Consider the following 56394-nt stretch of genomic DNA (forward strand, 5'->3'; position numbering starts at 1 on the left):
GCGTGAGCGGATCGCGACCCGCGAGGACCCGGAGGTGCCGGCGGAGGAGGTGGACGTCCGGGTCCGCCAGTGGGCGTACGACCACATCCCGGTCTACCGGCAGGCGCTCGGCTGGCTCACCGCCGACGCGCACGTCGTCGACAACGGCGCCCTGACCCCGCGCCAGACGGCGGAGCGGATCGCCGAAGCCGTGCGCACGGACGCGGCCCGGGTCAGCGCGATCGTGCAGAGCCCGGAGCCCACGCGGGAGACGGTGGCCTCCGGGGTGCTGCTCTTCGACGAGCAGGACCGGGTGCTGCTGGTGGATCCGACGTACAAGGCGGGCTGGGAGTTCCCGGGCGGGGTGGTCGAAGCCGGCGAGGCACCGGCGTGCGCGGGCGTACGGGAGGTCGCCGAGGAACTGGGCCTCGCACTGGACCGCACGCCGGGGCTGCTCGTGGTCGACTGGGAGCCCCCGCAGCCCCCCGGCTTCGGGGGGCTGCGCCTGCTCTTCGACGGCGGCCGCCTCCCGGAGGGCGCCGAGCGCCGTCTCCGGCTGCCCGGCCCGGAACTGCGGGCCTGGCGCTTCGTCACGGAGACCGAGGCCGCCGGGCTGCTCCCGAAGCACCGCTACGAGCGCCTGCGCTGGGCCCTGCGCGCCCGCGAACGCGGCCGCCCCCTCTACCTGGAGGCGGGCATCCCGACCGGCTGACGTCAGGCGGTCGACGCGGCGGTCTCGGCCAGTCGCGCGGCCGTGTCGACCGTCAGGGGGTCGCCGTGGCCGAAGCAGGCCGTCCGGGGGGCGAGCGCGGCCAGCCGGCGGAAGGACTCGACGGCCCGGGCGCGGTCCACGTTGAAGACGCCCAGCATCAGCGGACCGACGGCGGCGATGCAGTCCCCCGTGAACAGCACGCCGTGGTGCGGGAGATGGATGCCGATGCTGCCATCGGTGTGGCCGGGGGCGTGGACCACGTACGCCCCGTCCCCGAAGCCGAGCGCGTCGCCGTCCTCCAGCTCCCGGTCGACGGGGGTGGGCGGGGCCTCGGGGACGACGGTCAGGGCGTGCTCGTACAGCGGCACCTCCCAGTCCAGCAGCACCGGTTCGGGCACCGGCTGCTCGCCCCGGATCACGGGCGCGTCGAGTCGGTGCGCCAGGATGCGGGCGCCGTGGCGGGCGGCGAGCTCGCCGGCGCCCCCGAAGTGGTCGCCGTGGCAGTGCGTCAGGACGATCCGCTCCAGCCGTTCGGGCAGCAGCCCGAGGGAACGTATCGCCTTCTCGATCTCGTCCGCGTGGCCGGCATGGCCCGCGTCGATGAGGGTGAGGGCTTCGCCGTCCTGCCAGAGATAGGCCTGGCCGATGGGGAAGCGGAGCATGTGGAGACGGTTCGGGATGACTTCGACAAGATCCATACGCCGACGCTACGGACCCCGGCCCGCCTCCTGCACGCGACTTCACCGGTAGCGGAGTCCGCCGAGAGCGGACCCCGCCCCATCCGGAGGCCCGGGCCCCACCGGAGGTCAGCCGCGCTTGGACTCCGCGTAGTTGACGAGGAACAGCGCCTCCGCCACCGACAGCCGCTCCAGTTCCTCCGGCGACACGCTCTCGTTGACGGCGTGGATCTGCGCCTCCGGCTCGCTCAGCCCGATCAGCAGCATCTCCGCCTGCGGGTACAGCTCCGTCAGCGTGTTGCAGAGCGGGATCGAGCCGCCCATGCCGGCGATCTGCATCTCCTGCCCCGGGTACGCCGCCTGGAGCGCCGCCGCCATCGAGGCGTACGCCGGGCTGCTCGTGTCCGCCTGGAAGGGCTGGCCCTGGCCGACGATCTCCAGCTCCAGACGCGCCTTCCACGGCGTGTGCGCCACCATGTGCGCCTCCAGCAGCTTGATGGCCGCCGAGATGTCCACGCCCGGCGGCACCCGCAGGCTGATCAGCGCGCCGGCGCTCGCGTGCACCGAGGGGGTCGCGCCGACCACCGGGGGGCAGTCGATGCCGAGCACCGTCACGGCCGGGCGGGCCCACAGCCGGTCCGCGATCGTGCCGCCGCCGATCAGCTCGACCCCGTCCAGCACCTTCGCGTCCGCACGGAAGTCCGCCTCCGGGTACTGCAGGCCCTCCCACACCGCGTCCGAGGCCAGCCCGTCGACGGTCGTCGAACCGTCCGCCGCGCGCAGCGAGTCCAGTACGCGGATCAGCGCGGCCAGCGCGTCGGGGGCCGCGCCGCCGAACATGCCGGAGTGCAGGTTGCCGCCCAGGGTGTCGATCTTCACCTTCAGCAGGGTCATCCCGCGCAGGGTGGCCGTCACCGTCGGCAGGCCGAGGCGGAAGTTGCCCGCGTCGCCGATGACGATGGTGTCCGCGGCCAGCAGCTCCGGGTGCGCGGTGGCGTACTGCTGGAGGCCGCCCGTGCCCTGCTCCTCGGAGCCCTCGACGATCACCTTCACGTTCACCGGCACGCCGCCGTTGGCCTTCAGCGCGCGCAGCGCCAGCAGGTGCATGATGAACCCGCCCTTGCAGTCGGCGGCGCCGCGCCCGTACCAGCGGCCGTCGCGCTCGGTCAGCTCGAAGGCGGGGGAGATCCAGGCGGCGTCGTCCAGCGGCGGCTGCACGTCGTAGTGCGCGTAGAGCAGAACGGTCGGCGCGCCCTCGGGGCCGGGGAGGAAGCCGTACACCGACTGGGTGCCGTCGGGGGTGTCGAGCAGCGCCACGTCCTGGAATCCCTCGACGCGCAGGGCGTCCGCCACCCAGTTGGCGGCGGCCTCGCTCTCGCTCTTGGGGAACTGCGCCCAGTCCGCCACCGACTGGAAGGCCACCAACTCGGTGAGCTCCTGCTTGGCGCGGGGCATCAGCGAGGCGACGGTCTCGGCGATCGGATTCTGGGACATGGGCACGCTCCTCTTGGGTGCGACGTTGTTCGCAGTAGTACGCCGCCCGGATCCGCGTGGGTGGCGTATGCCGGGTACGGCGAAGGCAGTCCCGATCCTCGCACAACAGGACGGGGCGGCGACTCGCCGTAGGATTTGCCCGGCATCGGACCGACCGGGTGATCAGGAGCAGCAGCACATCGTGAGCAGCGACGACGACGTACGCGACGCAAGCGCAGGACAGGCCGCGCAGGGGGCTGGGGACGAGGTGGCCGGGGGGACCGGCGAGGTGTGGGACGTGGTCGTGGTCGGGGCCGGACCGGCCGGGGCCTCGGCCGCCTACGCGGCGGCGACGGCGGGGCGGCGCGTCCTGCTGCTGGAGAAGGCCGAGCTGCCCCGGTACAAGACCTGTGGCGGCGGCATCATCGGCCCCTCGCGCGACGCCCTGCCCCCGGGGTTCGTGCTGCCCTTCAAGGACCGCATCCACGCGGTGACGTTCTCGCTCGACGGGAAGCTGACCCGGACCCGGCGCTCGAAGCAGATGCTCTTCGGGCTCATCAACCGGCCGGAGTTCGACGCCGGGCTGGTCGCCGAGGCGGAGAAGGCCGGAGCCACCATCCGTACGGGTAAGGCCGTGTCTCGCGTCGAACAGCACGGGGCGGCGGTGCCCGACCGGCGCACGGTGGCCGTGGTGCTGGCTGACGGGGAGACCGTCCTGGCCCGCGCGGTGGTCGGCGCCGACGGCAGCGCGAGCCGGATCGGCGGGCACGTCGGGGTCGAGATGGAGCAGGTGGACCTCGGCCTGGAGGCGGAGATCCCCGTCCCGGAGACGGTCGCGGAGGACTGGAAGGGGCGGGTGCTGATCGACTGGGGCCCGCTGCCCGGCAGTTACGGCTGGGTCTTCCCCAAGGGGGACATCCTGACCGTGGGGGTCATCTCGGCGAAGGGGGACGGCGCCGCGACCAAGCGGTACCTGGACGACTTCATCGCCCGGCTCGGACTGGCCGGCTTCGAACCGGCCGTCTCCTCCGGGCACCTGACCCGCTGCCGCAAGCCCGATTCGCCGCTCTCGCGCGGCCGGGTGCTGGTCGCGGGCGACGCGGCCGGGCTGCTGGAACCCTGGACCCGGGAGGGCATCTCCTTCGCGCTGCGCTCGGGGCGGCTCGCGGGGGAGTGGGCGGCGAAGATCTCCGAGGCGCAGGACGCGGTGGACGCGCGCCGCCAGGCGCTCAACTACGCCTTCGCCGTGAAGGCGGGGCTGGGCGTGGAGATGGGCGTCGGCAAGCGGATGCTGGGCGTCTTCGAGGCCCGGCCGGGCCTGATGCACGCGGCGATCACCGGCTTCCGACCGGCGTGGCGGGCCTTCGCCCGGATCACCCGCGGCTCGACGACCCTGGCCGACCTGGTGCGTACGTACCCGCTGGCCCGAAAGGCGCTGCACGTGCTGGACGCCAGGCAGGCGGCGCGGAGCGGCACCCCCTAGTACGGCGGAGGGTGGTCAGTTCGACACCGTGATGTGGAAGACCGGGTGGTCGGCGGCGGCCGCCTGGAGTTCCGCGTCGGAGGACTTCGCGGTGACGCCCTGGAAGTAGGTGTTGACCTCCCAGCCCCACTTCTCCAGGTAGGTGCGCAGGACGGCGGCCTTCTGCACCGGGTCGGTGAGCTCGGTGGCGGTGAAGGTGCGCACCTTGCGACCCACGCGCAGCTCGCCGCCGCCCGCGACCCGCATGTTGCGGACCCACTGGGAGTGGCCGCGGGCCGAGACCAGGTACTGGGCCCCCTCGTACGCGTGCGGGTTGACCGGGATCCGCTGCATCCGGCCGGACTTTCGGCCGCGGACCGCCAGCTCGGCGGAGCCGGCCAGGCTGATGCCGATCCGGGCCAGCTTGCCGAGGAACGAGTTGAAGCGCCGCGCGAAGGGGCCGGCCTGGAGGTAGTACGGGGTGGACGGGGTGGGCGCGTTCATCGTGGCCTCCGGGGTCGTGTCCAGGTTTCGAGAGCACTGCTCTCGCTTGAGAACAGTGTGCACGGATCGGCGCACTAAAACAAGAGCGGTGCTCTCTGAATGGATCGGGGATCCGTTTCTTGGGCGGTGCTCTGTCTTCGTGGCACACTGAGCCGCATGAATACCGTCCGTGGGGCCAGGGAACGGGCCCGCATCGAGGTCACCGCCGCCATCAAGGACGAGGCCCGCCGCCGCCTCGCGGCCGAGGGCGCCGCCAAACTCTCCCTGCGCGCCGTCGCCCGCGAGCTCGGCATGGTCTCCTCCGCGCTCTACCGCTACTTCCCCAGCCGCGACGAGCTGCTCACCGCGCTCATCATCGACGCCTACGACAGCGTCGGCGCCGCCGCCGAGGAGGCCGAAGCCCGCGCCCTCGCCGCCGCGGCCCCGCCCCGCGCCCGCTGGATCGCGGTCTGCGAGGCCCTACGCGCCTGGGCCCTGGAGCACCCGCACGAGTACGCCCTCATCTACGGTTCCCCCGTCCCCGGCTACAGCGCCCCCCAGGACACCGTCGGCCCCGCGTCCCGCGTCGGCAACACCTTCATCGCCGTCGTCCGCGCCGCCTACGAGGGCCGCGGCCTCGCCCTGCCGCCGCTGCCGGCAAACCTGCGCCCCGAAGCCGTCCGGATGACCGCCGACTTCGCCGAAGGCCTGCCCCCGGAGGTCACCGCAGCCCTCGTCGCCGCCTGGGCGCAGCTGGTCGGCCTCGTCTCCTTCGAGCTGTTCGGCCAGTTCAACCGGGTCGTCGAGGACCGGGACGCCTTCTTCACGCACGCCGCCGGCCAGCTGGCCCACGGGGTGGGGCTGCCCGCCGTATGAGCCGGGACCCGGCGGTGCGTTGACGGGGACCCACAGGACGGGGCGGCAGGTCGCTCGCCTGTTCGCCGGGCGGAATCGGGCGGTTGCCCCTTGAACCAAGGCCCGTCCGTCTAGTGTTCCTCGGGTCGCCCCCCTGCTGCCGCCGCCGGAGGAACCGTCATGCCCCGCGCCGTGAAGGCCCTGTACACCCTCGTGGTCACCGCCTTACTGGCCGCGCCGTCCCCGGCGCCCGCGCCCGGGCCCGACGCGACGGTGCGCACCGCGGAGCCGGCCCGGGTGGTGACATCCGCCGCGCCCCGGATACCCGGCGTGCGGGGTATGGAGATCGCGGTCCCCGCATACGTCGGGGCGCGGGACCGGATGCTGGCGGACCTCACCGCCACGGAACCGGCCCCCTCGCTGGTGGTCCTCAACCCCGGCAACGGCGATGCCCCGTTCGACGCCTCCTGGCGGGCCCGCGCCGACGCCCTGCGCCGTGCCGTCACCGCCACCGGCGAGCGGACCAAGGTGCTCGGCTACGTCCACACCGACCACGGCAACCGCGACATCGCCGCCGTCAAGGCCTCCGTCGACAACTACCTGCGGACCCCCGACGGCCGCCTCCACGTCGACGGCATCTTCTTCGACGTCGTCAGCCGCGACTGCGGCCCCGGCAACGCCACCCGCGACCACTACGCGGAGCTGCGCCGCCACGTCCAGGACACCATGCGCGCCGTCGACCCGGCCGCCACCGACCTCGTCGTCGACAACCCAGGCACGGCCATCGCCGACTGCTACCTGGAGCCGGGCCGCCGCACCGCCGACGTGTTCGTCACGTACGAGGACACCTACGCGGCCTACACGGGCAGCGGCCGGCCCGGCGGCAACGTCTTCGACCCAGTGGGCGGCTACCGCCCGGGCACCGAACTCGACCCGAGCGGAACGGCGTTCTGGCACCTGGTCCACGACGTCCCGGACGTCGAGGCGATGCGCGCGACCCTGCGCACGGCCTTCGACCGCGGCGCGGGCTACGCGTACGCCACCAGCGCGGTCATGCCCAACCCCTGGGACAGCTCCCCTGCGTGGGCGTTCCGGGACCAGACCGACTACGCGGCCACCCTCGGCTGAGCCGCGTCAGCGGTAGTCGTCCGGGTGGCCCTGCATCCAGGTGTTGATCTTGTCCCGGGTGCCGATCAGCGAGGTCTGGTGCTTCTTCAGGTTCTCGAAGGTGCGGTCGCCACCCAGCTCCGCGTCGAGCTTCGCGATCAGGGCGATCGGCTCCGGGAAGTGGCCGGGCCCCTTCGGGTCCGCCTTCATCGACCGGTCCAGGCGGTGGAGTTCGTCGTGGACCCGACCCAGGAAGTAGGCGCAGTTGCCCGGTGTGCACGAGTCGTTCAGGGTCGCCTGGAGGCCGGCGAAGGAGTCCCGGACCTTCTCGGGCGGGAGCTCTGTCGGCGCGGTCGCGGCTCCGCTCTTCGCGGGTGCGGCGCCGGTCGGCGCGGACGGGGACGCCGATGCCGAGCCCGGGGCCGCGCCCTGCGAGGCGGCCGCCGCCGGCGGGGACGACGGCGCGGCGGCGGGCCCGGCCGGGTCCGCCCCACAGGAGACGGTGAAGGCCGCCAGGGCGACGGCGAGCAGCGCCGCACCCCGCACGGTGGAAGTGAACATCGAAGAGCCCCCCATGATCGTTGAAGGGGTCGACCCTACCGAACGTCCTACCGAACGCCGTGCCGGACGCCCTATCGACCGTCGTTCTCGGGGCGGCGGGCGAAGCGCCACAGGATGTGCGTGACCCGGAGCACGAACACCGCCGCCGCGACGGCGCCGCCCGTCACCGCCAGCACGTGGCCCGCCGTGCGCGGAAGCGAGAACGCCGCCGCGGGCCCGTACACCGCGCCGAAGGCGAGGGCGGCCGCGAAGGAGGCACTGACGAAGGCGTAGCCGATCTCGATGGTGATCGCGTCACGGTCCGCCTGAGTACGTCGCCCCATGCGTGCAGTTTCACAGCGGACACGGTCCGTCACAAGAGGGCCCGAGGGCCTGAACCCGGGTTCAGATCCCGGCCGTCTCGCTCCACAGCCGGGCCAGCGCCGGATCGCCCGTCACCCCGGGACCCGCCAGCGGGAGCCGGTTCCACAGCGCCGCGTACAGCCAGGCCGCCTCACCCGACAGCTCGCAGTCGACCGGATCGTCCGTGGCACCCCGCACCGTCCGGGCCGGCTCCGACGACAGGTGGACGGTCCACACCGCGCCCGTGTCGGCGGCCCGCACCCGCAGCACCCGCGGCTCCGGGGTCCGCACCCGGCTGCGCGGCCGCGCGTGGAAGCCCGTCAGCAGCTCGTCCACCCCGTCCTCCGCGAACCCGGGCTCCACCGCCGAGTACGCGACGCCGAGCGCCGCCTCCGCGTCCATCCGGTGCACGGCCGTCTCATGGGCCTGCCGGCGCGCCCAGAACGCCAGCGGCGAGGGCGCGGCGGTCGGCAGGAACGTCCAGCACTGCACCTCGGCCGGGGCCTCGGAAAGGGTGCGGACCAGCTCCGCGTGCCCCTCCCGGAACCAGGCGAGCAGCTCCGCCCCGGCCAGCTCCGGCGCGTCCGGGAACGGCTCCGGCTCCAACAGGCCCTCCCCGACGTACCCGGCCGCCCAGCGGTGCACCGAGCCGGTGTGCCGCAGCAGGTCGGTGACCCGCCACGGCGGACAGGTGGGCACGGGGGTGTCCGTACCGGCCCGTTCGGCCAGGTCGGCGAGCAGCTGCCCGTCCCGTTCGAGCGTCTTCACGAAATCCAAGATCTCCATGTCGGGATTCTGCCAGCCGTCCCCCGGCCGCGGGTCGGACAATGGACCGATGAACGGGGAACTCTTCCCGCGCGAGCGGACCGTCATCGCCCCCGGCGCCGTGCACGTGCCCGACTGGCTCGGCGACGCCAGGCAGCGCGAGTTGCTGGCCGCCTGCCGCGCATGGGCCCGCCCGCCCGCCGGGCTGCGCACCGTCCACACCCCGGGCGGCGGCACGATGACCGCCCGGCAGGTGTGCCTCGGGCTGCACTGGTACCCGTACGGATACGCCCGCACCGTCGTCGACGGGGACGGGGCCCCGGTCAAGCCGATGCCGCGTTGGCTCGCCGAGCTGGGGCGGGAGGCGGTCGGCGCGGCCTATGGAGAGCCCCCGGAGCCCGGGGTGGAGTACGACATCGCCCTGATCAACTTCTACGGCGGCGACTCCCGCATGGGCATGCACCGCGACGCCGAGGAGAAGTCCGGGGCACCGGTCGTCTCCCTCAGCCTGGGGGACGGCTGCGTCTTCCGCTTCGGGAACACCGCCTCGCGCGGCCGCCCGTACCGGGACGTGGAGCTGCGCAGCGGGGATCTGTTCGTCTTCGGGGATTCGAGCCGACTGGCCTACCACGGGGTGCCGAAGGTCCTGCCGGGCACGGGCCCGCGAGGGCTCGGGCTGACCGGCCGGCTGAACATCACGCTCCGGGTCGGCGGCCTCGGGTAGCGGGCGGCACCCGGCACCCCCCGATCATGCGAGGATCGGGTGCATGAACGGCAACGGGGCCCCGCCGCGGGTGGGGGATGTGACCACGGTGTCCACTGCTTCTGCTTCCACGGGTTCCGCATCCGCGAGGACCAAGCTGGAACGGGGCCGCGGCGCGCTCGGCCCGGCGCTGGAGCTCGTCCACACCGGCCGCGCCCCGACCCGGGCCGTCCTGACGGCGGAGCTCGGCGTCACCCGCGCCACCGCCGGAGCCGTCGCGGCCGAGCTGGAGGCGCTCGGGCTGATCCGGGTCGACTCCCGGCCCGGCGGCGCGGGCGGTACGCAGGGCCGTGGCGCCGGCGGTACCCAGGGCCGCCCCTCGCACCGGCTCTCGATCGACGAGAACGGCCCCGTGGCGCTCGCCGCGCAGGTGCACCCGGACGGTTTCCGGGCCGCCCTGGTCGGCCTCGGCGGGCGGATCGTGGCCACCGCCCCCGGCAAGATCACCGTGTCCGCCGACCCGGCGCAGGTGCTCGGCGCGGTGGTGGACGCCGGGGCCGCGCTGCTCGCGGAAACCGGCCGCCGCTGCATCGGGGCGGGGCTCGCGGTGCCGTCGGCGGTCGCCGAGCCGGAGGGCACGGCGCTGAACCCGCTGCACCTGGCCTGGCCGCCCGGTTCTCCCGTACGGGCGGTCTTCGAGCAGTGCGTGAAGGCGGCCGGGATCGACGGCCCGGCCCTGACCGGGAACGACGTGAACCTCGCGGCGCTGGCCGAGCACCGGCACGGCGCGGGCCGCAGCGCGCAGCACCTGCTGTGCGTGGCCACCGGGCACCGCGGCGTGGGCGGCGCCCTGGTGCTCGACGGCCGCCTGCACAGCGGGAGTTCGGGCCTGGCGCTGGAGGTCGGCCACCTCACCGTGAACCCGGAGGGGCGGCCCTGCCACTGCGGCGGCCGCGGCTGCCTGGACGTGGAGGCGGACCCGCTGGCCTTCCTCACCGCGGCGGGCCGCACGCCCGGCCCCGAGGTGTCCCTGCTCCAGCAGGCGCGCGACCTGCTGAGCACCGAGTACGCGGAGCCGGCGGTACGTGCGGCGACCGAGGAGCTGATCGACCGGCTCGGGCTCGGCCTCGCGGGCCTCGTGAACATCCTGAACCCGGACCGGATCATCCTCGGCGGACTGCACCGGGAGCTGCTGTACGCGGACCCGGAACGGCTGCGCGCGGTGGTCGCGGACCGCAGCCTGTGGGGGCGCAGCGGGGGCGTGCCGATCCTGCCGTGCACCCTGGACCACAACAGCCTGGTCGGCGCGGCGGAGCTGGCCTGGCAGCCGGTCCTGGACGACCCGCTGGGCACGCTGGCCTAGGCCGGGGCCCGGACCGGGCGCGGGTCGGGCGCGGCCGGGCTCCCGGCCCGGACCGGGCCGATCGGCCTCCGGGGGTTCCGGCCGGCCCTGCGTGCGGCGTCCGGGGGGTGCGGTGGGCTTGGTCAGCCGGGCCTGGCGCCGACCGAGGCGGCCACCGACAGGCCTGTCGCGACGGCGCCGGGGTCCACGGCGACGAGTGCCGACCGGGCGGGTTCTCGTACAGGCTTCGAACCGATCCGTACCGGTCCCTGCGGAGCCGCCGGTGCCGGGGCCGCCGTGAGCGAGAACCACACCACCTTGCCCGGTCCGTCGGCCTGATGGCGCGCGCCCCACGCCTCGCTGAGCGCCTCCACGAGCGCGAGCCCGCGCCCGCTGGTCTCCAGCGAGTCCGCCTGCGGCGCCATCAGCACCGGCAGCCTCGGATCGCTGTCGATGACCGAGACCGTGAGCCGCCCGAGGCGGAGTTCGATCTCGACGGTGCAGGTTTTGTCCGGCTGCGCGTGGAGGTGGACGTTGCTCAGCAGTTCCGTCACCCCGAGCGCAGCCCGGTCTATGAGCGGATCGAGCTGCCAGTGGCGCAGTTGCGCGGAAACGATCCTTCGGATCTGTCCGATCCGGCACGGCAAGGCCTGCAGTTCGACCACGCAGTGCCTGCGGGAATGACTGATCACGGCTGCGACTCCCCGACATGAGTGTTACGGGTGCTGCACCCTCAGTAATGCTCCACCAGGGTCACCCACGGTGCGCCACAGTGCAACCGAACGCGATCGAAAGCGATGCGCATGGAAACCCAAAGCGACTGTTTGCGCAGGTGGGGGAGGTACATTGCGAAAGCAGGGGGCGAATACACGCACGAAGGAGCAGGGCGCATGAGCACCACCGGCACCAGCGGTACCAGCGGGACGACGGCCACGACCATCGACGTCGACCGCAGCGACGCGGACTACCGCGCCTGGCTGAAGGAGGCCGTCCGCAAGGTCCAGGCCGACGCCAACCGCTCGGCGGACACGCACCTGCTGCGCTTCCCGCTCCCCGAGGCCTGGGGCATCGACCTCTACCTCAAGGACGAGTCCACGCACCCCACGGGCTCCCTCAAGCACCGCCTCGCGCGCTCGCTCTTCCTCTACGCCCTCTGCAACGGCTGGATCCGCCCCGGCCGCCCGGTCATCGAGGCCTCCTCCGGCTCGACCGCCGTCTCCGAGGCCTACTTCGCCAAGCTGATCGGCGTCCCGTTCATCGCCGTCATGCCGCGCACGACCAGCCCGGAGAAGTGCCGCCTCATCGAATTCCACGGCGGCGAATGCCACTTCGTGGACGACTCGATGAAGATGTACGAGGAGTCGGCGCAGCTCGCGGCGCGCACCGGCGGCCACTACATGGACCAGTTCACGTACGCGGAGCGGGCCACCGACTGGCGCGGCAACAACAACATCGCGGAATCGATGTACCAGCAGCTGAAGCTGGAACGTTTCCCCGAGCCCACCTGGATCGTCGCGACCGCCGGCACCGGCGGCACCTCCGCGACCATCGCGCGCTACGTGCACTACATGCAGCACGACACCCGCATCTGCGTGCCGGACCCGGAGAACTCCTGCTTCTTCGACGGCTGGACGCGCAACGACCCGGACGCGAGCAGCGATTGCGGCTCGCGCATCGAGGGCATCGGGCGGCCGCGCATGGAGCCGAGCTTCGTGCCGGGCGCCATCGACCGGATGATGAAGGTCCCGGACGCGGCGAGCGTCGCCGCCTGCCGGGCCCTGGAGCAGGCCATCGGCCGCAAGGCGGGCGGCTCGACGGGCACGGGCCTGTGGAGCGCCCTGAAGATCGTCTCGGAGATGGTCGCCGAGGGCCGTACGGGCAGCGTCGTCACCCTGCTCTGCGACCCGGGCGAGCGCTACCTCGACAAGTACTACTCCGACGACTGGCTGGCGGAGCAGGGCCTGGACATCGCCCCGTACGCGAAGACCCTGGAGACGCTGCTGACGACGGGGGTGTGGCGCGAGCCGTCCGCCTGACGGAGCGTCGCCGGTGCGGGGCGGGGGCGGCCCGGGTGGTGGCGTGCCCGCGGCCCGACCGGATACCGCCCTCACCGAAAAGACGAGGGTTCCTCGACCTCCTTCCCTGTAGATTCTTCCGGCGAATCCGAAGATCACAGGGGTGGGGAAGATGAAGGCAGCGAAGTCCGTCGCGAGCGCGGCGGCGGTTCTGGTCATGTCCACGGGTGTCGTGGGCTGTTCGGTGGCGGGCACCCAGGCGGGTGCCCGGGCGGGTGCGGAGGCGGGCAAGCAGGCCGCCGACACGGCCGAGGCGATGGTGGCGGCCCTCACCAGCGCCTCCGACGCGGCCTCCAAGGCGGGATCGGCCGAGGTCAAGATGACCGTGACCTCGCCCGACACGGGAGGCAAGCCCACGGTGATGACCGGCGTCTACTCGTGGGGCAATGGCGTGGCGATGGAGGCCGAGATACCGGCCAAGGACGTGCAGATGGAGGACCTGGTCAAGGACGGAACGGTTACCTACCGGTTCCTCCAGGGCGCGTACTACTACCAGGTGGATCCGGCGGAGTCCGGCCCGTTGAAGGGAAAGACCTGGCTGAAGCTGGATGCCTCGGCGGTCCTCGGGGACAAGGGCGCGGCTGCCGCGAACAACACCAACAACGACCCCACGGCCGGCCTGAAGATGCTCAAGTACGCGAAGGGCGTCGACAAGGTCGGCAAGGAGGACGTGAACGGCAAGCAGACAGTGCACTACAAGGCCACCATCCCGATGGACAAGATGGACAAGAACTCCGCGGCCGCGTTCCAGGCGTTGGGCGCCGGCAGTGAAGTGGTGGCGGACGTCTGGGTGGACGACAAGGGCATGCCGGCCCGCGTGAACCAGGCCTTCGGGACCTCGTCCATCTCGATGGAGTTCCTGTCCTTCGGCGCCACCAAGGAGATCGCCGTCCCGCCGGCGGCGGATACGGTGGACATCACCGCGGAGGTCAAGGGAGCCAACGGGGGCCAGGGCTGACGCGGTCGCCCACGTCCGCCGCCGGCCGTGGGCGCTACTGCCCCTGGCCGGAGGCGCGGCGTTCTGCGAGGCGGGTGTCCAGGGTGCGGACCGCCGTGCGGAAGGAGTGGCCCAGGGCCGGGCGGAAGGCCGTCAGGGCCAGGCGGAAGGGGGTCGACCCGTCCGCGGCGAAGGTCCACCGGACCTCCGTGCCCGGACCAGCCGGTGTCAGCCGCCACTCCTCCAGCAGGGCCCGGACCCCGGGGGTGTTGGTCTCGTCCACCCGGTACGCGTAACGCCGCTCCGGATCCGCCGCCATGATGGTCTCCTGGAAGCGCACCCCGCCCATCAGCCCGATCTCCCGCCCCGCGCCGCCGTGCGTGGGGCGGGCCAGGGTGACCGCCCGGAACCAGCGCGGCCAGCCCTCGACCTCCTCGGCCAGCGCCTGGTACACCGCCTCCGGTGGTGCGCCGGCCACCGCGGTGAAGGCCAGCCTCACCGGCGCGTCCTCGATGAAGTCCAGCCCCACCGGTCGGAGTCGGCGAGCCATGGCGGTACCTCCTGAGACGTGCGGCGTCGAGGGTTGCGCCGGTCACCCTAGCTGGTGGTCCGTCAGATGTCCGCTCCGGAGCGGATTTCCGCAGCCGGCGGGCGCGGGCCCCTGGCCACGGGCCCCCGCCGCGCGGCATGCTGGAGCCGCGCCGATCACGCCCCGCGAGCGGAGCCCGCCGTGCCGCAGACCCCCCAGACCCCCGCACCGCCGAACCCGCCCCTCGACCTCGAGCTGCTGGTCCACGGAGTCGCCGGCGCCGCCCCCGCCGAGCTGCTCGGCGATCCGCGGACCGTGCGCGTCACCGGGGACTCCACCGCCGCCGTGTTCCGCCGCACCGAGGACGCCGACGCCGAAGCCCACCCCGAGCGGTACGCCGGGCGGCCCGTCCCCGAGGCCTACTGCTGGTCCCGGCTCACCTCCGGCAACGGCGCCCGCGCGTTATGGCTGCTGCTCCTGCCCTTCATGGTGGCCAACCTCGCCCACTGGGCCCGGCCGGCCGCGGCCGCCGCCGATCCGGCGCCGCGCGCGGTGCGCACGTACGGGGTCCTCGTACGGATCCTCGCGCTCAGCCTGACCGTGCTGCTGATCGCGGCCGCCTGCGAGGTCGCCCTCGACCTGTTCGCCTGGCAGTGTGCGGGATCCGCCACCTGCACCGCCCACCGCTCCTGGCTCGGCTTCCTCGCGGACGGCGGCTGGTGGGCCCAGCCGGGGCGCCGGCTCGCCCTCGGGGCCCTGGTCCCCGCCGCGCTGACGGGGCTGCTCTGGTTCCTGTCGAACCGCACGTGGAGCGCCTACGAATCCCAGCCGCCGCCCGCCGGCGCCCCCGACCCGGACACCGCCTCGGACACTGCGCCCGCGCTCGGCCGCCCCGGATTCTGGTACGGGCGCAGGCTCGTGGCCCGGCTGCGGGCCGCGCACACCGCCGCCGGGCTGATCACGGTGGCCGTGGCCGTCGCCGCCCCCACCTTCCGGCACGACCGCCGCGCCGACGCCCCCGTACTCGAAGCCCTCGGCTGGGCCCTGGAGGTGCTGCTCGGGGCCGGGGCGCTGACCGTGGCCTGGGTCGTCTGCCGGCGCGGCCGCACCGAGGCCCGGGCCGACCACCGGCTCGACCGGGCCGCCGTCACCCTGCTGCCCGGCGCCGCCCTCGTCCTGCTGGCCGCCGTCCTCCTCCACGCCTGCTGGTCGCGGCCCGGCTGGACCTCCGCCGGGCGGCTCCCCGGGGACTTCGCCTTCGGCGTGCTCATGCTGGGCCAGGGCGGCTGCGTGCTGGCCCTCGCCGCCGTCGCCCGGTACCTGCACCGGCGGGCCCCCGACCCCGGCGCCGCCCTGCGCGGCCTCGGCGGGCCCGCCGTCGCCATGCTCGGCTGCGCGCTCGGCGGGGTGATGTCGGGCGGGGTCGCCCAGCGCGTCGCCGACTGGCTGGACGGCGCAGGCACCCCCGGGATGGCCGGCACACCGCTGCCCGGGCCGCCCGTGCTGCTGTCCTGGCAGGCCGCCGTGCTGCCCCCGCTGCTCCTCGTACTGGCCCTGCTCGCCGCCTGGTTCGCCGTGCGCGGGGCCCGGGCCAGGCGCCGGCTGGCCGCCGGGGTCGCCGCCGAGTACCCGGGAGAGGTTCCCGACGGGGCCCGCAGCCGCCGGATCGCCGGGGCCCGCGCCGCCGCCGCGCTCACCGACTCCGCGCCGTGGTTCGTGGCGGCCTGCTCCGGGATCACCCTGCTGCTCGGCGCGGGCGCGCTCGCCGGAGCCTGGCTCAGCGGGCAGGTCCCGGGCGAGGCGGCCCGCGGGAGCCGCCCGCTGCTGGAGGCCGCCGCCCGCGCCGCCCAGGACACCGGGTCCTGGCTCATCGGCTTCGGCTTCGTCCTCTTCGTCACCTGGGGCCGCCGCGCCTACCGGGATCCCGCCGCCCGCCGCACCATCGGCATCCTGTGGGACGTCGGCACCTTCTGGCCGCGCGCCGCCCACCCCTTCGCGCCGCCCTGCTACGCCGAGCGCGCCGTCCCCGACCTGACCTGGCGGATGACCGGCTGGACCGGCCGGACCGGCGGCCGCCTGGTGATCTCCGGCCACTCCCAGGGCAGCGTGCTCGCCGCGGCGGCCGTCTGGCAGCTGCCGCCGCCCGCCCGCCGCCGGGTCGCCCTGCTCACCTACGGCTCCCCGCTCGGCCGCCTCTACGGGCGCTGGTTCCCCGCCTACTTCGGCCCCGGCCCGCTCACCGCCCTGCACGGGGAGGTCGACTGCTGGCGCAACCTGTGGCGGGCCACCGACCCCATCGGCGGCCCCGTCCTGCCCGGCACCGCCGAGGGCGTGGACCGCGGCCCGCTCGCCGACCCGATCGCCTACGGGCGCAGCGACCGCCACCCGCTGCCCGCGCCGATCCTCGGCCACTCCGACTACCAGGCCGATCCGGCCTTCGCCGCCGAACGCGACGCCCTGCTCGCCCGGTTGGGCGCGGCCGGTCCGGGGCGGGTGCCGCCGCAGCGGCTCAGCAAGGAGCCGGCTGCGCCGGGAGATCCGCCGGGAACAGCAGGGTGAGCTCGTCCGTACTCGGCTCCGACAGCTGCGCCACCCGCCCCGCGTGCCGCTCGACCATCGACTCGAAGGTCTGGCGCGCGGTGCGGCCGTTGCCGAAGGCGGGCCCCTTCGGCAGCTCGGTGAAGTACGCCAGCAGGGCGCCGGCCGTCCCCTCGCCGAGCCGGTACTCGTGCTCCTCCGCCTGCTGTTCCACGATCCGCAGCAGCTCCTCGGGCCCGTAGTCGTGGAAGGTGATGGTCCGTGAGAACCGCGAGGCCACACCCGGGTTGACGGTCAGGAAGCGGTCCATCTCCGCCGTGTACCCGGCGACGATCACCACCACCGCGTCCCGGTGGTCCTCCATCAGCTTCACCAGGGTGTCGATGGCCTCCCGCCCGAAGTCCCGGCCCGAGTCCTCCGGCGCCAGCGCGTACGCCTCGTCGATGAACAGCACCCCGCCGCGCGCCCGTTCGAAGGCCTCCTGCGTACGGATCGCCGTGGATCCGATGTGCTCGCCGACCAGGTCCACGCGGGACACCTCCACCAGGTGGCCGCGCTCCAGCACCCCGAGGGAGGCGAGGACCTCCCCGTAGAGCCGGGCGACCGTGGTCTTGCCGGTGCCGGGGGAGCCGGTGAAGACCAGGTGCCGGCGCACCGAGGCCGCCTTGAGGCCCGCCTGCCGCCGCCGCCGGCCCACCTCGATCATGTCGGTGAGCGCGCGCACCTCGCGCTTGACGCTGTCCAGGCCGACGAGCGCGTCGAGCTGGCCCAGCACCTCGCCGGAGCCCCGTCCGGCCGCGGTCGCGGCGCCCGCGTCCGGCACGTCGGCGGGCCGGTCCGCCGGCACCGGGGAGGCCTGCTGCGCCGCCGGGTCCCGGTCCGCCGTGACCGTACGGATTCCCGCCTGAGCCCCGGCGAACGCGACACCCGGCGCCGCCCGGGCCGCCGCCCGCGAGCCGGACTCGTCGCCGGTGCAGTCCTCGGCGACCGGCCCGTCCTCGGCGAACTCGTACCCCCCGCGCGCACAGCGCTCGGTGTGACAGCGCGCCAGGGTGGTGCGGCAGCCGTCCATGACGTGGAAGCCGAAGCCGGAACTGCCCGTCACCCGGCAGGCCGTGAAGGTGCCCCGGCCCCCCGCCGACACGTAGAACCCGGCCTCGGCGGGGGAGGTGACCGTACACCGCTCCAGGACCGGGTCGGCGCCCTTGGTGACGATCACCCCGGTCTGCACGGCGTCGATGGTGCAGTTGGCGAGGGTGCCGCCGCTGCCGTGGTCCCGGAACCAGGCCCCGGTCGCCGCCTCCCGGATCCGGCAGTCGTCGAGCTGCGCGGTGGCCCCGTCGCTCACCGAGACCGCCGTGTTGCGCACCTGGGACAGATCGCTGTCGACGACGTCGACGCGCGAACCCCGGTCCAGGACGAACAGCGCGTCCGGCACGTCGTGCACCCGGCAGTTCTCCAGCGAGGCCGTGGCCCCGTCGCTGACCCACACCGCCGGATAGTCGCCCGTACTGTCGTGGATCTCGCAGGCCTCGGCGTCGACCCGCGTCCCCGGGTCCCAGATCGACAGGCCGTTGCGGCCGAAGCGGCGCACCGCGGTGCGGCTCAGCGTGAGGACCGAACGGGACCGCAGGTCGACCGCGTTCTCCGGGATGTCGTGGATGTCGCAGCCGGCCAGCGTGAGCACGGCGTCGGTGTCGAGGGTGACCCCGTCGGCCGTGGTGCGGTGCACCGCGCAGTCCGTGAGCCGGGCCGCGGCGCGCGCCGCGATCTGGACCCCGGTGCCCTTGATCTCGTACACCTCGCAGCCCAGCGCCTCCAGGCCCGAACCCTCGCCGGTGACCCCGATGCCCGCGCCCGCGGAGTGGTGGATCCGGCAGCGCTCCAGCCGCGGGCGGCCGCCCGAGCGCACCGAGATCCCGGTCTGCCCGGCGGCGACGACCTCGCACTCCTCGAACACCCCGCCACCGCCGTCCAGGACGGCGATGCCGACCCCCGTCGGATTCTCCACGGTGCACCGCCGCACCAGCGGCCGGGCGCCGCTGCCGCGCACCTCGATGCCGGCCGCCGACCGGGTGCTCACCCGCAGGTCGGTGAGCTCGGGGGAGCCGTCCTCGACGAGCAGCGCGGGAGCCGCCCGGTCCTGGCCCTCCAGGTGCAGGTCCTGGACCACGGCGGAGGCGCGCAGCGTCAGCGCGACCCCGTCGGGCGGGGCGATGCGCACCGATCCCAGCCCGCCCTCGGGCCCGCGCAGGGTGACGGCGTGGTGCAGCACCAGGTTCTCCCGGTAGGTGCCGGGGGAGATGGACAGCACGTCCCCGTCGCCCGCGACGGCCAGTGCGGCGGTCAGCGTCGGATACTCACCGGAGCGGCGCCGCCACCGCGAGGCCCCGCCGTGCGTCACCTGGACCGTGCCCTGAGCCATGGTGCTGTCGTGCCCCCACCCTCGTCTTCGCGCTGCCGATGCCCCACCGTAGCGCGCGGGACGCCGACGAGCCGCCAGGTCAACTGCCCGCGCCCGCCCGGCCCCAGTCCGGCCCGGCCGCCGCCCAGGCGCGGTCCAGCCGTATGTACCGCCGATGCATGAGCCTTCGTACGACCAGCCTGCGGACCGTTTCCACCAGTGCGGCCGCCGCGATCGCCGCGGCCAGGCCCGCCACCCCCGCGTGGAACGCGGCCGAGGACGGGTCGAGCGGCTGTCCCACCAGTCGGCCGTGCGCGTCGGTCCATATCCGGAACCGGTCGCCGGCGCGCGGCGGTTCCTCCGCGGCCGGCACCGTGCCCTCGTGGCTGCTGCCGTCGGGCGCGGTCCACGAGGCCACGATCCGGGTCCGGTACGGGGCGCTCTGCTGCGCCGAGGGATCGGCGGAAGCCCTCGCCGCCGACTCGGTGGCCTGCCGGACCACCACCGCCGGAACGAGGTGCCGCTCCTGCCGCTGCTCCACGGCGGCCCGCTGGAGCTGCCCGTCCACCTGCAGCCCCGCCACCCAGCCGATGGCCGGAGCCACCAGCAGGACACACACCAGCGCGGCGAACGCCACCCACGCCTCGAAGAGATCGGTCGGCCGGCGCAGCGGATTGCGCCGCCAACGCCACACACCCCATGCTGTCCGCACGGTCCGGCACCCCCTTTGCCTCCGTATGCCTGCGCGTCCAAGCCTCCCGCATGCCCCGGGGACGCGCATTCCGGGACGCACGAGACATGTGTCACCCGAGCCGGCTCCGCCGGCCCGGCAGGGCGATCACCTGTCCTGACTGATCCAACGGCCTGGTCGTGGCGGTTGGTTCCAGCACGGGCGCGGAGCCCCTCGAAGGTGTCATTCCGGTCGGCCGATCGCGGCCACACGCCTCATTCCGGTCGTCCGGTTGTCCGGTCGTCCGGTCATTCCAGGACGCGGACCTCGTCGCCCACGCGCACCGTGCCCGTCCGCACCGGTACCAGCTGCCGCCCGAAGGCCAGCGACTTGCCGATCCGCCGGTGCGCGGCGAGGCTCACCAGCGGCTCCTTGCCCCGCTCCGCCGTCCGCTGGTCGGTGGTGGTGATGACGCACCGCCCGCATTCCCGGACCCCGCGGAAGACGGCGTCGCCGATCGCGATGCGCCGCCAGCCGTCCTCGGCCCAGGCCTCGGCCCCGGAGACCACCACATTGGGGCGGAAACGGTTCATCGGCAGCGGGCCCTCGTGCGGATGCTCCCCCTGCGCGATCAGCGAGTTGAGCGCGTCCAGCGAGGCGAGGGTGGTGATCAGCAGCGGATACGCGTCGGCGAGGCTCACCGTCTCGCCCGGCAGCGCGTAATCCGGGTCCACGGGCCGTCGTACGGCAGGATCGTCCAGGTGCACCAGCCGGGCCGGCACTCCGAGGTACGCGCTGAACCAGTCGGCCGCGGCGCGCTCCGCGACCACGGTCTCGATCTTCTTCCCGAACAGGACGACCGGCTCCAGCTGACCCGGCCCCGGCACCTCGACGACCAGCTCCGTCATGCCCGGCGCCGACACCGCGATCCGGCCGCCGCTCAGCGGGCGCGCCGCCGCCAAGGCCAGCCGCGGCTGCTGGCGTTGGGTGATGACCGTGCCCCCGGAGTCCACCAGCGCCCACCGCCGGTCCCCGGACAGCCCCCAGGGCTCCACGGCCGCCTCGTCGGGAGCGGTCCCCGACAACGATTTGACGGGATGGACGTGGAGCTCCTGGACATACAGATTCGACATGGGGGCAATCCTGCCAGTCGCCCCCTCCTCCGCCCCAGCGGATATCCGCGCTCGGATCAGTAGCCGCGCCCTTGGTAGGGGCGGCCGTACGGGTCCTCGTACGCGGCGGCCGGCACCGGCGCGGGAGCCGCCATGGGGCGCGGCGCGGCCGGCCGCATGGCCTCGTACCCGGTGGCCGCGGCGACCGGGCGGGGCTGCTGCGGCTGGGGCTGCGGGATGTATCCCGCGCGGGCCGCGAGCGGCTGCTGCTGCGGGATGTACGGGGCCGGCGCGTGCTGCAGCGGCATCGGCTGCGGAGCGGCCTGCTGCGGGTACGGGTACCCGTACGCCGGGGCGTTCTGCTGCTGCGGGATCGCCGCGGGCAGCGCGGGCAGCGCCGAGGCGAGGGCCGGCAGGTACCCACCGCTCGAATAGCCGGCGCTCGGGGAGTCGTAGGCGGCCGGGACGCGGATCGGGGCGATCTGCGGAGTGCCCCGTTCGGCGACGAGGGAGTCGTAGATGGGGGTGTCCGGGAAGGAGGGCGCGGAGTAGTAACCGCCGCCATAAGTGGAGCGGGGGGAGGTCATGGGACCTAAGTTAAGCCCACGACTTCACCGGGTCCATAGCGAGGTGTCCCGAACACCGCCCTGACCTGCATATTCGCAGGTCAGGGCCACAGCTTTCACTTGGCGTTCACGTGCACGATTCGCCACTTCCACCCCAGCTTGTTCCTACTCGTACTCACCGGTTGTGCCGTGCACCGATTTCGTGCTGACGCAGCGTCACACGTCGGTGACCTCGGATGACGCTGTTTCGGGCGGCAGTTCGCCGTTTCAGGCGTCGCTGGGGCGGGCATAGGTACGGCCCTTCCACGCCGCCCCGCGGCCCCGGTAGTGCTGGACGGCCGAGTCGACGGTCATCAGGAGGTACAGCAGCGCCGTGAGCGGAAGCAGCGGAGCGAGCGCGGCGGGCTGCCGGTAGTAGCGCAGCATCGGGAGGTAGGTGCCGGCCATCAGCAGCCAGGCGAGGCCGCCGGCCCACGCGAGGGCGGGGCGTCCGGTCGCGAGCCCCGCCAGGAGGGCGGCCGGGGGCACGAGGTAGACGAGCACCAGGCCCGCGACCGTACCGGCGAGCAGGAGGGGCTGGTGGCGCAGTTGGGCGTAGGCGCTGCGCGAGATCATCCGCCAGAGGTCGCCGAGGGAGGGGTACGGGCGCACGCTGTCCACCCGCTCCGCCAGCCCGAGCCAGATCCGGCCGCCGGAACGCTGGACCGCGCGGGCGAGGGACACGTCGTCGATGACGGCCTGGCGGATGGAGTCGGGGACCCCCGCGCGCACGGCGGCCTCGGTGCGCAGCAGGACGCAGCCGCCGGCGGCGGCCGCGGTGCGGGCGGCGGGGCGGTTGACCCGGCGGAAGGGGTAGAGCTGGGCGAAGAAGTACACGAAGGCGGGAACGACGAGCCGTTCCCAGGGGCTGACCGCGCGCAGGCGAGCCATCTGGGAGACGAGGTCGAGGCCGGCGGAGGTGGCGGCGGCGACCAGTTCGCGGAGGCTGTCGGGCTCGTGCGCGATGTCGGCGTCGGTGAGGAGGAGGTAGTCGGGCTCGGTGGCGTGCGCGGTGCGGGCGAGCGCGATGCCGTGGCGCAGGGCCCAGAGCTTGCCGGTCCAGCCGGGGGCCGGGTCGCCGGGGGAGGTGACGGTGAGCGGGAGTCCGGGGTGCTCGCGGGCGAGGCGCAGGGCGAGGGCGGCGGTGCCGTCCGTACTGCCGTCGTCGACCAGGATGACCTCGGCTTCGCCGGGATAGTCCTGGGCGATGAGGGAGGGCAGGCTGCGGGGCAGCACCTCGGCCTCGTCGCGGGCCGGGACGACGATCGCGACGGAGGGCCAGCGGGTGGGGGCGGTGCGCGGGGGGAGGCGGACGTCGGTGCGCCAGAACATGCCATGGGCGAGGGTGAGCCAGAGCCAGGCGGCGAGGGAGGCGTAGGCCGCGGCGGCGGCGGTGAGGAGGCCCATGGCGGCAGTGTGCCGGGCCCTGCGGGGCATGTCGCGCATCCCACCCTTCCGGGCCTCGTCGCCCGACGACGGGCCGCGCCCGCGCCCGCCCGGCTCGCCGGAGTGCGCGGGTGCGGGCACAGAACCGGGGCTCCGCCCCGTGCCCCGCGTCTCAAGCGCCGGCGGGGCTGGTTTCGGCCTGCCGGGCCCGTCCGCGTGCGCGGGTGTGGGGTACAGAACCGGGGCTCCGCCCCTACCCCGTGCCTCAAGTGCTCGCGGGGCTGGTGTCGGCCCGCCCGGTCGGGCGGGCGCGGCTGCCTCGGCGGGTCCTGTCCGTGCCCGGGCGCTGGCCCGTCTGGCGCGCCTGCATGTCGGGCTGGCCTGAGTGCGCGGGTGCGGGAGCAGGACCGGGGCTCCGTCCCGTGCCCCGTGCCTCAAGCGCCGGCGGGCTGGGTTTCCGCCTGCCCGCTCTGCTCGCCGCCGCGGGTCCTCGTGGTGGGTGGGGGTGTCGACTAAAGTGGCCGGGTGAAGATCGCGCTCATGGACTCCGGAATCGGCCTGCTGGCGGCGGCCGCCGCGATGCGGCGGCTGCGGCCCGACGCCGATCTCGTCATCTCCTCCGACCCCGACGGGATGCCCTGGGGGCCGCGGACCCCCGCCGACCTCACCGAGCGGGCGCTCGAGGTCGCCCGGGCCGCCGCCGCGCACCGGCCCGACGCGCTGATCGTCGCCTGCAACACCGCCAGCGTGCACGCCCTCCCGGCCCTCCGCGCCGAGCTGGAGCCCGGGATCCCGGTCATCGGTACCGTACCGGCGATCAAGCCCGCCGCGGCCGCCGGCGGCCGCGTGGCGATCTGGGCCACGCCCGCCACCACCGGCAGCCCCTACCAGCGCGGCCTGATCGGCGAGTTCGCCGCCGGGGCCCGCGTCACCGAGGTGCCCTGCCCCGGCCTCGCCGACGCGGTGGAGGCGGCCGACGACGTCGCCGTGGCCGCCACCGTCGCCGCGGCCGCCGCCCTGACCCCGGTCGACGTCACCGACGTGGTGCTCGGCTGCACGCACTACGAGCTGGTCGACACCGCCATCCGGGCCGCCCTCGCCGCGCGGAGCCAGGGAGCCGAACCCGTCTACCACGGTTCCGCGGAGGCCGTCGCCGTCCAGGCGCTGCGCCGCCTCGGCACCGGGCCCGAGCCGGTCCTGCCCCCCACCGGCGGCCTGACCGTCCTGCGCAGTGGCCGCCCTGGCGTTCTCCCCGCCGCCGCCCTCGCGTACGCCGAGGGCCGACTGCTCGCGGCCCAGGGCGCGCCCGTCGGCTGACCGGCACGGATCCCGCAACGAGACGGAACGTCTTGCGTTCTGTCGGAGAGGGTGTTTATTGTGTGGGTGTCGCGAGACGAGACGGATCGTCTCTCTTTACTGTCGGAAGGAACCGCCCTTGCGCGCTCCACTCGCCTCCACCCAGATCGTCCTGTCCGACGTCGCCAAGCGCTACGACACCCACGTCGTCCTGGACCGCGTCAGCTGCACGGTTCGGCCCGGCGAGCGGGTCGGTGTCGTCGGCGACAACGGCTCCGGCAAGTCCACCCTGCTCCGGCTCCTCGCCGGCCGCGAGCGGCCCGACCGCGGCGAGGTCACCGTCACCGCGCCCGGAGGCATCGGCTACCTCGCGCAGACCCTCGACCTCCCGCCCACCGCCCGCGCCGGCGACGCGATCGACCTCGCCCTCGCCGACCTGCGCGCCCTGGAGCACCGCATCCGCCGCGCCGAATCCCTGCTGGACCGGGCCGGTCCCGAGGAGCTCGCCGCGTACGGGGACCTCCTCGCCGCGTACGAGGCCCGCGGCGGCCGCGATGCCGACCGGCGTGTCGCGACCATCCTGCGCAGGCTGGGCGAGCGCACCCCGCTCGACCCGGACCGCGGGCTCGCGGCCCTGTCCGGCGGGCAGCGCTCCCGGCTCGCCCTCGCGGCGGCCCTCGCCGCCGGGCCGGAACTGCTGCTGCTCGACGAACCCACCAACGACCTCGACGACGAGGCCGTCGCCTGGCTCGAGGAGCGCCTGCGCGCCCACCGCGGCACCGTCGTGGCCGTCACCCACGACCGGCTCTTCCTGGACCGCGTCACGACCACCATCCTGGAGGTGGACGCGTCCCGCCGCACGGTACGCCGCTACGGCAACGGCTACGCCGGCTTCCGGACCGCCCGCGCCGCCGAACGGGCCCGCTGGGAGCGGGAGTACGAGGAGTGGCGCGAGGAGGTCCGCAGCGCCGAGCGGCTCGCCGAGACCAACATCGGGCGGTTCGACGGGATCCCGCGGAAGCTGCCCCGCGGGTTCAGCGGAGCCGGCGCCTTCCGGGCCCGCTCCCGGACCCACGGTGCGGCGAGCCGGATCCGCACCGCCCGCGAACGGTTGCGGCGGCTGACCGAGAACCCGGTCCCGCCGCCCCCGCATCCGCTCGTCTTCACCGGCCGGTTCACCGAGGGCGCCACCGCCAACACCGCCGAACCGAGGGACGTCCGGGTGGCCGACGCGGCCCTGCCGGGACGGCTCGCGCCCCTGTCAGTGCGGCTCGCACCGGGGGAGCGGCTCCTGGTGAGCGGGCCCAACGGGGCGGGGAAGTCCACCCTGTTGCACCTGCTCGCCGGTGAACTGGAGCCCGAGCAAGGCCTCGTACGGACACCGCCGCGCGTGGGCCTGCTCCGGCAGGACGACCAGTGGTCCCGGGAACCGCGTCCGGCCGTCGAGGTGTTCGGGCCGGAGTACGCCGAACGGGCCGCCGCCCACGGCCTGCTCACCCCGGACGACCTCACCCGGCCCGTCCGCGCCCTCTCGGCGGGCGGGCGCCGCAAGCTGGAGCTGGCCGGCCTGCTGGCACGCCCGCTCGACCTGCTCCTGCTCGACGAGCCGACGAACCACCTGGCCCCGGCCGTGGTGGAGGAACTGGAGGCGGCCCTGGCCCATTTCGGCGGAACCGTGGTGCTGGTCACCCACGACCGGCGGCTGCGCGCGGCCTTCCGCGGCCGCCGCCTCGAAATCGCCCCGGACGGCTACGGCCGGGCGGCCTGACCGGTGCCGGAGCCGGTGCCGGTGCCGCACATCGCCTGCCCGTACAGCGTCTTCAGCGCGTCATCGATGGGGTGGGGCTGCGGCCTCCCCGAGGAGTCCGGCTGGTTCCACCTCTGCAGGTTGACCGCGACGGACATCTGGCGCTTGCCGTCGGCCCGGGTCAGGGAGATCGTTCCGGCCCCCCAGACGGTGCCGTCGTGACCCCAGAAGGTGCCGCAACCCTCGATGTCGACCTTGTGCAGGCCGAGGCCGTACTGGATCGTCGATCCGTCCAGGGCGATGACCGGGACGGTGCGCTGCATCTGCGCCAGCGACGACCGGCTGACGATCGCGCCGTCGAGAAGCCTGCCGTAGAAGAGGTTGAGGTCCTCCACGGTCGATACGAGAGCGGCCCCCGTCCCGGTCCAGGACATGTCGTAGACGCTGTAGTCGCGCGGCGGGTCGAGCGCGCCCCACAGGGCCTCGTACATCCGCGAGTGCGGTCCCTTGATGTGCGTCCCGGTCGGGAACCCGGTGTGCCGGAGGCCGGCACGCTCGATCACGTTCCGGGTGATGTAGTCCTCGGCCGGGGTGCCGGTCACGTGCTCCAACAACTGTCCGAGGAGCAGGTAGTTGGTGTTCGAGTACACCCCCGTGGGGCCTCCGGGCTCGCCGGCGGGAGGTGCGTCGAGCCCCAGCTCGATCAGCTCGGCCGGGCGGAACTGCCGGAACCGGTTGTCGTCCAGGCTCTCGGGCGAGGGCGTTTGGAGGGAGGGGAAGGCGTAGCGGATGTAATCGGGGATGCCGCTGGTGTTGTTGAGCAGCATCCGCACCGTGATCTTCCTGCCGCGCGCTCCCGGCACCAGCTGCGGCAGGTAGTCGCCGATCGGCGCATCGAGCCGGATCCGGCCCTGCTCGACCTGCTGCATGACCGCGGCGGCCGTGAAGGTCTTGGTGATGCTGCCGACCCGCTGCCGCATGTCGGGAGTGACGGGACGGCCGGTCCTGACGTCGGCGACCCCGGAAGCGCCGCGCCAGGTCCGGCCGGCATCGCGCACCTCGGCGTACACCCCCGGTATCCCCGCGCGGTGGACACCGTCCATGGCGGACTTCAGCTCCGCGGGATCGACGCGGGCCGGCGGGGCCGTGCCGCCGCCCGGCGCGGGAGCCGCCGCCACGATGCCCGCACAGGCGATCAGCGAGGCCACGCTTCCGAGCAACACCAGTCGGATCTTCAAGACGTCCGTCCTTTCGTGATCAATGAGTGCGACGGGAACGAGTGCAACGGGTTCACCCGTTCACCCGGCCAGTGCGCGGCGCAGAGCGGCGCCGAGCTCGGCGTTCTGCCGCTGCGAGACGTCGGCGGAGAGGAGCGCCTGCGATCCGTGGAAGGTGCCGGGCCACTGGTGGAGTTCGACCGACACGCCCGCCTGCATCAGGCGCAGCGCGTACGCGATGCCCTCGTCGCGGTTCGGACAGAATTCCGCGGTGGCGATGTAGGCCGGTGGCAGGCCGGACAGGTCGGCGGCCCGGGCGGCTGCCGCGTACGGTGTGGCCGGCTGCGAGCCCAGGTAGTGACGCCACGCCGCGGCGAGTTTGTCGCGGTCGAACCAGGGCGTGTCGGTGAAGTTCCGTGCCGACCACGTCTCCTGCCGGTCGTCGAGGCCCGGCTGGTTGAGCAGCTGGAAGTGGATCGGCGGCCCCTGCTCGTCACGGGCCCGCAACGCCACCGCGGCCGCGAGCCCGCCGCCCGCACTGTGGCCACCGACCGCGATCCGGGACGGGTCGATGCCGAGTTCGGCGGCGTGCCCGGCCGTCCATGTCAGTGCGGCGTAGGCGTCGTCCAGGGCAGCCGGGAACGGGTGCTCGGGCGCCAGGTGGTAGCCCACGGAGACCACCGCCGCGCCGGAGAGGCCGGCGATCCGGGCCGCCCAGGGATGCTCGGTGTCCAGGTCGCCGAAGACCCCGCCGCCCCCGTGCAGCCAGACGACGGCGCCTTGCGCCCGGTGCGGGCGGTAGACCCGGACCGCCACGTCCGGATCGGCGGACACGGTGTGGTCCTCGACCTCCATGTCCGAGGTGTCCGGTGCCGGTGCGGCGGCCGCGCGTTCGGCGAAGTGCTTGCGGGCGCTGACCGGGTCGTTCAGGTCGAGTTGCGGAAGAAACGGGATGAATGCTTCGAGTTCGGGATCCATGACGACCATCCTCACGGTCGTCCCCCGGTGGGTCACCCGCCATCCGTCGCTCATCCCGCCCCGATCACGCACCGGTCGGCGCATCCCCGTCCTTCTATCCTTCTGCCATGGAGGCACTGGCCGTTCGGCTGTCGGGACTGGATCCGTACGTCGACGGGGCGATGCGCATCGTCGCGTTCTACGACACGCTGATGCGCCGACGGGTGGACCTTGCGGCGCTGGCCCGGGCCTCGGCGGGCCTGGCCGAATGCGTGGCCGGGATCCGGCTCCACGGCACGGGGCGGGCCACCCGCGTCTCGCCCGACGGCAGGCAGGCCTCCGCCCCGCAGGCGCCCGCATCCACCACGGTGCCGATCACGCTCGACGAGGAGGAGATCGGCAGGGTCTGGCTGGAGCGTCCCGGCTCGCCGAATCCCCTCGACGAAGTACTCCTCGACCGGCTCGCCATCGCCGCCGCGGCCGTCGCCGAGCGGTACGGTCCGGCCCGCACGACCATGGCCGACCCCGCCCTCATCGAACTGGCGATCAGCTCCGAGAGCGACGACGCGGCCAGGGCCCGGGCGCTGCGGCTCCTGGGTTTCGCGGCCGAACTGCCCCTGCACGTCGTCGCCGTACGCTCGCCGGTCCCGCTCCCGCTCGACCGGATCGGCGGCCTGGTCTGTCCGGCCCGCCCGGTGAAGGCGGCGCCGCTCGCCGAGGTCGGCGTCATCCTGGCCACCACCGTGGACCCGGCCCGCTTCCCGGCCGGTGCGCGCGCGGGCATCGGCGCCGCCGACAGCCCCGACCGGTCCTGGCGGGAGGCGCGTACCGCCCTTCGTTTCACGACTGCGCGCGAACCCGTCCTGCGGCACGCCGATTTGGGCGCGCTGGCGCTGCTGGCCGAGGTGCCGCCCGACGCCGCGCGGGGGAACGCCGACGTGGCCGCCATCGCGCGCATCGCGGGCAACCCGGAGGATCTGGAGACGCTGGACGCCTACTGCGCCACCGGCTCCCTGCGCCGGGCGGCGGACCAACTGCACCTGCACCACAGCAGCATCGCCCGCCGCCTCGAACAGATCGCGAAGGCGCTGGACATCGAACTCACCGAGCCCACGGGACTGACCCGGGCCAGAATCGCACTCACCGCCTGGCGACTCCTGGACACCTGATGCCCCGCAGGTTCAGTGGGCCCCCGCCGCGACGAGCCGCCGGCCCAGCCCGCGCAGCTCCTCCGCGTCCAGCACGCGCCCCCCGAACCCCGGCAACGGCACGTGCAACCGTGCCGTCCAGCGGCCGGGGATGGCCCGCGCCCCGTACCGGGCCCCGGCCAGGGCGCCGGTCACCGCGCCCACCGTGTCGGTGTCCCCGCCCAGGTCCACGGCGGCCCGTACCGCCTCCGCGAATCCGGAGGTAGTCCGCAGCGCCCAGACCGCCGAGCCCAGGCAGGGCCATACCGCCCCGTTGAACTCGGTGGCCAGGTCGGGATGCCAGTCCGGGGCCAGCACGCGGCCGTACCGCTCACGGTGGTCCGGATGGACCGCGGCGAGCGTCGCGGGCAGGGCCGCCAGCGGATCGCCCCCGTCGAGGGCCACCCTCACCAGCTCGTGCAGCACGGCCGTGCCCTCCCAGGCCGCGCGGTCCCCGTGCGTGAGCGCCGCGATCCGCCGGGCGGCGTCCATGGTCGCTTCGCGCCCGGCGGAGGAGAAGTAGACCGCCGAGGTGGCCGCCCGCATCAGCGAACCGTTGCCCGCCGCCCGGGTGTTGAGCCGGAAGTGCAGGGCGGCGGCCAGGTTCCACGGCTCGCCGTTCGTCAGCACGTCCTCCGTCTGGAGGCCGATGTCCTTGGGCTGACCGGCCGCCCAGCGCTGGAACCGGTCGAAGACGTCCGGGAGTTCGAGCCCGCCCCGCTCCAGCAGAGACTCCCCGACCAGCACCGCCATCTGCGTGTCGTCCGTCGCCTCTCCCGGATCCCAGCCGCCGCCCGCCTCCCTCCATCTCCGCCCCCCGGGCGGTCAACTGCCCCCCGGCCCGAACTCGTAGGGCGCGCCCAGTGCGTCGCCCGCCGCCGAGCCGAGGACGGCGCCCGCGGCCCGGTCGAGACGGCCGGTGGTCATCGTGACTCCCGGGGCAGTACGGACGCCAGCAGGTCGGCGGTGAAACGGTCGAGGTCGTCCAGGCCCGCCGCGGCCAGGGTGGCCGGGGCGCCCGCCAGGAGGTGGGGGATCGCGCCGTGCAGGGCGAGGGTGAGGGCACGGGTCGGCTCCGGGCCGGCCGGCAGGCCCGCCGAGCGCAGCAGGTGCGCGTGCGCCGCGAAGTCCGACGCCGCGATCGGGTCCAGGAGGGAGGCCAGCCACGGCCGGCGCGTCGCCTCGGTCTGCAGCTCCAGATAGGCGAGGACGCGCGGCCGGCCGGGCCCGGCCACGTTCCGCAGCAGCTCCGCGAGGAACGCAGCCAGTTGCCGCGCGTCGGCGGGCCCGGGCACGGCTCCCGCAAGGGTGTCGGCGACCGCGCGGTACTGCTCCAGGCAGCGTTCGGCCACCGCCCGCAGGAGCGCGTCGCGGGTCGGGAAGTAGTTCTTGGCCGTGCCCGTCGGCACGTCGGCGGCCGCGTCGACGGCGCGGTGCGTCAGCCCGCGCCCGCCCGCCTCCGCCAGTACGGCGATGGCCGCGTCCCGCAGCCGGTCCCTCCGGTCCTGATTCACGTTGCCAGCTTAACCACATCCGTGGTACCACAGATGTAGTACCACGGATGTGGTGGTAGCGCGGCCGTGAGGGGTGGGTCATGCGGAGTCAGGGAGAAGCCGTCGTGGTCGGGGCGGGGGTCGGCGGGCTCGCCACCGCCATCGGGCTGCGCCGTGCGGGCTGGGCGGTGACGGTGCTCGAGCGCCGGGACGCGCTCGAACGGTACGGAACCGCCTTCGGGATCCACCCCACCGCCCAGGCCGCGCTCGACCGGCTCGGCCTCGGCGACGCGCTGCGGGCGCGGGCGGTCCCGTACCGCGACGCCCGGATCCGGCGCCCCGACGGCAGGGTGCTGGCCGCCCTCCCGCTCGAACGGATCGAGCGCAAGGCCGGCCGCCCCGAACTGCTCATCTCCCGGCCCTACTTGATCGACGCGCTGCTCGCCGAACTGGACCGGCTCGGCGGCGTGGAGATCGCGTACGGCCGGCGGCTCACCGACGCGGCCGGGATCCGGGCCGACCTCCGCGTCGGCGCCGACGGCATCAACAGCACGGTCCGCACCGCGTACTTCGGCCAGGGCAGCGGCCCGCGCCCCATCGGCACGGTCGCCTGGATCGGCATCGCCGGCTTCGAGACCGGGATGTACGGCGAGACCTGGGGCAGGGGCCGCTTCTTCGGGATGACCCCCGTCGAGCCCGGCCGCACCAACTGGTACGCCACCGTCCCCGAGGCCACCACGGCCCGAGAAGTGCGCGACGCCTTCGCCGGCTGGCACGACCCCATCCCGCGCGTCCTGGCCGAGACCGACCCCGCGACCTGGATCCGGTACGAGATGCGCCACCTCCACCCCGCGCTGCCCGCCTTCGTCGCCGACGGCCGGATCGCCCTCGTCGGCGACGCCGCGCACGCCATGACCCCCAACCTCGGCCAGGGGGCCTGCACCGCCCTGCTCGACGCGGAGGCGCTGACCCGCGCCGTCGCGGCCCGCGGCGCGGCCGGGCTGCCCGCCGCCCTGCACGCGTACGACGCCGAGCGGCGCCGCAGCGCCCAGCGCGTCGCCTTCGGCTCCCGGAGCCTGCACCGTTTCATGACCGTGCGCCGCCCCGGCCTGCGCGACGCCCTGGTCAGCCTGCTGCCCGGCTGAGCGGCCGCGCCACCGCCGCGCTGAACCGAGTGGCCGAGAGGCAGTGGCGCGCATGCGGAACGTGAGTACGCTGCTACACATGAAGGGTCACCCGCCGGGCCCGTTCTGGACGGGCCGGGCCTCCAACCGCGCGCAGTGGCTGCTCGCCGCGGCCGGCGCGGCCTGTCTCGCGCTCGGCATCGAACTCGCCGTCGACAACGCCTGGACCCACGGCATCGTCCCGCTGCTCATGTCCGTGATCGGCTGCCTCGCGGTGGGGCTGCTCATCCTCTACGGCACCCTCGCCTTCGTCCACGTCGCCGTCACCGTGGACTCCGAGGCCTTCGAGGTCCGCTGCGGCCACATCGGGCTGCCGCGCCGAAAGATCCGGCTCGCCGAGGTGGCGTCCGCCGAGTTCATCCCCCGGATCACCCCGCAGCAGTGGGGCGGCTGGGGCTACCGCTGGCGCCCCGAAAAGGGCACCGCGGTCATCGTCCGCCGCGGCGAGGGACTCGAACTGCGACTCGGCGACGGGAAGATCTTCACGGTGACCGTCGACGACGCGGAGAACGCCGTCCGGGTCATCCGCGTCCACCTCCGCGCCCTCGCCCGCTAGGGCCTTACCGGTCCTTGGTGCTGGGGGACGTACACTCCGCCAGATGAGCAGCAGTGTCACCCGCGCGGCCCGGAACGAGCCCTCGAAGCCCGCCGGCGGAGCCCAGGCCGACCAGGCCGAGCAGCCCACCGGCGCCCTCAAGCGGAAGGGCGCCGGAGTGGTCCGCACCCTCGCGGCCGCCCTCGCCGGGGTGCTGCTCTACATCGGCTTCCCGCCCCGCCCCCTGTGGTGGCTGGCCCCCCTCGCGCTCGCCCTGCTCGCCGGCTGCCTGCGCGGCCGTCGCGCCCGGGCCGGCTTCGGCCTCGGATTCCTCGCCGGCCTCGGATTCCTGCTGCCGCTGCTCGTCTGGACCGGCGAGGAGGTCGGCCCGGTGCCGTGGCTGGCGCTGGCCGCCGTCGAAGCCCTCTTCATCGGGCTCACCGGCCTCGGCATCGCCCTCGTCAGCCGCCTCCCCGCCTGGCCGCTGTTCGCCGCCGCCGTCTGGGTCGCGGGCGAGGCGCTGCGCGCCCGCGTCCCCTTCGGCGGCTTCCCCTGGGGCAAGCTCGCCTTCGGCCAGGCCGACGGCGTCTTCACCCCGCTCGCCGCCCTCGGCGGCACCCCGCTGCTCTCCTTCGCCGTCGCCCTGTGCGGATTCGGCCTCTACGAAGCCCTGCGCATCGCCCGCGCCCACCCGAGCCGCGCCACCGCCGCCCTGGCCGCCCTCACCGTCGCCGCCCCGATCGGCGCCGGCCTCGCCGCCCGGCCGCTCGTCTCCGACACCGCCGAGGACGGCACCGTCGTGGCCGCCGTCATCCAGGGCAACGTGCCCCGCCTCGGACTCGACTTCAACTCCCAGCGCCGCCAGGTCCTCGACAACCACGCCAAGCGCACCATCCAGCTCGCCGAGGACGTCAAGGCCGGCCGCGCCCCGAAGCCCGACTTCGTCGTCTGGCCGGAGAACTCCTCCGACCTCGACCCGTACTCCGAACCGGACGCCTACGCCGTCATCGACAAGGCCGTCAAGGCCATCGGCGTGCCCGTGGCCATCGGCGCCGTCGTGGCCCCGGAGACCGGCCCGCTGCGCAACACCATGATCCTGTGGGACCCGGTGGCCGGCCCCACCGCGACCTACGACAAGCGCAAGATCCAGCCCTTCGGCGAGCGCATCCCGATGCGTTCCTTCGTCCGGCTCTTCAGCTCCGACGTGGACCGCGTGCGCCGCGATTTCGGCCCCGGCAAGGACCCGGGCGTCTTCGACATGGCCGGCAGCGGCGTCGGCATGGTCACCTGCTTCGAGGCCGCCTTCGACGACGCCGTCCGCTCCACCGTCCGTGACGGTGCCCAGGTGATCGCCGTACCCAGCAACAACGCCACCTTCGGCCGGACGCAGATGACCTACCAGCAGCTGGCCATGGACCGGATCCGCGCCGTCGAGCACAGCCGGACCGTCCTCGTCCCCGTCACCAGCGGGGTCAGCGCGGTCATCCGGCCCGACGGCCGGATCGTGGAGCAGACGCGGATGTTCACCGCGGACGCGCTGGTCACCGAGATCCCGCTGCGCTCCACCGAGACCCCGGCCACCCGTCTCGGCCCGCTCCCGGAGTACGCGCTGCTGCTGCTCGCCGCCGGCGGCCTCGGCTGGATCCTCACCCGCCGGATTCGCGCCCGCCGGGCCGGCTGAGGCTCCGGACCCGTCACGCGGTCTCGTAGGGTCGGGGGATGACCACTCCCGAATTCATCCTCGACATCCGGGCCACCGCCGGGAACAGGCTGCTCCTGCTGCCCAGCGTGACGGCGGTCGTGTTCGACGACCGGGGCCGGGTGCTGCTCGGCCGCCGCACCGACAACGGCCAGTGGGCGCTGGTGGGCGGCATCGCCGAACCGGGGGAGCAGCCCGCGCTGACCGCCGTGCGCGAGGTGTACGAGGAGACGGCGGTGCGGTGCGTCCCCGAGCGCGTGATCCTCGTCCAGATGCTCAAGCCGATCACCTACCCGAACGGCGACGTCTGCCAGTTCCAGGACATCACCTTCCGCTGCCGGGCGACCGGCGGCGAGGCGCGGGTGAACGACAGCGAGTCGCTCGAGGTCGCCTGGTTCGCGGTGGACGCGCTGCCACCGCTGGAGCGGTTCGCCCTGCACCGCATCGACCTGGCCTTGCGTGACGAGCCCACCTGGTTCGAAGCCCCCGAGGAGACGGAGGGGCTGGAGGAGATGGCGGAGTAGAGCACTCCGCCGCGGCCCGTGCGCCGCCGGGCTGTCGGTCCTTCCTGTGGATTGCCTGTATGAGCCCTGTAAGGTTCCGCAGATCTGGCGGCGGTAATCGGACAGTCGTACGTTCAAGGGGCGGTCGAGGATGACAGTGCGCAGTTCAGTCGGGGAGCGCCGGCCGTCCGGCCGCACGGGCGCCGGATCCCCCGCCCCCCGCCTCGCGGTGCTCGACGGCATCCGGGTCCTCGCCGCGTTCGCCGTGCTCTTCTACCACTACGCGGTGCTCGCGAGCGCCTGGGGGAAACCGACGGCGGAGGTCTTCCCGACCGCCCACAGGTTCGCCGTCTACGGCTGGCTGGGGGTCGAGATATTCTTCCTGGTCAGCGGGTTCGTCATATGTATGAGCACCTGGGGGCGCAGCCTCGGTGACTTCGTGGTGTCCCGAGTCTCCCGGCTCTTCCCCGCCTACTGGGTGGCCGTGGTCTTCACCTCGCTCGTACTGTTCGCCTCGCCCGAGGTGCGGCAGATCAAGAAGTACACCGACGTCGTCGTGAACCTGTCGATGCTCCAGGGCGGCCTCGGGGTCCCGCACATCGACGACGCGTACTGGACCCTCTTCGTCGAGCTCAAGTTCTACGTGTTGTTCGCGGTCGTCGTCATGTGCGGTGTCACGTACCGCAACTGCGTCCTCTTCTGCGGGCTCTGGACCCTGGCCGGAGTGGTGGCCCCCACCGCCGACAGCGGCGTGCTGTCCTTCTTCGCGGTGCCCTCCTCGTCCCCGTACTTCATCGCCGGCATCGCCTTCTACCTGATGCGCCGTTTCCGGCCGAACGCCGTCCTGTGGGCCATCGTCGGCGTGCAGTTCCTCCTCGCGCAGAACTACGTGGGCCCCCGCATGATCTCCAACCTGGGCCGGAGCGTCGCCCAGCAGACGCCCTCCTGGCCCGCGCACGTGATCATCCTGCTCGGCTTCGCCGTCATGGCGGCCCTCGCGCTCGGCGCCCTCGACCGCATCCGCTGGCGCTGGCTCCCGCACGCCGGAGCGGTCACCTACCCGCTCTACCTGATCCACATGATGGCCGGGCTGACGATCATCCACCACTTCCGCGCCAAGGTGGCGCCCGTCCCGCTGGCCCTCGGCGTCACCGCCTGCATGGTGCTCCTCGCCTGGGTCATCCACCGGCTCGTGGAACGCCCGCTGGGCCGCGTACTGAAGGACAGCCTGCGCCGCGGGGTGCAGGACGTCCGGGTCGGCACCCCGAGCAGGCCCCCGCTCGACCGGCTCCCGGCGCAGCCCTCCGCGCCCGAGGCCGAGCGCGTACCCGCCGGCCGCTAGGTCGTCCCGTCCGTCAGTCGGCGACGGCCGCCTCGCGGTAGAGCTCCACCGCCTGGTCGCCCATCACCGCGCTGTACGAGACCTCCGGAACCGTCCCGCCGCCCTCGTAGCCGCCGAGCACCCCCGCCAGCGCGCCGCCGACCAGCCAGGGGCTGCCGCTGGTGCCGCCGCTGAGGTCCGGACAGTCGATCCGGCGCTGGGTCCCGGAGAACAGCGCGGTCGTGTTCGCGCAGCGCAGCGGGGCCTCCGTACTGCGCGGGTAGCCGATCACGGTCACCGTGGCGTCGGACGGCTGCTCCGCGGCCACCGGGAAGCCCCCCACGAGATCCTCGACCGCCCCGGTCCGACCGTCGTCCACCGGGGCCACCGTCGCGAAGGCGATGTCGGCGTCCGGATCCTCGCCGTCCCGCCAGGCGGGGGCCACGTACACACCGGTGAGCTTCCAGACGCCGTACGGGGCCTCGCCGTCCCGGTAGCCCGGTGCGAAGACCGTGGTGTCCGGGTTGCCCACGCAGTGCGCGGCGGTGGCGATCACGTCGCGGCCGTCGCTGTGCACCACGGCGGCGGTGCAGAAGTGCCCGCCGTCCAGCCCACCCGTGAACAGGGCGCCCACCCGGTCCGCCACGGCGTCTGGGAAGGCCTGCGCGGTGACGCCGAGCGGCGGCTCGGCCAGGGCGTCGGGCACGTCCACGCTGAGCAGCGCGGCCATGGCGGCCAGGGCCGGCAGGATCCGCGACGCCCGCCGGGCACGAGCGCGGGAGCGGCGGCCTATGCGGGGGTGGGTGCGGTGGATCATGAGGCGAGCCTGCCCGGCGAACCTATGTCCGGAGCCCGTAATTCCGTATGAATCCGCTGTGAATCCGATGGACCCGGTGTGAAGTCCGGACGCCGGCGTGGGTCTGCGCTACTGCGGGCCGCGCCGTTCGTAGACCGTCACCCGGCGGCCCCGGACCTGCCGGTCCTCCACCACCGTGAACCGCTCCCGCAGGACCGCCGCCTTCGCCTTGTCCCGCTCGGCCGAGGGCGGCTTCGCGACCTTCGCCGAGTCCGTCACCAGCAGCACCCGCCGCTGCGCGAGCAGCGCCGCCCGGATCCGCGCCGGGTCCGCCTCCTCGCCCTTGAGGGTCGCCGAGGCCACCGGGGTCTCGGCCAGCGCCACGTCCGCCAAGCCCGTGAAGGCGGCAGGGGAGACCAGCGCGGTGTCCCGCCGCGCGGCCGGCATGAACAGCACCGCGTCCCCGTCCCGCTTCAGCCGCGCCACCTCGCCGGCCACCGCCAGCACGTCGTCGACCCGGCTCGCCGGCGCCCGCTTGCCCAGCTCCACCGGCAGCAGCGCCAGCACCGCCACCCCGACCACACCCGGCACCAGCAGGCCCGACGCCCTCGGGAACCGCGGCGCGAGGGCCCGTACGCCGGCGCCCAGGGCCGCGCCGATCAGCAGGGCCAGACCCAGCATGGAGAACAGCACGTACCGGTCCAGGAACATCGGCTGCACGAGCGAGATCCCGATCAGCCCCAGCTGCGGAACCGCCAGCAGCGGCAGCCCGACCGCGGCCGCGGAGAGCCCGCGCCCCCTCGGGCGGTCCGCCCGCGCGCAGAGGCCGCCGATGGCGAGCAGGATCCCCGGCCCGATCAGCATGTGCCAGGTCAGCGGCGGTATCCAGGACACCTGGTCGGACTGGGTCCGGCTGAACAGGATCAGCGGCAGCGCCCCCGCCACCGCGCCCGCCCCGTACGCCGTCCACAGCAGCCACACCGGCCGCCCGGCCCGCGCCCACCACAGGGTCGCCGCGTGGGCGGGCAGGACCAGCAGCGACAGCCAGTTCAGCAGCGCGCACACCAGCACGGTGATCCCGTACGCCGTCCAGCGCGGCCACGCCCGCCGCCCGGGCCGGACCTCCCCGAGCAGGGACACCAGCAGCAGCGTCGACAGCCCCGCGCCCGCCGCGACCAGCGCGTACGGCCGGCCCTCCTGGAGGTGGAACTGCACCGCCGGCAGCAGTCCGAGGGCCAGGCCGCCGCCGAGCCCCGCCCGGAAGCCGGCCAGCCGCCGCCCGATCACCGCCACGCACGCCGCGGCGGCGGCCACCGCCAGCACGGACGGCAGCCGCAGCGTCGTGGTGCTCGCGCCGAACACCTCGAAGAGGCCGTGCATCAGCAGGTAGTACAGCCCGTGCACGGCGTCGACGTTCCCGAGCATGTGCCAGATCTCACCCGCCGAGCGCCCGGCCACCTGCCAGGTCGCCGCCTCGTCCCGCCACACGCTGTCCTGCCGGGAGAGCCCCCACAGGCCGAGCGCCAGGGTCCACAGGACCGGGAGCAGCCACACGGGAGGACGCCGCCGGGCGCCGGGTATGCCGTCGGATATGTCGGAAGTCATGAAGGCGCGCGGATCCTCGGTACGGGGCGTGGGCGGAAGGTACCAGTCTATGGACGACACGGACGGTTTCCGGACCGGCTGTTGTGCACCGCGGAGCGTGATCACCCGGCCCGCCCGCCCCTAGCCTCGCCGCAGGAGCACGAACGAGGGGCGGTACCCGGTGAACTGGCTCATCCACGACTACCGCGAGAGCGATCTCGCCGCGGTGGTGCATCTGATCGACACGACGGCCGAGCTCGGCCAGGAGTCCGTCTTCTCGCTCGCCGAGTGCATCAGCGCCCTGACCGACCGGCAGCCCTGCGTGGTCGCCGTCCACCAGGGCGTCCCGATCGGCGCGGCCCTCGCCTGCGTCACCGGTGAGCGGGCCTGGGTGATGCGCATCGCGATCGCCGCCGGCTGGCGCGGGCGCGGACTCGCCAGCGCCCTGCTCGTCGAGCTGGAGCGGCGGCTCATCGCCGCCCGCGTCGGGCGGATCGCCTACGTCCTGCCCGAGGAGGACCTCCTCGGCGAGGGCCTCCTCAACGCCGGCTACACGCGGCAGCCCGCCGTCGCCTACTTCGAGAAGACCGAGCCGCTGCACGGACCGGCGGCCGGGCTCCTCGCCGACCTCGGCGGCCGGTTCCTGCCCAATGACCTGTGGACCAAGGTCGCCGGCATGGAGAAGGAGAAGGACCTCATCGAGCGCCGCGTGGTGCTGCCGCTCGCCGAGCCCGAACGGGCCGCCGCCCACGGGGTGCGGCCCCCGCGCGCCATCACCCTCTTCGGCCCGCCCGGCACCGGCAAGACCACCTTCGCCCGCGCCATCGCCTCGCGCCTCGGCTGGCCCTTCGTGGAGCTGCTGCCCTCCCGCCTCGCCGACGAGGGCAACCTGGCGGCGGCCCTGCGCGACGCCTTCGCCCGGATCGCCGAGCTGGAGCGGGTGCTCGTCTTCATCGACGAGGTCGAGGAGATCGCGCCCGTACGCACCGAGCCCGCGCAGCCCGGCGGGATCCACGGCGTGACGAACGAGCTGCTCAAGCTGATACCCGGCTTCCGGGAGGGCGACGAGCGGCTGCTGGTCTGCGCGACCAACTCCATCCGCTCCCTCGACCCGGCCTTCCTGCGGCCCGGACGCTTCGACTACCTGATCCCGATCGGCACCCCGGACGCCGGGGCCCGCGCCGCGATCTGGTCCCGCTACACGGCGGGCCGCGCGGACGTGGACGTTCCGGCGCTGGTGGCGGCGACCGAGCTGTTCACGCCGGCCGACATCGAGCACGCGGCGCGGATCGCGGCGCAGGTGTCCTTCGAGCGGGACCTGGAGGCGGTGGGCGCGCGGGGCGCGGCGGCCGCGCAGCTCGGCGCGACCACGGAGGACTACCTGGCGGCGGCCCGGCAGTGCCGGCCGACGGTGACCCCGGCGATGACGGGCGAGTTCGAGGCGGACATCGCCGCCCACGCCCGGTTCTGAGCTCCGTTCCCCGGTTGCGGCGGGGGACGGGTGGCGAAAACGGCCCGCAGCCACTCCCCAAAGCGGCTGCGGGCCTCCCGCGCGGACTTGTGGTCCTCGCGGGACGGCCACGTTCCGCTGGGGTGTATCGCCGGTCGGAACGTGGCGCGCAAGGGTGCCGGAGGTCGTCCGGAGAGCCCTCTTCAACACAGAGCCGAGTCAACCAGGGGGCGTGGCGGCCGGGCTTCGGCCGGACGGCCATGGCCTCCCCGGCCGTAAGGACGGCCGTTCGGGACCCATCATCGGACCGATCGGCCGAGTCGGGCACCGTCCGGTCACGGGTTCTGTCATCTTCACGACGCCGCCCGGGCCGGACGACCCCGCTACCGGGAGCAGCGGTACGTGAAGTCCACCGCGGCGGTGCGCGGCCCGGGCGACAGCAGTTCGAGCTCGGCCTTCGCGGGGTAGGTCCCCGCGCCCTGGAAGGTCCACAGCAGGTGCAGCCGGGCCTCCCGCTGCCCGCTCGGCACCCGCTCCGTCAGCCGCGCCGACTGCGTGCCGTCGCTGCGGAGCCAGCGGTAGGTGAGGGTCCCCGGGCGCCCGTTGGTCCGTACGACGGCCACCACATCGGCCGCCGCGTCGCAGGCCGGTCCTTGCTGGTCGGTGGTCACGGCCACCTCGCGGACCTCCAGGGCGGGCCCGAACCGCTGCCACCCCAGGTACGCGAGGACCGCGGCCAGCACGACAGCGGCGAGCGCGTACCGCCGCAGGCCGGCGCCCCGCCGCCGCGGCGCGGGCGGGGCGGCGACGGACACGGGGAACGGCGGGGGCATAGCCGCCGTGACCCCGGGACCGAACCGGAGCACCGATCCCTCGACCCGGTCGGGGGCCGCGTCCACCGGTTGCGGGGGCCCGCTGAACCAGTGGCTGCCGAGGACGGTGGCGCTGTAGTCGTCATCGCTCGTGCTCATGCGGGAACGCACCTCCGCTTGGCCTGGATCGAGTGCGTGGCCGGACCGGCCTCGGCGGCCGGGCTGGTCGTGACCCGCACGCCCCAGTAGCAGCCGGCGCCGGAGAAGGTGTGCGCGTACGTGGCGCCGGGCTTGTACTCGTAGGTCTCGGTGCCGTCGGGAGCCGCGAACGGGTTGCCCGCGTCGCCGGTGAACCATTGGACGGTCACCTTCACCGTCCCGGTGCCGGTGGCCTTCACCGTGACCCCGGCCTGGCCGCTGTTCAGCGCCGTCTGGGTCAGGCTCACGCCGACGGCGTGCACGGTCACCTTCGGGGACGGCGGCACCGAGGTGGTCGGAGGCATCGTCGTCGGCATGGTGGGCGTCGGCTTCGGGGTCGGACTGGGGCTGTACGACGGGGAAGGGGACGGGGACGGGCTCGCGGACGCCGACGGGCTCGGAGTCGGGGACGGCGTGCCGGAAGCACTCGCGGACGGTGACGGGGTCGGTGATCCCGATCCCGGCGGGGCCGCGGTCGTCGTGGCGAACGCGCTGACCGCGGAGGCTCCGCCCGGGGTCCCGCCGATCGCGTCCGTCGTGAGCACCAGCACCGCCCCCAGGACCAGGGCCACGCCCGTCGCGAGCCAGCCGCGCCGGCCCGGGGCCCAGCCAGAGCCGCTGCTCAGCGTGGTCGTCGCGAGCGCTGTGGTGCCCTCCGCGGGCGGGCTCGCGGAGGGGAACAGCAGCGGCAGCAGCGCGGCGAGCGCCGCCAGCTTCCGCTGGCCGCGCTCCTCCCACCCGGGCCCGTACGCGGCGAGCGCCACCTGCTCCAGCTCCGCCACGAAGGCCTCGGCGTTCTCCGGCCGCTGCTCCGGCACCTTCGCCAGGCCCCGCCGGATCAGCGGGCGTACCGGCTCCGGGGCCTCGGTCTCCGGGACCGGCGCCTCGATGTGCTGGACGGCCAGTTCCGCGAAGTTCTCCCCGTCGTACGGCTTGCGCCCGGTGAGGCACTCGAAGAAGGTGGCCGTCGCCGCGTACACATCGGCCGCGGGCGAGGCCGGCCGGCCCTGCCACTGCTCGGGGGCCATGTAGGCGGGGGTCCCGGCCACGCCGGGCGTGGTGCCGCGGCCCGCCGCGATCCCGAAGTCCACCAGCTTCGACGAGCCGTCCGGCGCGACCAGTACGTTCTCCGGCTTGTAGTCCCGGTGGACGACGCCCGCCCGGTGCGCCGCCGCCAGCCCCAGCAGGGAGCCCTTCAGCACCACCAGCGCGGCCTCGGCGTCCGCCCGCCCGGCCCGCTTCAGCAGCGCGCGCAGGGAGATGCCGTCGACCAGCTCCATCACGATGGCCGCGCCGCCGGGCGCCTCCACGTACTCGTACAGCCCCACCACGTACGGGGACCGGAGCCCGCCCAGCAGGCGGGCCTCGGCCCGGAACTCCCGTACGAAGGCGGGGTCCTCGCGCATCCGGTCGCTGAGGTACTTCACCGCGACCGCCGTGCCCGTACCGTCGTGGACGGCGAGCACCACGCGGCCGCTGCCGCCCGAGCCGAGCTCGCGGATCTCCGTGTAACCGGGGACCGCCCACGCGTCCGTCATCGTCCCGCCCCCCTGCCTGCCGTGGCGCCACTGCGTCCCTGGGGACGTGGTTTCCGCCACGGCCGGTTCCCAACCGTGCGGGGTGACCCGGCGGGTGGTTCAGGCCGCGGCCGACACCGCGCCGATCATGGCGTGCAGCCGGTCGGCCGCCGCCCGTCCGAAGTCAGGGTCGTTGATGTGGGTGTCGTAGTCGTAGAGCCGAGCGGCACTGCCCCGCAAGCCCTCGCGCAGTGCGGAGAACAGGGCCAGGTCGGCGTCGGGGTCATGGTAGGGCCCGCCCGGCGCGCCGAGCGTGGACAGTCCGCGCAGTGGGATGCAGACGGCCGTCGGACCGGTCGCCGTACGGAGTTTGGCGGCGACCCGGCGGCCTAGTTCAGCGCACTCGGCCTCGGTCGTGCGGATCACCGTGATGGACGGGTTGTGGACGCGGACCCGCCGGTAGCGGGCCTGTTCGGGCAGGGTCTCCAGCGGGCCGAACTTGACCATGTCCAGCGCCCCCAGGCTCACCACCTGCGGGATCCCGGCCCGGCCCGCCGCGGTGAGCCGGTCGGGGCCCGCGGTGAGCTTGCCCCCGCACAGGTCGTCGGCGAGCTCGCTGAGCGTGAGGTCGAGGACCCCGGCGAAGATGCCCTGGCCGGCCAGGGTCTCCAGGGTGCGTCCGCCGGTGCCGCTGACGTGGAAGACCAGCACCTCGTAGCCGAGCTCGGTCAGGCGTTCGCGGGCCGCGTCCACGCCGATCGTGGTCACGCCCGCCATGCTCGCCGCGATCAGCGGGCGGCCGCCCGCGCCCAGCCGGGCCGGGCGGCGCAGCTCCAGCGAGGAGCGGGCGAAGGCCTTGGCCATCCCGGCGATCGCCTCCACCGCGTTGGCCAGGACGGGTGCGGAGATGCTGTTGATCCCCGCGATGTCCACGACGCTGTACATCATCGTGATGTCCGAGGACCCGACGTACGGGGCCACGTCCCCGGACGCCATGGACGAGACCATCAGTTTTGGTACGCCCAGCGGCAGGGCGCGCATCGCCCGGGTGGCGATGGAGGTGCCGCCGCTGCCGCCGATCGCGAGCACCCCGTCCAGCCTGCCCTCGGCGTGCAGGCGTAAGAGGGTCGCCTCCGCGCCCCGGGCCATCGTGGTCACGGCCGCGCCCCGGTCGGCGGCCGCGCGCAGTTCCGACAGTTCCGTTCCCGCCGCCCGGGCCACCGCGTCACGCGGCACGTCGGCGGGCACCCGGGGTTCGCCCATTATTCCCGTGTCGACCAGTACCACCTCGACGCCGGCGCGCAGCAGCCTCTCGCGCAGCCAGCCGTACTCCACACCCTTGGTGTCCAGGGTTCCCACCAGCACGACGTTCGTCATATGTGCAATGTCCACGCAGGTGGGGATTGTTGGCAAGTAAAGGTCGAGTCAACCCTTCAGTAACCCCAACAACCGCTCCAGAAAGGGCATTTGAGAGGGCATCAGCTTTGTTTCGGCCATCGCGGGTGCGAACCAGGCCACCTGGTCCAGCTCGGGGAACTCGCGCACGGTCCCGGAGTGCGGCGGCCACTCCATGGTGAAGGTCCCCGGCACCATCAGCCCGGGATCGAGGTCCGCCTCCACCGCCCAGATGGTCACCAGCTTCCCGCTGCTGAGCCGCACCTCGCCGAGCGACAGGTACTCGCCCTCCGGCGGCGGCAGCCCGAGCTCCTCCGTGAACTCCCGGCGCGCCGCGTCCCGCGGGGTCTCGTCCGGTGCGTACTCGCCCTTCGGGATGGCCCAGCCACCCGCGTCCCGCCCGGCCCACAGGGGGCCGCCCATGTGCCCGAGCAGGACCTCGACCCCGCCGTCGGACCCCCGGCCGGTCCGGCGGAACAGGAGCAGACCGGCACTGCGCTTGTTCGTCATGCGTCCATGTATGCCCCGAACGGAGGCGGGTCAGCGATCACCGGGGCGGAGGCCTGTGGTCAGTGGTCGTGCGGGCCCTCGCGGTGGACCGGACCGTGCGCGTCCGCGCAGTGCGGGTCCGCCGGATCCTCGCCCGGTCGGCCGACCGTGAGCAGGGAGTCCTGTACGTGGTCCACCTGGAGGGTGGTGTGCGTGATCCCGTACTCCTTGGCCAACAGCCCCTCCAGGTCCCGCCGCACCGCGTGGCAGTCACCCGCCGGCTCCACCAGCACGTGCGCCGAGAGCGCCGCCTGCCCGGAGGTGATGGTCCAGATGTGCAGGTCGTGCACCTCGGTGACCGGCGGGTGACCGACGAGCCGGTCGCCCACCGCGTCCGGGTCCACATGGGCCGGGGCGGCCTCCAGGAAGATCCGGCCCGACTCGCGCACCAGCCCGTACCCCGCCCTGACCATCAGCACCACCACCACGAGGGTGGCGATCGAGTCGGCCTGCCGGAATCCGGTCGTGAGCACGATCAGACCGGCGACGGCCGTCCCGATGAAGGCGAACAGGTCGTTCAGGATGTGCTGGTAGGCGCCCTCGACGGCCAGCGAGGACCGGTTCGCCTTCGAGATGCACCAGGCCGCGGCCACGTTGACGACGATGCCCGCGAGGGCCGTCACCAGGACCAGCCCGCCCTCCACCGGCGGCGGATCGATCAGTCGCCGCACCGCCTCGTACGCAAGCCAGACCGCCAGAAGCAGCAAGGTGAGACCGTTGGCCTGGGCGGAGAGTATCTCCGCCCGCTTGAGGCCGTACGTGAACCCGCCGCGCGCCGGGCGGGCGGCCAGCCGCATCGCGATCAGCGCGAGGACGATCGAGACGGCGTCGGTCAGCATGTGGGCGGCGTCGGAGATCAGGGCCAGCGAGTGGGCCACGACGCCGACGACCACCTCGACCGCCATGAACGCGCCGATCAGGCCGAGGGCGATCGCCAGCCAGCGCCGGTCGGCGTCGGCGGCCACGCCGTGGCTGTGACCGCCGTGGCCATGGCCGTGACCGCCGTGGTCGTGGCCGTCGTGCGCGTGGTCGTGCCCGCTCATGGCATCCCCCGTTTGTTCGGTTCCGACGCGTGAAGTGAAGCGCACCTCGCCGCGATCGGCAAAGGCTGCAACGGGGACCGTTGTCATTCCCTATAAGCGCGGCCTGACCTGCGGTTATGCCGGTCCGATCGGATCGTGGGAAAATCTGTGCATGGTCCAGCGCCCCGGTGTGCCGACCGCGCCCGAACTCGTCCTGGAGACCGCCGGGGGCTCCACCGAGATGAGCCCGGGCCGGAGCTACCACGTCGGCCGGGACCCCCACTGCGAGATCTGTCTGGACGACCCCCGCGTCTCCTGGCACCACGCGGTCCTGCGCCCCGACGGCGACCACTGGACCGTCGAGGACGAAGGCAGCACCAACGGCACCTGGGCCGACGGCCACCGCATCCGGGCCTGGAGCGTCGGCGCCGGCAGCGAACTGCGCTTCGGCAGCGTCGAGGACGGACCGCGCGCCGTCCTCCTCGACCGTGAGCCGCCCCGCGCCGCCTCGTCGCGGCCCTCGGGGGTCTGGAAGCCCTCCCTCACCGGCACCTTCCGGCAGCCGAGCAGCGTCCGCCCGCTGGCCGCCCGTACCACCGTGCGCATCGGCCGCGCCCCGGAGAACGACCTCGTCATCGACGAGCTCATCGTCTCCCGCCGGCACGCCGAACTGCGCGCCCTCGCAGACGGCACGTACGAGATCGCCGACCTCGGCAGCCACAACGGCACCTACCTCAACGGCGCCCGCGTCGACCGGACCGCCCGCGTCACCGAGGGCGACATCGTCGGCATCGGCCACTGCGCCTTCTGCCTCATCGGGGACCAGCTCCAGGAATACGTGGACACCGGCTCGGTCTCGCTCGACGTCCAGGACCTCACCGTCGCCGTCGACCGCGGCCGCAAGATCCTCATGGACGGGGTTTCCTTCCCCGTCGGCGCCAACTGCCTGCTCGCCGTCGTCGGCCCCAGCGGCGCCGGCAAGTCCACCCTGCTCGGCGCGCTCACCGGCCTGCGCCCCGCCGACCGCGGCACCGTCCTCTACGACGGCCGCGACCTCTACCGCGACTACGCCGAACTGCGCAGCCGCATCGGCCTCGTGCCCCAGGACGACATCCTGCACGCCCAGCTCACCGTCCGCCGCGCCCTCGCCTACGCCGCCGAACTGCGCTTCCCGCAGGACACCGCCAAGGCCGAACGGGAGGCCCGGGTCGACGAGGTGATCCGCGAACTCGGCCTCGTCCAACGGGCCGGCCAGCCCATCCACAGCCTCTCCGGCGGCCAGCGCAAACGGGTCTCCGTCGCCCTCGAACTGCTCACCAAGCCGTCCCTGCTCTTCCTCGACGAACCCACCTCCGGCCTCGACCCCGGCATGGACCGCTCCGTCATGCACATGCTGCGCGGCCTCGCCGACGACGGCCGCACCGTCATCGTGGTCACCCACAGCGTGCTCAGCCTCGACGTCTGCGACCGACTGCTCTTCCTCGCCCCCGGCGGGCGCGTCGCCTACTACGGACCGCCCGACGAGGCCCTCGACTTCTTCGGCTTCGACGAGTGGCCGGAGGCCTTCGAGGCGTTCGAGACCCAGCAGGAGCGCGACTGGGCGGGGGCCTACCGCGCATCGCCGGCCCACCGCCGCTACGTCGACGTCACCGGCCGGCTGCCCCGCGTCACCGCCGAACCCGACCGGGTGGTCGGAGCCGTGGTCAAGCCGCCGCCCAAGGCCCAGAGCTGGGGCTCCCAACTCTCCACCCTGATCAGGCGGTACGCCGCCGTGCTGAGTACCGACCGGACGTTCCTGGTCATCATGGTCGTGCTGCCGTTCGTCATGGGAGCCATGGCGCGCGCACTGGCCGGCAGCTCCCTCACCCCCGAGACGGCGCTCAACGCCCTGTTCATCCTGTGCAACGGCGGTGTGCTGACCGGCGCCGCCAACGCGGTGCGCGAACTCGTCAAGGAACGCGTCATCTACCAGCGCGAACGCGCCGTCGGCCTGTCCAGATCCGCCTACCTGATGTCCAAGGTGGTGGTGCTGGGCGCGGTCACGGTCGTCCAGGCCGTGGTCCTCACCCTGGTCGGCCTCGCCGGAGTGAAGCTCAACGCCCCGGGCGGCAAGGGCGTCCTCATGCCCCCGCTGATCGAGATCACCCTCGTCGTCGCCCTGCTGTCCTTCACCGCGATGATGCTCGGCCTGCTGATCTCCGCCCTGGTCCGCAAGGAGGAGGTCACCATGCCGCTGCTGGTCCTCCTCGTCATGGTGAACATCGTCTTCTGCGGCACCCTGCTGAAGCTCAATGGTGTCCTCGTCATCGAGCAACTGGCCTGGTTCGTGCCGTCCCGCTGGGCCATGGGAGCCATGGCCGGCACCATCGACCTGGGCGCCATCGTGCCCGGCAAGCTCACCCAGGACCCGCTGTTCGACCACGAGACCGGTGTGTGGCTGTCCAACGTCGCCAAACTGGTGGCCCTGGCCGTGCTCTACGGCGTGCTGGTGGCCCGGCTGCTGCGCCGATACGAGCCGGCCGTCATGCGGAAGCAGCCGAAGCGATGAGCTTCCCCGACGGGGTCGCCGACTTCCACCCCACCCACATCGTCCCGCAGGAGGGCATGTCCGCCTGGGAGGCCCCCGACGTGACCCGGCCGACCGCACCCCTGGACCCCTTCCTCCCCGTCCAACTGCTGTCCCGGAGCGGGGAATGGGGGGAGATCCTGTGCGCCAACGGGTGGTCCGCCTGGGTGGACCAGCGGCTCCTGGTCGTCGTGCCGCAGCCGCCGCCCACCACCGGCGGGCCGGCGCCCACCCGCGCCGAGGACCCGCGGCCGCACCTCGACCGGACCGCCGCAGCCCTGGAGCGCTACCGGCAGGCCGTGGGCGACCTCGCCGCGCGGCGGGTCGACAGCGAGGGGTTCGTGCGCTCCCTGCGGGACCTGCGGGCCGGGATCGTCATCGACGGGGAGTCCGTCTGGGTCTACGACGAATCGGTGGGACGGTGGATGTACGGGGACGGGACCCGCCTGGCGACCTACGCGGTCGCCGCGGGACCGGGGGCCCCGCACCCGCCGGCGCCGCCGCCGACGCGGGCCAGTGCGGACGGGACGGTCGACGTACGAGGAAATCCGCCACCACCCCCGGCCGACCCGGTCGCGGCCCAGCTTGACGTGGAGCCCGAACGGGGGGCGGGGGAGGAGACGCACGAACCGACGCGGATCGTGGACTCGCCGGGGAGCGCGGGCGGGGACGGGTGAGGGACTCGGGCGTCAGCGGCCGGCGGGACCTTCGCCGCGGCCGGGGCGGGCCAGGAGGGCGCCCAGGAAACCGGCCACCGCACCCCAGAGGAGGGCCAGGCCGACCGTACGCCACAGCACGGGCGTGAGCCGCACCGCGCCGCCGAGGCTCTCCACATCGCCGATGCCCAGCAGGGACAGCCCGAACTGGGCCTGGCACCGTGCCAGCAGGCAGACCGTCAGGGTCGCCAGCGCCAGGGCCACGCCCAGGTGCAGCGCGTGCTGCCAGGGGCGGACGTGGGCGGGGGAGCGTACCGCGGTCAGGACGCCCGCGCCGAGCAGCAGGACGGCGGCCACGGCCACCAGCCACCACGCCCGGGAGTCCTGCCGCGCGAGCGAGGCCACGTCGACCGTGGACAGGTCGGACCCGCGCAGGGCATCGTCCAGCAGTTGCGGAATCGGCAGCCCGAAGGGGCCCTCGACCCGGCCCTCCCAGGCGCCGCCGAAACCGAGGGTGAGCGCGAGCCAGGCGAGGTTCGGCAGTCCCAGCAGGAGCATCGCCAGGGTGCGGGCGCCGTGGCCCTGGGTCGCGGCGACCACCAGGCCGACGCCGAGGCCGAGGACGACGTACGCGAGGAGCAGCAGGGTCGTGGCGAAGGCCGCCGGGCGCACGGCCGCGTGGAAGCGGACCAGCCCGGCGGGAAGCGGTGCGCGGCGGGAGACCAGCAGGGAGACGAGCAACAGGCCCAGGATCCACAGCAGTCCGAAGAGCAGGGTGGCCGGAAGATCGGCCCGGAAGCCCACCGTCGGCCCGGAGTCGAGGAGTTCGCCGATCTGCCCGAGGAGGGAGTCGTCGGTGAGGAGGCCGAAGCTCTGGCGGGCCAGGAGCGCGGCCCCGGTCAGCGCCAGCAGCCAGAGCAGGACCAACGGGGCCGCGCGGGACAGCAGTTCGCGCGGCCGGGCGACCGCGCGGTTGTGCAGCGGGCGCAGGAAGCAGTAACCGGCGGTGAGGGCGCCGGCCAGACTCACCGAGAGCGGGAGAACGGACAGGCTCGCGTCCGCCTCGGCCAGGAAGCCGGCGTCGCCGGACAGCTCGACCGAGCCGCCCGCCGCCATCACGACGACGGCCGCGACCACGTGCGGGAAGGCGCCGCCGGGCAGATCGCCCGCTCCGGCGAACGCCAGTCCGGCGGCGGCGACCGCGGTCATGACCGCGAACGCGGCAACGACCGCGACGAGGGCGTCCCGCCATGCCTTGGGCGTTGGGATCACCCGTTCAGCGTAGGCAGGCTCGGGTTGCGGCCACCACTCGGACGGCGCACACAATGTTCCGCAAGGGGACTTTCTGCGCCTGGAAGAAGAGCCCATGAGCACTCAACCAGACCGCCCGCGGCCCCAGCCGCCGTCGTCGGAGCGCCCCACGGGGCCGCCCTCGGGTCCGCTCTCGGGCGGACGGCAGGGCCCTCCGGTACCGCCACCACCGTCCGCGCCGCCGGGTGCTCCCGGCGGACCCGGCGGAAAGGGCGGCGGTCCGTGGTGGCGATCCGTACCCCGGCTCGCCACCGCGCTCGTCGCGGTGGCCGCGGCCGTGGCCCTGGCCGTGGTGCTGACCCGTCCCAGCGGCACGGACAAGGCCGGTGGCGAGGTGTTCCTCCAGCCGGTGGCCGCCTCCGGCCCTGACCCGTTCACCGAGTCCTCGGCCGCCGAGCAGGCCAAGCCGCTGCCCGAGAGCCCGGCGCCGTCCGCCACCAAGGGCGGCACCGTGCCGCCGACCGCGACCGCCGCCGCCCCGACGGGCACCCGGAGCGTCAGCGGATCCTCGCCGGGCGTCTACGCGGGCCAGAAGAACGTCCCCGCCTGCGATGTCGAGAAGCAGATCAGGTCGCTGTCCGCGCAGCCCGCCAAGAACGCCGCCTTCGCCCAGGCCCTCGGCATCCAGCCGGCCTCCGTCCCGAGCTACCTCCGCTCGCTCACCCCGGTGCAGCTGCGGATGGACACCCGGGTCACGAACCACGGCTACCAGAACGGCCGGCTCACGGCCTATCAGGCCGTGCTCCAGGCCGGGACGGCCGTGCTCGTGGACGACCGGGGCGTGCCGCGGGTGCGCTGCGCCTGCGGGAACCCGCTGGGGCCGCCGGTGGCGCTCAGGGCCAACCCCAAGCGCTACGGGCAGACGTGGAACTCCTACCAGCCGTCGCGGGTGGTGGTCATCGCCCCGTCGGTGACGATCATCAACAAGTTCGTGATCTACGACTACCACAACCGGCACTGGTACGAGCGCCCGCGCGGTGACCACCGCGTCAGGAACGACAGGCCTGTTCCGCCGCCGGTGTTCCCGACGCCGACGTTCAACCCGACCTTGCCGACGGTGACTCCGACCGCCACGGAGACGCGGATCCCGCGTGGGAAGACTCCCACCGCGACCCCGACGGCGACCACGAAGGCGACCGCGACTCCGACGGCGACTCCGACCACGACGCCGACGGCGACCCCGACCGCAACCCCGACCGCGACTCCGACCGCAACCCCGACTGCGACGCCGACTGCGACGCCGACTGCGACGCCGACCGAGACTCCCACCGCGACGCCGACGCCCACGCCGACCCCGACGACCGAGACCCCGACTCCAACCCCGACGCCGACGACTGAGACCCCGACCCCGAGTCCGCGCGAAAAGATCCTGCCGGACAAGGAGACCCCGACTCCGACTCTGGCCGAAAAGACCCCGCCGACGGTGCGGACCCCGGAGCCCTCGCAGCCGTCACCGCCCGCGCCACCCCCGCCGGTGAAGCAGACCGAGGCGCCCCCGCCCCCGCCCCCGCCCCCGCCCCCGCCCCCGCCTCCGCCTCCGCCTCCGCCTCCGCCCCCGCCTCAGCCGTCGCCGACCCCTCCGCCCCCGCCCCCACCGCCTCCGCCGCCGTCACCGCCCGCTCCGCCCGGTGGTGACTCCGACACCGTGATCCAGTAGGCGGACCGACCACGGCCCCTCTCTCCCCGCACGGGGGAGAGAGGGGCCGTGGCCCTGACCGCCGGTCCTAGCGGACGCGGCCGTACATGTTCGGGTTGTACGCGCTGAAGCTGGAGACCCGGACGTTCTTGCCGGGGCGCGGGGCCTCCAGGTACTGGCCGCCGCCCAGGTAGATGGCGACGTGGTGGATGCCCGAGACCGAGCCGTTCGAGCTCCAGAAGACCAGGTCCCCGCGGCGCAGTTCGGAGCGGGAGATCGGGGTGGTGGCCCGGTACTGGTCGTCGGCGACCCGGGGGAGGGAGATCCCGGCGCTGCGGTAGGCGGCCTGGACCAGGCCCGAGCAGTCCCAGCCGTGCGGGCCGTTGCCGCCCCAGACGTACGGGTCGCCGAGGTGGCTGTTGGCGAAGGCGATGGCCCCCTCGGTGCCCTGACGCAGTGGGGTCCCGGAGCCGGAGGAACCCGAACCGTTCGAGCCCGAGGAGCCCGAGGAGCCGGCCGAGCCGGAGCCGCCCGAGCGGCCCGTGTTGCGCTCGTACTTGTCCTTGTGGCTGGTCCAGCGCCACCAGCCCGTCGCATCCTGGTACCAGTAGACGCGGTCCGTGGCGTCCCAGCCCGCGCGGCCGCGGAAGGTCGGCTCGGAGGTGCGCACCGTGGACGCCGTCCCCTGTGACGCCTGCTTGCCGGCGCGGCCCGACTGGCCGGTCTTCGCCGCGTACTTGTCGTAATGGGAGGTCCAGCGCCACCAGCCGGTCTCGTCCTTGTACCAGTACTTCGACCCGTCCCAGCCGGCCTTCGAGGGTGCGGGCTCGGCCGAGGCGGTGCCCGCTCCGGCGCCCAGCAGCAGGGTGGCGCCGACGGCGGCCACCACGGCACCGCGCACGGTGCAGCGGCGGTGGGCGGCCGAGGCGGTGAGCGCCGTGGTGCCGCGGGCGCAGCCGGTGCAGTCACAGCTGTCGGGTATGTCCTCGGTGAACTCGGGTGTGCGCATGCGTGGTTCCTGTTCCTTCGGGGGTGATTTCTCGGGGGGTGGTTCAGCGGGCGTCGGCGGCGGGGCCGCGCGCCGTGTAGAAGGCCACGGTCAAGTCCTTGACCAGGGCCTTGCGTTCGTAGTCGTCCAGGCTCACGAGGCCCCGGTCGGACATCCGGTGGACGGTGTCGTCGACCGCGTCGATGACGGAGGTGAGGACGGAGTCGCGGTGGCGGGCGTCGATGGCCGCGATCCGGCGGCGCTGCATCGCGGCGGCGACCTCGGGGGCGTACTCGACGTGCAGCGGCCGCGCGGAGAACACCTCGATGCCCACGGCCCGGCATTCGGAGGCGAGCAGCCCGGTCAGCTCGTCGCCGACGGCCTCGGTGTCGCGCAGGGTCTCCGGCTCGGCCTCGCCCGGCGGCCGGAAGGAGTCGGCCGGCATCCGGGAGAGCACCCGGGCCGTCGCGGATTCCACCTGTCCGCGCAGGTAGGCGGCGTGGTCCTCGACGGAGAGCAGGGCCCGGGCGGTGTCCTTGACCCGCCAGACGACGAGGACGACGGCCCGCAGGGCGGTGCCCTCGGCGTCGACGACGGACAGCGGCTCGCTGCGCCAGTGCCGCAGCCGCACGTCGACCCGGGCATGCCGGGGCAGCGGGCTGGACCAGACGAGTCCGGTACGGCGGATCGTGCCGCGGTAGCGGCCGAAGAGGGTCAGGACCCAGGCGTGGCCGGTGCGGCCGCGGCGCAGCCCGGCGAGTGCGGCGAGGGCGAGCAGGGCGCAGGCGGCGAGCGCGGCGGGGGGCCAGGCGTCGGCGAGGGTGCGGGGGAGCGGGCTGTGCGGGCGGAGGTCCGTGTACCGGGCCAGCAGGGCGGCGCCGGTCCCGGCGAGCGCCACGGCGAGCAGGGCCCACCAGCCGGAACAGGCCCGGGCGGGCCGTTCGGCGAGCTTGCGGTCGAGAACGGGCGGCAGGGTCCGCCGGGCGGCCGGGGGAGCGGCGGGAGGCCCTGCGGACCCGGGCCCTGCGGGAGCGGAACCGGCCGGCACGCGCCCGGCGGGCGCCGGTCCGGCGGGGGAGGCCGCGGGGCGGTTCGGGGCGGGGGGCGGGCCCAGGCCCAGGGCGGCCGGCCGCGGTATCGCCCCGCCGACCGCGGGCTGCCGTAGCGTCCGCGGGCCGTCCCGGTCTTCGCCGGACGGGTCCGCCTCCTCGTCCCGGAAGAGCGGACCGAGCACGAGGGGGTCCCGGTAGGGCCGGACCACCACACCGCGGGAGGTTCCGGCCACGGCGGGTATCCGCCCGGGCTTCGTGCCGTCCGCGGCTCCGTCCGCCTCCTCGCCCCCCACTTCCCCGGCCGGCTCTCCGGTCCTGTTCGACGCTTGCGACAAGCCACACCCCTACACGGCCATGGGTGTCAACAGTCCCGTTTCGGATGGCTGTTGACACCACAGAAGACGATCAAGAACGGATTGATCTTCGCGGAATCGTATAAGCCCGACATTCGGGAAAGGTCCTGACAGGCCGGGACTTTGGTCCCTATTCCTGGGGCCATGCGTCCCGTGGGGACACCGGCGGGCGAGAGTGAGACCCTGGCTGCATGGCCTGGAGGGCAAGGAAACCCGAGGTCGACTGGCCCGCGCGGCCGGATACGAGCCTCGTGCTCAACCGCATGGGCACCTTCGACTGGGACCTCGACAGCGGACGGCTGCACCTGGACCCGACCGCCTTGGAGGTGCTCGACCTGCGCCCGGACGAGTTCACCGGCAAACCGGAGGGGCTGCGCGCGCGTGTCGCGCCCCCCGAGGCGGCCCGACTCGACGCCCGGGTCGCGCAGGCGCTCAAGGACGGCCGCAGCCACTACGGCGCCTACGTCCGCAGCCACCGCCGGGACGGGACCCCGGCCTGGACCCACATCCAGGGCCACATCCTGCGGGACCCGCACGGCCGCCCGTACCGGATCATCGGCATCCTCCGCGACGCCGCCCACGACCCCCGCGAGCCCGGGGCGGACGGGGCCGCCGGGGAGCAGGCCGAGGGGCGGCGCCGGATGACCGGGGTCGTCGAGCGGACCACGGCCATCCTCGCCCACGCCCGCACCGTCAACGACGTGACCGACATCCTCAAGGACCCGCAGGCCCTCGGGCACCTCGGCGCGGTCAGCGTGATGCTGGGCGTCGTCGACGGCGGCCGCATCCACCTGGTCGCGGAGGGGCAGCTGGGCACGTACGTACCCGAGATCGAGTACACGCGGATCGACGCGCGGCTCCCCATGAGCGAGGCCGTGCGCACCATGCAGCCGGTCTTCCTCGCGGCGCGGGAGGAGTTCCAGGTCCGCTACCCGGAGCTGTGGCCGTACATCGAGCCGCTGTCCGTCCACAGCGGGGTCTACCTGCCCCTGATCGCCCAGGGGCGGCCCATCGGCGCCCTCGGGCTGCTCTACACCCGGGACGGGGATTTCACCGCCGAGGAGCGGAACGTGCTGATGGCCCTCAGCAGCGGCATCGCGCAGAGCCTCCAGCGGGCCATCCTCTTCGAGCAGGAGCACGACCTGGCGGAGGGGCTCCAGCGGGCCATGCTGCCCCGCCGGATCCCGGAGGTCGCCGGGGCGCTGATCGCCGTACGGTACCGGTCCGCCCGGATGGGGCGGGACGTCGGCGGCGACTGGTACGACGTGATCCCGCTCGGCGAGGGCCGGGTCGGGGTGATGATCGGCGACGTGGAGGGGCACGACACGGACGCGGCCGCCGTCATGGGGCAGCTGCGCATCGCGCTGCGCGCGTACGTGGCCGAGGGGCACACCCCCGGCGCGGCCATGGCGCGGGCCTCGGCCTTCCTGCGCGAACTGGAGACGGAACGGTTCGCCACCTGTACGTACGCCGAAGTGGACCTCACCACCGGAATGCTCCGCCTGGTCCGCGCCGGCCACCTCGACCCGCTCGTCCGGCGCGGCGACGGCAGCGTCCACCGGATCCAGGTGGCGGGCGGCCTCCCGCTCGGGCTGCCGCCCCGTGAGCCGCCCGGTGGCGGTACCGGCACCGGCTATCCGGTCACCAGCCTCGAACTGCACCCCGGCGACACCCTGCTGCTCTGCACCGACGGCCTGATCGAACGGCCCGGCGAGGACTCCGACTCCGGCATGAAGGAGCTCGTCAACGCCGTCCGCGGCGGCCCGGTCGACGTACAGGAACTGGCCGACGTGCTGTGCGACCTGGTCGGCGACTCGGGCGGCGGGGACGACATGGCCCTGCTGGTCCTGCGGCGCCGCGGCACCCCCGCCGCGCGGGGCGGCGGGTCCCTGCGCCACCGGCTGGAACCCGGGGACGCGGACGCCCCGGCGATGGCCCGCCACCTGATCCGGGCGGCGGTGGCGGCCTGGGGGGCGCGGGACCGGGTCGACGAGATCGAACTGGCGGCGGACGAGCTCATGACCAACGCCCTGGTCCACACCGAGGGCGGCGGCCAGGTCAGCATGCGGCTGACGGCGGAGGGGCGGATCCGCATCGAGGTCGAGGACACCAGCAGCGCCCTGCCCAGGCCGCGCGAGGCGGGGGACTGGGCGGTGTCGGGCCGCGGCCTGATGCTGGTGGACAGCCTCTCGGACGCCTGGGGCGTGGAACCGCGGGGCGGCGGCAAGTGCGTATGGTGCGAATTCGCGGCCGCCACAGCCGCCGCCGGCGCAGCCCCCGCCACGGCCGCGGCGCCGGTGCCCGGCTGACCCGGCCCGCGCCCGTCGTCCGCGGGGTCAGGAAGCAGCCGCGGCCAGGAGGACCTCCGCCAGTTCGCCTGGGCGGGAGAACATCGGCCAGTGGCCGGTGTCCATCCGCACCAGTCGCCAGGTGTCGCCGGTCAGCAGGCGGGCCACGTCCTCGGTCGGCTCGGGGCCGTCCAGCAGGCACTTGACGTACGTCGCCGGCAGCTCGCCCAGCGGGCGGGCCAGGACCGCCGGTTCGGACAGGGTGGCTCCGGGGTGCGGGGTGGCGCCGTCCACGAACCGCGCGATCTGCTCCGCGCCGAGGTCCTGGCCCTCGCAGTCGGGCGCGGTCAGCGGCGCCCAGAAGC

General features: G+C 74.1%; 49 protein-coding genes and 1 pseudogene (2 of these 50 cut by a window edge). 22 read left to right on the forward strand and 28 right to left on the reverse strand.

The window, feature by feature from the left end:
* Positions 1–691, forward strand: the 3' portion of a protein-coding gene (locus ACGFYU_RS04595; RefSeq protein WP_393825754.1) for an NUDIX domain-containing protein. Its footprint begins 350 nt before the window's first position; the window shows 691 of its 1041 coding nt (coding positions 351–1041); its start codon lies off the left edge, out of view; it ends in the stop codon at positions 689–691.
* A gap of 2 nt (positions 692–693) precedes the next feature.
* Here ACGFYU_RS04595 and ACGFYU_RS04600 read toward each other — a convergent pair whose 3' ends face one another.
* Together ACGFYU_RS04600 and ACGFYU_RS04605 are read right to left on the reverse strand one after the other, a co-directional pair.
* Positions 694–1389 carry an MBL fold metallo-hydrolase gene (locus tag ACGFYU_RS04600; protein ID WP_393825755.1) on the reverse strand — a complete coding sequence of 232 codons (696 nt, stop codon included), beginning with the start codon at positions 1387–1389 and terminating at the stop codon, positions 694–696.
* Between the two features lie 108 nt (positions 1390–1497).
* A complete protein-coding gene (locus ACGFYU_RS04605) occupies positions 1498–2862 on the reverse strand; it encodes a dipeptidase (protein ID WP_393825756.1) in 1365 nt (454 codons plus the stop codon).
* A 247-nt stretch (positions 2863–3109) separates the two neighbouring features.
* Between ACGFYU_RS04605 and ACGFYU_RS04610 the strand changes: the two genes are divergently transcribed.
* A complete protein-coding gene (locus ACGFYU_RS04610; RefSeq protein WP_393825984.1) occupies positions 3110–4324 on the forward strand; it encodes a geranylgeranyl reductase family protein in 1215 nt (404 codons plus the stop codon).
* Positions 4325–4339: 15 nt separating this feature from the next.
* On the opposite strand, the gene ACGFYU_RS04615 is transcribed toward ACGFYU_RS04610, so the two are convergent.
* Complete coding sequence (locus tag ACGFYU_RS04615) at positions 4340–4807, reverse strand: nitroreductase/quinone reductase family protein (RefSeq protein ID WP_393825757.1); 468 nt, start codon at positions 4805–4807, stop codon at positions 4340–4342.
* Between the two features lie 156 nt (positions 4808–4963).
* Between ACGFYU_RS04615 and ACGFYU_RS04620 the strand changes: the two genes are divergently transcribed.
* Together ACGFYU_RS04620 and ACGFYU_RS04625 are read left to right on the forward strand one after the other, a co-directional pair.
* Positions 4964–5662, forward strand: a complete 699-nt coding sequence (locus ACGFYU_RS04620; protein ID WP_393825758.1) for a TetR/AcrR family transcriptional regulator — start codon at positions 4964–4966, stop codon at positions 5660–5662.
* A gap of 159 nt (positions 5663–5821) precedes the next feature.
* Positions 5822–6769: a spherulation-specific family 4 protein gene (locus tag ACGFYU_RS04625; protein WP_393825759.1), complete on the forward strand. Its 948-nt coding sequence runs from the start codon at positions 5822–5824 to the stop codon at positions 6767–6769.
* A 6-nt stretch (positions 6770–6775) separates the two neighbouring features.
* On the opposite strand, the gene ACGFYU_RS04630 is transcribed toward ACGFYU_RS04625, so the two are convergent.
* From ACGFYU_RS04630 to ACGFYU_RS04640, 3 genes are all read right to left on the reverse strand, one after another.
* The gene (locus ACGFYU_RS04630; RefSeq protein ID WP_393825760.1) at positions 6776–7309 is read right to left on the reverse strand and encodes a hypothetical protein; all 534 of its coding nucleotides are present in this window, start codon (positions 7307–7309) and stop codon (positions 6776–6778) included.
* 71 nt (positions 7310–7380) lie between these two features.
* Positions 7381–7632 carry a DUF6332 family protein gene (locus tag ACGFYU_RS04635; protein ID WP_393825761.1) on the reverse strand — a complete coding sequence of 84 codons (252 nt, stop codon included), beginning with the start codon at positions 7630–7632 and terminating at the stop codon, positions 7381–7383.
* Positions 7633–7693: 61 nt separating this feature from the next.
* Positions 7694–8437 (reverse strand): maleylpyruvate isomerase family mycothiol-dependent enzyme, encoded by a 744-nt coding sequence (locus ACGFYU_RS04640; protein WP_393825762.1) that lies wholly within the window; start codon positions 8435–8437, stop codon positions 7694–7696.
* A 49-nt stretch (positions 8438–8486) separates the two neighbouring features.
* On the opposite strand from ACGFYU_RS04640, the gene ACGFYU_RS04645 reads away from it, so the two are divergent.
* Positions 8487–9140: an alpha-ketoglutarate-dependent dioxygenase AlkB family protein gene (locus tag ACGFYU_RS04645; protein WP_393825763.1), complete on the forward strand. Its 654-nt coding sequence runs from the start codon at positions 8487–8489 to the stop codon at positions 9138–9140.
* Between the two features lie 43 nt (positions 9141–9183).
* Complete coding sequence (locus ACGFYU_RS04650) at positions 9184–10482, forward strand: ROK family protein (protein ID WP_393825764.1); 1299 nt, start codon at positions 9184–9186, stop codon at positions 10480–10482.
* Positions 10483–10604: 122 nt separating this feature from the next.
* Here the strand turns inward: ACGFYU_RS04650 and ACGFYU_RS04655 are convergent, their stop codons facing one another.
* Positions 10605–11153 carry an ATP-binding protein gene (locus tag ACGFYU_RS04655; RefSeq protein ID WP_393825765.1) on the reverse strand — a complete coding sequence of 183 codons (549 nt, stop codon included), beginning with the start codon at positions 11151–11153 and terminating at the stop codon, positions 10605–10607.
* 198 nt (positions 11154–11351) lie between these two features.
* On the opposite strand from ACGFYU_RS04655, the gene ACGFYU_RS04660 reads away from it, so the two are divergent.
* Both ACGFYU_RS04660 and ACGFYU_RS04665 read left to right on the forward strand, forming a co-directional pair.
* On the forward strand, positions 11352–12497 hold the full coding sequence (locus ACGFYU_RS04660) for a PLP-dependent cysteine synthase family protein (RefSeq protein ID WP_393825766.1): 1146 nt from the start codon (positions 11352–11354) through the stop codon (positions 12495–12497).
* Positions 12498–12648: 151 nt separating this feature from the next.
* Positions 12649–13494 (forward strand): hypothetical protein, encoded by an 846-nt coding sequence (locus tag ACGFYU_RS04665; RefSeq protein WP_393825767.1) that lies wholly within the window; start codon positions 12649–12651, stop codon positions 13492–13494.
* A 34-nt stretch (positions 13495–13528) separates the two neighbouring features.
* Here the strand turns inward: ACGFYU_RS04665 and ACGFYU_RS04670 are convergent, their stop codons facing one another.
* The gene (locus ACGFYU_RS04670) at positions 13529–14023 is read right to left on the reverse strand and encodes an SRPBCC family protein (protein ID WP_393825768.1); all 495 of its coding nucleotides are present in this window, start codon (positions 14021–14023) and stop codon (positions 13529–13531) included.
* 66 nt (positions 14024–14089) lie between these two features.
* Between ACGFYU_RS04670 and ACGFYU_RS04675 the strand changes: the two genes are divergently transcribed.
* Positions 14090–16561 (forward strand): hypothetical protein, encoded by a 2472-nt coding sequence (locus tag ACGFYU_RS04675; RefSeq protein WP_393825769.1) that lies wholly within the window; start codon positions 14090–14092, stop codon positions 16559–16561.
* On the opposite strand, the gene ACGFYU_RS04680 is transcribed toward ACGFYU_RS04675, so the two are convergent.
* The 5 genes from ACGFYU_RS04680 to ACGFYU_RS04700 form a co-directional block, all read right to left on the reverse strand.
* The gene (locus ACGFYU_RS04680) at positions 16512–18965 is read right to left on the reverse strand and encodes a right-handed parallel beta-helix repeat-containing protein (protein ID WP_393825770.1); all 2454 of its coding nucleotides are present in this window, start codon (positions 18963–18965) and stop codon (positions 16512–16514) included. The two genes, ACGFYU_RS04675 and ACGFYU_RS04680, sit on opposite strands and share 50 nt — an antisense overlap.
* Before the next feature lie 79 nt (positions 18966–19044).
* Entirely contained in the window at positions 19045–19656 is a 612-nt protein-coding gene (locus tag ACGFYU_RS04685) for a hypothetical protein (RefSeq protein WP_393825771.1), read from the reverse strand.
* A 266-nt stretch (positions 19657–19922) separates the two neighbouring features.
* Positions 19923–20747 (reverse strand): MOSC domain-containing protein, encoded by an 825-nt coding sequence (locus ACGFYU_RS04690; protein ID WP_393825772.1) that lies wholly within the window; start codon positions 20745–20747, stop codon positions 19923–19925.
* Between the two features lie 56 nt (positions 20748–20803).
* Positions 20804–21313, reverse strand: a complete 510-nt coding sequence (locus ACGFYU_RS04695) for a DUF6643 family protein (RefSeq protein ID WP_393825773.1) — start codon at positions 21311–21313, stop codon at positions 20804–20806.
* A 246-nt stretch (positions 21314–21559) separates the two neighbouring features.
* Positions 21560–22738: a glycosyltransferase gene (locus ACGFYU_RS04700; RefSeq protein WP_393825774.1), complete on the reverse strand. Its 1179-nt coding sequence runs from the start codon at positions 22736–22738 to the stop codon at positions 21560–21562.
* Positions 22739–23242: 504 nt separating this feature from the next.
* On the opposite strand from ACGFYU_RS04700, the gene ACGFYU_RS04705 reads away from it, so the two are divergent.
* Both ACGFYU_RS04705 and ACGFYU_RS04710 read left to right on the forward strand, forming a co-directional pair.
* A complete protein-coding gene (locus tag ACGFYU_RS04705) occupies positions 23243–24034 on the forward strand; it encodes a glutamate racemase (protein WP_393825775.1) in 792 nt (263 codons plus the stop codon).
* A 118-nt stretch (positions 24035–24152) separates the two neighbouring features.
* Complete coding sequence (locus ACGFYU_RS04710; RefSeq protein ID WP_393825776.1) at positions 24153–25781, forward strand: ATP-binding cassette domain-containing protein; 1629 nt, start codon at positions 24153–24155, stop codon at positions 25779–25781.
* Here ACGFYU_RS04710 and ACGFYU_RS04715 read toward each other — a convergent pair.
* A complete protein-coding gene (locus tag ACGFYU_RS04715; RefSeq protein ID WP_393825985.1) occupies positions 25763–26863 on the reverse strand; it encodes a serine hydrolase domain-containing protein in 1101 nt (366 codons plus the stop codon). The genes ACGFYU_RS04710 and ACGFYU_RS04715 overlap by 19 nt on opposite strands.
* Positions 26864–27058: 195 nt before the next feature.
* Positions 27059–27955 carry an alpha/beta hydrolase gene (locus tag ACGFYU_RS04720; RefSeq protein ID WP_393825777.1) on the reverse strand — a complete coding sequence of 299 codons (897 nt, stop codon included), beginning with the start codon at positions 27953–27955 and terminating at the stop codon, positions 27059–27061.
* Between the two features lie 107 nt (positions 27956–28062).
* On the opposite strand from ACGFYU_RS04720, the gene ACGFYU_RS04725 reads away from it, so the two are divergent.
* Positions 28063–29103, forward strand: a complete 1041-nt coding sequence (locus tag ACGFYU_RS04725; RefSeq protein ID WP_393825778.1) for a helix-turn-helix domain-containing protein — start codon at positions 28063–28065, stop codon at positions 29101–29103.
* Between the two features lie 12 nt (positions 29104–29115).
* Here the strand turns inward: ACGFYU_RS04725 and ACGFYU_RS04730 are convergent.
* Positions 29116–30048, reverse strand: a pseudogene (locus ACGFYU_RS04730) (ADP-ribosylglycohydrolase family protein).
* A complete protein-coding gene (locus ACGFYU_RS04735) occupies positions 30045–30635 on the reverse strand; it encodes a TetR/AcrR family transcriptional regulator (protein WP_393825779.1) in 591 nt (196 codons plus the stop codon). Before ACGFYU_RS04735 ends, ACGFYU_RS04730 begins: the two are co-directional and overlap by 4 nt.
* A gap of 80 nt (positions 30636–30715) precedes the next feature.
* Between ACGFYU_RS04735 and ACGFYU_RS04740 the strand changes: the two genes are divergently transcribed.
* From ACGFYU_RS04740 to ACGFYU_RS04760, 5 genes are all read left to right on the forward strand, one after another.
* Positions 30716–31759 carry an FAD-dependent oxidoreductase gene (locus tag ACGFYU_RS04740; protein ID WP_393825780.1) on the forward strand — a complete coding sequence of 348 codons (1044 nt, stop codon included), beginning with the start codon at positions 30716–30718 and terminating at the stop codon, positions 31757–31759.
* Positions 31760–31838: 79 nt separating this feature from the next.
* Complete coding sequence (locus ACGFYU_RS04745; protein WP_393825781.1) at positions 31839–32354, forward strand: hypothetical protein; 516 nt, start codon at positions 31839–31841, stop codon at positions 32352–32354.
* A 43-nt stretch (positions 32355–32397) separates the two neighbouring features.
* Positions 32398–34014: an apolipoprotein N-acyltransferase gene (gene lnt, locus ACGFYU_RS04750; protein ID WP_393825782.1), complete on the forward strand. Its 1617-nt coding sequence runs from the start codon at positions 32398–32400 to the stop codon at positions 34012–34014.
* 38 nt (positions 34015–34052) lie between these two features.
* Positions 34053–34556 (forward strand): NUDIX domain-containing protein, encoded by a 504-nt coding sequence (locus tag ACGFYU_RS04755; protein ID WP_393825783.1) that lies wholly within the window; start codon positions 34053–34055, stop codon positions 34554–34556.
* A 130-nt stretch (positions 34557–34686) separates the two neighbouring features.
* Positions 34687–35877, forward strand: coding sequence for an acyltransferase family protein (locus ACGFYU_RS04760; RefSeq protein ID WP_393825784.1), 1191 nt, complete (start codon positions 34687–34689; stop codon positions 35875–35877).
* 13 nt (positions 35878–35890) lie between these two features.
* On the opposite strand, the gene ACGFYU_RS04765 is transcribed toward ACGFYU_RS04760, so the two are convergent.
* Both ACGFYU_RS04765 and ACGFYU_RS04770 read right to left on the reverse strand, forming a co-directional pair.
* Complete coding sequence (locus ACGFYU_RS04765) at positions 35891–36673, reverse strand: trypsin-like serine peptidase (protein WP_393825785.1); 783 nt, start codon at positions 36671–36673, stop codon at positions 35891–35893.
* A 108-nt stretch (positions 36674–36781) separates the two neighbouring features.
* Positions 36782–38257 carry a hypothetical protein gene (locus ACGFYU_RS04770; protein WP_393825786.1) on the reverse strand — a complete coding sequence of 492 codons (1476 nt, stop codon included), beginning with the start codon at positions 38255–38257 and terminating at the stop codon, positions 36782–36784.
* 160 nt (positions 38258–38417) lie between these two features.
* On the opposite strand from ACGFYU_RS04770, the gene ACGFYU_RS04775 reads away from it, so the two are divergent.
* Positions 38418–39707: an ATP-binding protein gene (locus tag ACGFYU_RS04775; protein WP_393825787.1), complete on the forward strand. Its 1290-nt coding sequence runs from the start codon at positions 38418–38420 to the stop codon at positions 39705–39707.
* Between the two features lie 362 nt (positions 39708–40069).
* On the opposite strand, the gene ACGFYU_RS04780 is transcribed toward ACGFYU_RS04775, so the two are convergent.
* The 5 genes from ACGFYU_RS04780 to ACGFYU_RS04800 form a co-directional block, all read right to left on the reverse strand.
* Positions 40070–40657 carry a hypothetical protein gene (locus ACGFYU_RS04780; RefSeq protein WP_393825788.1) on the reverse strand — a complete coding sequence of 196 codons (588 nt, stop codon included), beginning with the start codon at positions 40655–40657 and terminating at the stop codon, positions 40070–40072.
* Positions 40654–42234, reverse strand: a complete 1581-nt coding sequence (locus ACGFYU_RS04785) for a serine/threonine-protein kinase (protein WP_393825789.1) — start codon at positions 42232–42234, stop codon at positions 40654–40656. The genes ACGFYU_RS04780 and ACGFYU_RS04785 overlap by 4 nt, the downstream gene beginning before the upstream one ends.
* Positions 42235–42333: 99 nt before the next feature.
* Positions 42334–43590 carry a Tm-1-like ATP-binding domain-containing protein gene (locus ACGFYU_RS04790; protein ID WP_393825790.1) on the reverse strand — a complete coding sequence of 419 codons (1257 nt, stop codon included), beginning with the start codon at positions 43588–43590 and terminating at the stop codon, positions 42334–42336.
* Positions 43591–43638: 48 nt separating this feature from the next.
* Entirely contained in the window at positions 43639–44118 is a 480-nt protein-coding gene (locus tag ACGFYU_RS04795; protein WP_393825791.1) for an NUDIX domain-containing protein, read from the reverse strand.
* Between the two features lie 59 nt (positions 44119–44177).
* Entirely contained in the window at positions 44178–45200 is a 1023-nt protein-coding gene (locus ACGFYU_RS04800) for a cation diffusion facilitator family transporter (RefSeq protein WP_393825792.1), read from the reverse strand.
* Between the two features lie 151 nt (positions 45201–45351).
* Here ACGFYU_RS04800 and ACGFYU_RS04805 point away from each other — a divergent pair, with 151 nt between their 5' ends.
* Positions 45352–47727, forward strand: coding sequence for an FHA domain-containing protein (locus ACGFYU_RS04805; RefSeq protein ID WP_393825793.1), 2376 nt, complete (start codon positions 45352–45354; stop codon positions 47725–47727).
* Positions 47724–48422, forward strand: coding sequence for a hypothetical protein (locus ACGFYU_RS04810; protein ID WP_393825794.1), 699 nt, complete (start codon positions 47724–47726; stop codon positions 48420–48422). The genes ACGFYU_RS04805 and ACGFYU_RS04810 overlap by 4 nt, the downstream gene beginning before the upstream one ends.
* Before the next feature lie 12 nt (positions 48423–48434).
* On the opposite strand, the gene ACGFYU_RS04815 is transcribed toward ACGFYU_RS04810, so the two are convergent.
* Positions 48435–49673 carry a streptophobe family protein gene (locus ACGFYU_RS04815; RefSeq protein WP_393825795.1) on the reverse strand — a complete coding sequence of 413 codons (1239 nt, stop codon included), beginning with the start codon at positions 49671–49673 and terminating at the stop codon, positions 48435–48437.
* A gap of 94 nt (positions 49674–49767) precedes the next feature.
* Here ACGFYU_RS04815 and ACGFYU_RS04820 point away from each other — a divergent pair, with 94 nt between their 5' ends.
* Positions 49768–51369: a DUF6777 domain-containing protein gene (locus ACGFYU_RS04820; RefSeq protein ID WP_393825796.1), complete on the forward strand. Its 1602-nt coding sequence runs from the start codon at positions 49768–49770 to the stop codon at positions 51367–51369.
* Positions 51370–51436: 67 nt separating this feature from the next.
* On the opposite strand, the gene ACGFYU_RS04825 is transcribed toward ACGFYU_RS04820, so the two are convergent.
* Both ACGFYU_RS04825 and ACGFYU_RS04830 read right to left on the reverse strand, forming a co-directional pair.
* Positions 51437–52357 (reverse strand): C40 family peptidase, encoded by a 921-nt coding sequence (locus ACGFYU_RS04825; protein WP_393825797.1) that lies wholly within the window; start codon positions 52355–52357, stop codon positions 51437–51439.
* Positions 52358–52400: 43 nt separating this feature from the next.
* On the reverse strand, positions 52401–53621 hold the full coding sequence (locus ACGFYU_RS04830) for an SPFH domain-containing protein (RefSeq protein ID WP_393825798.1): 1221 nt from the start codon (positions 53619–53621) through the stop codon (positions 52401–52403).
* A gap of 311 nt (positions 53622–53932) precedes the next feature.
* On the opposite strand from ACGFYU_RS04830, the gene ACGFYU_RS04835 reads away from it, so the two are divergent.
* The gene (locus ACGFYU_RS04835; protein ID WP_393825799.1) at positions 53933–56050 is read left to right on the forward strand and encodes a SpoIIE family protein phosphatase; all 2118 of its coding nucleotides are present in this window, start codon (positions 53933–53935) and stop codon (positions 56048–56050) included.
* A 27-nt stretch (positions 56051–56077) separates the two neighbouring features.
* Here the strand turns inward: ACGFYU_RS04835 and ACGFYU_RS04840 are convergent, their stop codons facing one another.
* Positions 56078–56394 carry the 3' end of an alpha/beta fold hydrolase gene (locus ACGFYU_RS04840; protein WP_393825800.1) on the reverse strand. It continues 382 nt past the right edge of the window, so only the last 317 of its 699 coding nucleotides appear in the window; its start codon lies beyond the right edge, outside the window — the gene reads right to left on this strand; the stop codon is at positions 56078–56080.

The sequence above is a fragment of the Streptomyces sp. NPDC048337 genome (assembly GCF_043201175.1).
GTDB lineage: Bacteria > Actinomycetota > Actinomycetes > Streptomycetales > Streptomycetaceae > Streptomyces.

Bases quoted from the DNA above. Each gene is read 5' to 3' on its own strand.
- ACGFYU_RS04805 (WP_393825793.1), top strand. From the start codon at position 45,352: ATGGTCCAGCGCCCCGGTGTGCCGACCGCGCCCGAACTCGTCCTGGAG.
- ACGFYU_RS04675 (WP_393825769.1), top strand. From the start codon at position 14,090: ATGTCCGCTCCGGAGCGGATTTCCGCAGCCGGCGGGCGCGGGCCCCTG.
- ACGFYU_RS04800 (WP_393825792.1), bottom strand. From the start codon at position 45,200: ATGAGCGGGCACGACCACGCGCACGACGGCCACGACCACGGCGGTCAC.
- lnt (WP_393825782.1), top strand. From the start codon at position 32,398: ATGAGCAGCAGTGTCACCCGCGCGGCCCGGAACGAGCCCTCGAAGCCC.
- ACGFYU_RS04615 (WP_393825757.1), bottom strand. From the start codon at position 4,807: ATGAACGCGCCCACCCCGTCCACCCCGTACTACCTCCAGGCCGGCCCC.
- ACGFYU_RS04700 (WP_393825774.1), bottom strand. From the start codon at position 22,738: ATGGGCCTCCTCACCGCCGCCGCCGCGGCCTACGCCTCCCTCGCCGCC.
- ACGFYU_RS04660 (WP_393825766.1), top strand. From the start codon at position 11,352: ATGAGCACCACCGGCACCAGCGGTACCAGCGGGACGACGGCCACGACC.
- ACGFYU_RS04820 (WP_393825796.1), top strand. From the start codon at position 49,768: ATGAGCACTCAACCAGACCGCCCGCGGCCCCAGCCGCCGTCGTCGGAG.
- ACGFYU_RS04725 (WP_393825778.1), top strand. From the start codon at position 28,063: ATGGAGGCACTGGCCGTTCGGCTGTCGGGACTGGATCCGTACGTCGAC.
- ACGFYU_RS04760 (WP_393825784.1), top strand. From the start codon at position 34,687: ATGACAGTGCGCAGTTCAGTCGGGGAGCGCCGGCCGTCCGGCCGCACG.
- ACGFYU_RS04670 (WP_393825768.1), bottom strand. From the start codon at position 14,023: ATGGCTCGCCGACTCCGACCGGTGGGGCTGGACTTCATCGAGGACGCG.
- ACGFYU_RS04825 (WP_393825797.1), bottom strand. From the start codon at position 52,357: ATGCGCACACCCGAGTTCACCGAGGACATACCCGACAGCTGTGACTGC.
- ACGFYU_RS04795 (WP_393825791.1), bottom strand. From the start codon at position 44,118: ATGACGAACAAGCGCAGTGCCGGTCTGCTCCTGTTCCGCCGGACCGGC.
- ACGFYU_RS04640 (WP_393825762.1), bottom strand. From the start codon at position 8,437: ATGGAGATCTTGGATTTCGTGAAGACGCTCGAACGGGACGGGCAGCTG.
- ACGFYU_RS04625 (WP_393825759.1), top strand. From the start codon at position 5,822: ATGCCCCGCGCCGTGAAGGCCCTGTACACCCTCGTGGTCACCGCCTTA.
- ACGFYU_RS04645 (WP_393825763.1), top strand. From the start codon at position 8,487: ATGAACGGGGAACTCTTCCCGCGCGAGCGGACCGTCATCGCCCCCGGC.
- ACGFYU_RS04835 (WP_393825799.1), top strand. From the start codon at position 53,933: ATGGCCTGGAGGGCAAGGAAACCCGAGGTCGACTGGCCCGCGCGGCCG.
- ACGFYU_RS04790 (WP_393825790.1), bottom strand. From the start codon at position 43,590: ATGACGAACGTCGTGCTGGTGGGAACCCTGGACACCAAGGGTGTGGAG.
- ACGFYU_RS04745 (WP_393825781.1), top strand. From the start codon at position 31,839: ATGAAGGGTCACCCGCCGGGCCCGTTCTGGACGGGCCGGGCCTCCAAC.
- ACGFYU_RS04690 (WP_393825772.1), bottom strand. From the start codon at position 20,747: ATGTCGAATCTGTATGTCCAGGAGCTCCACGTCCATCCCGTCAAATCG.
- ACGFYU_RS04810 (WP_393825794.1), top strand. From the start codon at position 47,724: ATGAGCTTCCCCGACGGGGTCGCCGACTTCCACCCCACCCACATCGTC.
- ACGFYU_RS04720 (WP_393825777.1), bottom strand. From the start codon at position 27,955: ATGGATCCCGAACTCGAAGCATTCATCCCGTTTCTTCCGCAACTCGAC.
- ACGFYU_RS04630 (WP_393825760.1), bottom strand. From the start codon at position 7,309: ATGTTCACTTCCACCGTGCGGGGTGCGGCGCTGCTCGCCGTCGCCCTG.
- ACGFYU_RS04665 (WP_393825767.1), top strand. From the start codon at position 12,649: ATGAAGGCAGCGAAGTCCGTCGCGAGCGCGGCGGCGGTTCTGGTCATG.
- ACGFYU_RS04770 (WP_393825786.1), bottom strand. From the start codon at position 38,257: ATGACTTCCGACATATCCGACGGCATACCCGGCGCCCGGCGGCGTCCT.
- ACGFYU_RS04650 (WP_393825764.1), top strand. From the start codon at position 9,184: ATGAACGGCAACGGGGCCCCGCCGCGGGTGGGGGATGTGACCACGGTG.
- ACGFYU_RS04765 (WP_393825785.1), bottom strand. From the start codon at position 36,673: ATGATCCACCGCACCCACCCCCGCATAGGCCGCCGCTCCCGCGCTCGT.
- ACGFYU_RS04695 (WP_393825773.1), bottom strand. From the start codon at position 21,313: ATGACCTCCCCCCGCTCCACTTATGGCGGCGGTTACTACTCCGCGCCC.
- ACGFYU_RS04605 (WP_393825756.1), bottom strand. From the start codon at position 2,862: ATGTCCCAGAATCCGATCGCCGAGACCGTCGCCTCGCTGATGCCCCGC.
- ACGFYU_RS04715 (WP_393825985.1), bottom strand. From the start codon at position 26,863: ATGGACGGTGTCCACCGCGCGGGGATACCGGGGGTGTACGCCGAGGTG.
- ACGFYU_RS04785 (WP_393825789.1), bottom strand. From the start codon at position 42,234: ATGACGGACGCGTGGGCGGTCCCCGGTTACACGGAGATCCGCGAGCTC.
- ACGFYU_RS04740 (WP_393825780.1), top strand. From the start codon at position 30,716: ATGCGGAGTCAGGGAGAAGCCGTCGTGGTCGGGGCGGGGGTCGGCGGG.
- ACGFYU_RS04635 (WP_393825761.1), bottom strand. From the start codon at position 7,632: ATGGGGCGACGTACTCAGGCGGACCGTGACGCGATCACCATCGAGATC.
- ACGFYU_RS04600 (WP_393825755.1), bottom strand. From the start codon at position 1,389: ATGGATCTTGTCGAAGTCATCCCGAACCGTCTCCACATGCTCCGCTTC.
- ACGFYU_RS04755 (WP_393825783.1), top strand. From the start codon at position 34,053: ATGACCACTCCCGAATTCATCCTCGACATCCGGGCCACCGCCGGGAAC.
- ACGFYU_RS04680 (WP_393825770.1), bottom strand. From the start codon at position 18,965: ATGGCTCAGGGCACGGTCCAGGTGACGCACGGCGGGGCCTCGCGGTGG.
- ACGFYU_RS04780 (WP_393825788.1), bottom strand. From the start codon at position 40,657: ATGAGCACGAGCGATGACGACTACAGCGCCACCGTCCTCGGCAGCCAC.
- ACGFYU_RS04620 (WP_393825758.1), top strand. From the start codon at position 4,964: ATGAATACCGTCCGTGGGGCCAGGGAACGGGCCCGCATCGAGGTCACC.